We start from the raw sequence: 42,401 nt of genomic DNA on the forward strand, positions 1-42,401 counted from the left end.
TGATCAATGGTGAAACTAGCGGCTTCTTGACGGGGTGGATACTCCTTAAAGGTTTCAAGGAACTGACCCACATACCCTTGAGCCGGTAGTAACAAATAAGCGTGATCGAGATACCAGTCCCAATAGGTATTGGAGGTAAGCGTCGCTTTTTCGTAAGGGTCAGTGCGTAGGTTATATAACCAAGGAATACGAGTGGCCACAAACGGTTCACCCCAAAGGGCTAATGTTCCTTCTTTGCGTTGTTGAGCAAAGTGTACTTTCCAGTTATCGTAACGCAGGGCTAATAAGTCGCCATCGTCGGAAAAGTAAAAATACTCGTCTCTTGGGCTTTCTTCTGTTTCCCCCGTTAAATAGGGTAAGAAGTTGTAACCGTCGAGATGGACTTTATAATTTTTTCCGTCCGACTCGATAGCCTTTCAATAGTTTGTCTTTAACCTCAGTGTCACCGGCTGCAGCCAGTAATGTCGGCATCCAGTCTAGGTGAGAGACAATATCATTGGAAACCGTTCCCGGCTCAATATGTCCCGGCCAACGTATCATGAAGGGAACACGAAACGCTCCTTCCCAACCGGTATCTTTTTCTCCTCGGAAGGGGGTCATCGCAGCATCGGGCCAGGTATTCATGTGGGGGCCGTTATCGGTGCTATAAATAACGATAGTATTGTCTGTGAGTCCCGCTTCGTCTAATGCGTCTAAGATTTGACCAACATTTTTGTCGTGATCGATCATGGTGTCATGATAGGGAGACTGCCATCGTCCTGCTTGTCCTAAACTTTCGGGTTTGGTATGAGTGCGAAAGTGCATATGGGTGAAGTTTGTCCACATGAAAAAGGGTTCAGCAGCGTTGGCGTGTTTTTTGATGTATTCGACGGAACGGTTAGCGATGTCGTCATCAATGGTTTCCATACGCTTTTTGGTCAACGGGCCAGTGTCTTCGATGCGTCCATCGGCAAAACTATGAATGACACCGCGAGGACCATATTTTTTGCGAAACTCTGGAAAATCTTCGGGTGTGGGATAATCAGGGAGTTCGGGTTCTTCTTCTGCGTTTAAATGGTATAAGTTGCCGTAAAATTCATCAAACCCATGATTAGTGGGTAAAAATTTGTCTTTATCCCCTAAATGGTTTTTACCAAACTGAGCGGTATCATAACCTAAAGGCTTGAGCATTTCGGCAATGGTGGGATCTTCTTCCTGTAAACCAATATCGGCCCCAGGCATTCCCACTTTACTTAAACCGGTGCGAAAGACGCTTTGTCCGGTAATAAAGGCAGAACGGCCGGCGGTACAGCTTTGTTCGCCATAATAGTCGGTGAATAACATCCCTTCTTCGGCAACTCGGTCAATATTGGGGGTTTTAAAGCCCATGAGACCCCTAGTATAAATGCTAAGGTCACTCTGACCGATATCATCCCCCCAGATAACGACAATATTCGGTTTTCCTGTGGTCATGCTTTCAACTAATGCGGGTGCCGGTTCATAAACTTGTGCTACAGCAATATGACTGAAACATAAGCTATCAACTAACAAAAAAGTGAGACTTAAGGCGATCGCACATAAACTTTTTATTATTGGTTTAAGCGATCGCTTGACCTCTATAGATTTTCTAGTTTTCATCATAAAAAAGATTAAAAAGTGAATGCTTGCCCCTCAAAATAGCACACCTCAATCAATCTTCAAACTATTTTTTATAAAAGTATAATAACTAAGCAATTTTATTAACCTAAAATTAACTAAAAATGAAAACTTCCTGATAAAAAGGGATCATTCAGATTTTCTTCAAAACTTGAGGCAGATGACTTAAAAGATTGATCGGTTTCAGGTTCAAGGGCGTTAACTGAGATAGTTGATAATAAAACCAGACAAGAACTAATTAAAAAACTCTTAGAGATAAACTTATTGTAAATCATTTATTTTGATTAGTAAATTATTTTAAATTTAATGTAAATATAGCAATCAGGAATGATATATGAGAAGCAATTAAGACATAATAATATTATGTCTCTACAAGAGGAATTGGTAGGGGGTTAACAGTGTTAACCCCTTTCTCACAACTGAAATCTGATTGCTATATCATAGCTCATTATTTAATAAATGGACTAATAAGAATTCCCAAAAAAGCAATCATTCCTAAAAAAGCAAGAACATAAGCGACAATAAGAGTTGGTGATTTTCTAGACTGATAAAGTAAATCATTTTGTTGAATTCTCTTAAGTTGATGCCGATAATCAAAGGCAGCAGCTAATAAAGAAAAGGTTCCCAACGCAATAAAAGAAATACCTAAAATTCTCGATAATCGAATAGGGTTAGGAATTCCCCCTAAGTTTTGATTAAGAATAGAGACAATTCTTTCAATACCAAAACCAAAACTAATTAAAGTTAAAGAAGTACGAATCCAGGCCATTAAAGTCCTTTCTTGGGCTGCTCGATTCCGTTCTTTTGCTAGTTCTGTACCAGGATTAGGATTTTTCATTTTAATTAATAGTTAATCGTTTAACCAATACCCAAAAAAATGATTAATAAAGACATTAAACCAAAAATAATGATCGCTGAAACAACAATTATATTGAGATAGTGACTCGGATAAAAGAAATAATCATCTCGTTTAATTGATTGTACCTCAAAGTAATGTTGGATCATAGCAATGATTAACAAAACGATACCCATAGCAATTAAAACTAAACTAATATAATGGGCTGATTGTATGGTGATTAATGGACTTTTATCGGGAAATTTTTGTTGTAAAGCTTGGAAAATTTGGTCAATAGCAAATCCAAAGCCAATTAAAGTTAAACAGTTTTGTATCCAAGCTGTCATGGTTCTTTCTGCGGCTGCGCGATTCCGTTCTTTTGCTAATTCATTCGTTGGACCAATCATTTTATTTTGTGTCATAATTGTTCATGATTTTAATTAACAATAGCTTGTCTCCAAATTGTTAAAAAGATACTAATAGAAAGTATCACCAATATTCCAGACACGATTATACCTAAAGAGTATCGAGGGGTATAATAATAGTCAGGTTGTTGCAGACGCTTTATTTCATTTTGATAGTCAAAGGATGCCATAAATATGGTAAAAGTTCCTGTTCCTATAATCAATAAACTAAATAGTTTAACGAGAAAGATAGAGTCATTTGAATCAGTTTCTACTCCTACATAAAGTTGATTAACGGTTTGTTCTAATCCAAAACCAATCCCAATTAAAGCTACACTGGTGCGAATCCAAGCTAACAGAGTGCGATCGGCTGCAATACGGTTACGTTGTTTCGCTAATTCTGTTTGAAAATTAGGAGAATTATCACTCATTTTTGATTAGTTATTATTGATTAATTATTAATTTTATTTTTAATCCAAATGTTATAAGGTAAAGCAAAAATAGCCCCTAAAACTGCATAAGCAGCAATGCCAGGAATAGCATTGGTTGCCCCATTAATAATAGCAATATACAAGGCTAAACCCACATTACGAGCAATAGTAGCAGTAGCTAGGGTAGAACGACTTTCTACCTTATCATCCACTCCCCCTAATAAGTGACCAATTATTAACCCTAACATCACGATTAAAGCAATATCAACAATCGTTTTCCAACCGACTGAAGGAACAAGATTCAGACTAATTCCAAGGGAAAAAATAAGAACAAATAAGAACAAGGTATTAGCGACATTGAGTAATAAATCCCCAATTTCTTCACCCAACTCCGCCGATAGTTTCCGAATTAATAACCCCAGACTTAACGGTAATAATTGAACCGTTGCCACTTGTTTAGCCACTAAAAGAGAATCTATGGTTTCATTATTAGTAGAGAAAATCAATGAAAATAGAGACAAGATCAACGGGGTCACTATCACCGCTAATAATGATAAAATGACCTGTAAACTAGCAGCAAATCTAACATTTCCCCCTGACATAATAGTTCTTTTGGTTAATAGAGGGGGTGCCGGAGAAGCGGCTAAAAGGATTAAAGCGATCGCCGTATTTTTTCCTGGATTTAAAACTGATAAAATAACAGAAACCATCAAAGGAAAAATAACTAAAACCGATAACAAAGATTTCCCTAAAAATTGGGGATGGTTTTTCAGGGAAACCAAATCAGCTAAAGGGATTTTAACCCCCATCGTTAACATAATCAGAAATATATTTAAAGCAATTAAATTTTGAATAACTTGACTATCTAGGGTGAAAATTTCTGCTAAGTTAAAATCAACCGTTAATAAAGGAATAAAAGCGGCTAGGGCAATAAATAATAGAAGAATTCCCACCGTAAACCCTTGGGACCATCGGGGAACATATCGGTATTCTTCGGCTTCAATATTCTTAAGCGTCCGCCAATGAGTCACTAAAGAAGCAGCTAAGGCAAAGATTCCTAAACTCATCAGACTTAACCCTAACACCCGTTCTTCTGTTAAAGTATTAATGCCAGTTTTGGAGCCAGTTTTATTCAAATAGCTGAAAAAACGATCAATTCCAAAACCAAAGCTAATCATAGATAAGGAAGTGCGTATCCAGGCCATTAACGTCCTTTCTTGGGCAGCGCGGGTTCGTTCCCTAGCTAAATCAGTGCGAGTTTGGGCTAAAACGTTTCTTTGTACTGCTAAATCCGTTCGAGTGTGCGCCAAATCAGTGCGCTGCAGGGCAAGCTCATTATTATTGGGGATGTTATTTTCTAGTTCAGACATGGATTTGATGGGGTGATTTTCATCAATACTATAGTGCTACGCACGCTTGGAATGGGCAAGGATTCTCCCCCTATCAAAAGGGGGAGTTAGAGGGGGTGGCAAGGATTCTCCCCCTATCAAAAGGGGGAGTTAGAGGGGGTGCAATACTGCGTAGGTTTTGGATTTTGACTTTTCTTTAAAGTAAGCAGAGGAGCAGGGAGTAAGGAGCTTCGGAGATGGATTTTCGGTTTTCTCCCCCGCAAGAAAGCTCCCTTCTCCTCGCGCGTTCACGCTTGTCGGGGAACCCGACCGGGGTCGCTCGTCTCCCTTGCAGTTTCAACCAGGGTTTTGAGCTTAACCTGCGTAGTATTGAGAGGGGGTGGCAAGGGTAAGCTGTAAAAAGGTTTCAGGATTAGGAAATGTCCTAAACTGAATACGTAGGGCTATAAAAAAAATGAGTAGAATATCTTAGTAATAAACATATCCTACTCACTAACTTAATATTAAATAAAGAAAGATTAATTAACGTCCAATTCCCACATAATGGAAACCAGCCATTTCTAACTTCGAGCGATCTAAGAAATTACGACCATCAATAATCACAGGGTTAGCCATGACTTGAGCCATTTTTCCGTAATTAAGGCTTAAAAATTCCTTCCAATCGGTGACTAAAACCAACGCATCACAGCTATCGGCTAACATTTCTGCGTCTGTTTCAATGAGGACATTAGATAAACCGTGACTTAACCCAGATTGAGACACAATCGGGTCATACGCCTTAATTTTTGCACCGAGACGGTTTAACTGTTCGATGATGATTAAAGCCGGTGCATCGCGCATATCATCGGTATCAGGTTTAAAGGTTAATCCTAATAAACCGATGGTTTTTCCTTTGAGGATTTTTAATTCTTGTTGTAGTTTTTCAACGGCAATTAATCGCTGACGCTTGTTAACACTAACCGCAGCATTGAGTAATTCTGTCTCGTAATTGTAATCGTTAGCCGTATGAATTAAAGCGAGAACATCTTTCGGGAAACAAGATCCACCCCAACCGATACCGGCTTGTAAGAACTTGTTACCGATACGAGAATCTAAACCGATACCAGCGGCCACTTGAGTCACATCGGCCCCAACGCGATCGCAGATATTGGCCACTTCGTTGATAAAACTAATTTTAGTAGCTAAGAACGCATTGGCCGCATATTTGATCATTTCTGCCGAGTTTAAGTCCGTTACCACCACAGGAACGGGCGGTAAGCTTTGATCATCAGCAAACTTCCGGTCTACCAAAGGTTGATAAAGTTCTTGCATCATGGCGATCGCCTTATCATTGTTGCTACCGAGAACTATGCGATCGGGGTTAAAGGTATCATAAACGGCTGAACCTTCCCGTAAAAATTCCGGGTTACTAACCACATCAAACTCCACATGAGTCGGAGAGTCTTCCCGTTTAGCCAACCCATCCATAACAATCATTCTTACCCAGTCCCCGGAACCGATAGGAACGGTAGACTTATTAACAATGACCTTGTAACCACCGTTTAGATTTTCTCCGATACCTCGCGCCACTGCTTCAACGTAACGGGTATCGCTTTCACCGGTGGGTAAGGCAGGGGTTCCCACCGCAATAAAGAGGATTTCTCCGTGTTCAACACCGGCTGCTAAATCCGAGGTAAATTCTAAACGGCCTGATTCCATACAACTGTGCATTAATTCAGATAGGCCCGGTTCATAAATCGGAGACTGGCCCGACTTCATTAGTTTGACCTTTTCCTCATTATTATCGATACAAATAACATGATGGCCGATATGAGACAGACACACCCCAGTCACTAAGCCAACATAACCAGTTCCAATGACACAAACGCGCATAAACTTTATCCTCTAAATTTATATTGTTTAAAGCCAGACTTTCTAGGGATGATACAACAACATCATTTTATGAGTTAGAAGTCTTTTAAACTAAGCTATCAAAAGACAGTTTAACTATTTTTTGACACCCGTTCTGCAAAATCCTTAATAGCCAATTCTAAACCGTCTTTTAAAGCAATTGTCGGTTCCCAACCCAGATAAGTTTTTGCTTTTGTAATATCGGGTTGTCTTTGTTTAGGATCATCTTGGGGTAGAGGTTTATAAACTAACTCAGCGTCAGGATTAATCCTTCCTTGAATCATTTGAGCCAGTTCTAAAATCGTGTATTCCCCAGGGTTTCCTAAATTAACAGGTCCAATATAATCCCCATTCATCAGACGTATTAACCCTTCAACCAAATCAGAAACATAGCAAAAACTGCGGGTTTGAGAGCCATCCCCATAGATCGTTAAGGGTGTTCCTTTCAGGGCTTGTACGATAAAATTACTCACAACCCGACCATCATTTTCTAACATTCTCGGCCCGTAGGTATTAAAAATACGAGCGACTCGAATGTCGGTTTTATGTTCTCGATGATATTCAAACGCGAGGGTTTCAGCCACCCGTTTTCCTTCATCGTAACAAGCCCGTAACCCCGTACAACTAACGTTACCGCGATATTCTTCTGGTTGGGGATGAACATCGGGATCACCGTAGACTTCTGAGGTAGAAGCTAAGAGGATACGTGCATTCACTCGTTTAGCTAACCCCAACATATACAAGGTCCCTAACACATTAACTTTAATGGTTTTGACGGGATTATATTGATAATGAATCGGAGAAGCCGGACAAGCTAAATGATAAATTTGATCCACTTCTAAACGGATGGGTTCCGTAATATCGTGTCGGATCAATTCAAAATAAGGATTACCGAACCACTTAAGAATGTTCCGTTTGTGGCCGGTATAAAAGTTATCTAAACAGAGGACTTCGTGTCCCTGTGCCATCAAGCGATCAATGAGATGGGACCCAATGAAACCAGCACCACCCGTGACTAAGATTCTCATGCAGTCTACAAGTTCAAAGTTGAAATTAATATTAACTTACCCTTGGTTTGAGTTTTGGCCAACCCCTTGAGTTATTTATTTTGCTAGAGGATTCTAGTTTTTGAGGGTCGAGATTCCAATGATCCCTAAAAAAATAGCAAATTTTCTAACTCAAAGTAACCATTCATGAGATCCTAAGTAAAGACCCTATTTTGATAAATGTTCGTTATAGATATTGAATCAGAGGCTAAGATAGTCTCTTTTTGGTGACTTCTGACTTCTTGTATATTGATCGTTTCTCTCCTAAATTTAACTCCCTATGTCCTTTTCTTCTATGGCTCGCCGAACCAAAATCGTAGCAACTATCGGCCCTGCTACTCAAAATAAAGAAATTTTACGTCAATTAATTTTAGCCGGGGCGACAACCCTACGACTCAATTTTTCTCATGGTGATCATGACTATCATCAACATAGTATTCGCCTCATTCGTCAAACGGCTTTTGAGTTGAATCAACCGGTTGCCATTTTACAAGACTTACAAGGTCCCAAAATTCGTTTGGGTAAGTTTGTCAATGGACCGATTACTCTTAAACCGGGAGACCCTTTTATCTTGACCAGTCGTCAAGTTGAATGTAATCAAACCATTAGTTCTATCACCTACGAATACCTATCCGAAGAAGTGCCTGAACAAGCCAGAATTTTAATGGACGATGGCAAAGTCGAAATGAAGGTTGAACGAGTGGATAAAGAGCATAAAGACCTTCATTGTCGGGTTGTGGTTGGGGGTGTCCTATCCGATAGTAAAGGGGTCAACTTTCCAGGGGTTTATTTATCCGTTAAAGCCTTAACTGATAAAGATAAACAAGATTTGATGTTTGGTTTAGATCAAGGGGTGGACTGGATTGCTTTGAGTTTTGTGAGAAATCCTCAAGATATTCTTGAAATTAAAGAAATTATTGCTAATGCAGGAAAAAATGTGCCTGTCATCGCCAAAATAGAAAAACATGAGGCGATCGAAGATATGGAAGAAATTCTGGCTTTGTGTAACGGCGTTATGGTAGCCAGAGGAGACTTAGGGGTAGAATTACCTCCCGAAGATGTTCCTATTCTGCAAAAACGGTTAATTGCTACGGCCAATAAGTTGGGCATTCCTGTCATTACCGCCACGCAAATGTTGGACAGTATGGCCAGTAACCCTCGTCCTACCCGTGCTGAAGTGTCTGATGTGGCTAATGCTATCCTAGACGGCACTGATGCGGTCATGTTATCCAATGAAACCGCCGTCGGTAAATATCCCGTCGAAGCAGTGGCTACGATGGCCACCATTGCTGAACGCATTGAAAAGGAACCCACAACCACTAAAATGATATCCGAGGAAAAACAGTCGATTACCAATGCCATTTCTTCGGCGGTTAGTCATATTGCTCAAGAACTCAATGCAGCGGCCATCATGTCCTTGACAAAAACCGGTTCAACGGCGCGTAATGTCTCTAAATTCCGACCTCAAATCCCTATTTTAGCGGTGACTCCCCATGTGGATGTGGCGCGACAATTACAGTTAGTTTGGGGGGTTAAACCTTTATTGGTTCTGGATTTAGCCTCAGCGACTCAAACCTTCCAATCGGCCATTAATGTGGCTCAAGAAAATCATTTACTCAAAGATGGAGATTTAGTGGTAATGACCGCTGGAACCCTCCAAGGGGTGGCAGGGTCAACGGATTTGATTAAAGTCGAAATGGTCAAGGCTATCCTGGGAAAGGGGGTGGGCGTTGGCCAGGCTTCGGCGAGTGGACGAGCTAGAATCGGCCATCATGCCAGAGAATTAGGTAATTTTGAACCTGGGGATATTTTAGTGGTTCCTGGAACCAACGCCGAGTTTGTGGATATGATGCGTAAAGCGTCTGGGATTATTACCGAGGAATCCAGTTTAACCAGTCATGCTGCTGTGATTGGTTTACGGTTGGGGGTTCCTGTGATTGTGGGATTCAAAGAGGCAACCCAAACCATCCGACAAGGAGCAATTATTACGGTCGATGCTGAAAAAGGTTTTGTTTATTCAGGTATTGTTACCAGTAACAGTCATTATGGAGCAGTTTAATTTATCAATGAAGAATTAATAATTATTCGGTAAATCTACATCAAAAAATGTTATGAACGAATTAGCACAAACCATTAAAAAACTTGATGATCAACTCTCCAAACGTCCTATTGCTCTTGATCCAGGAGGATATTTTATTATTTATATCGACCGAGAAAATGAGCTTATTTGTGCTAAACATTTTACCAATATTATTAATGAAAAAGGACTAGCTGTTGACCCAGAAACCGGAGAAGTGATCGCAGCTAGGGGTAAAAGTAATCGCACTGCCCAAACCCTTTTTACTGGACGCAGTGCGAAAGAATTATGTATTAAAGTCATCGAAGAAAATCAACAGTGTCCCATCACAATGTTCGATCATGCTGCTTATTTAGGCCGAGAATTTATGAAGGCAGAAATGGCATTAATTCAGGGAACCGAATATATACAAGATTAACAATCAGTTATCAGTTATTCAGTGATCAGTGATAAATCAATTTAACTGATCACTGTTAACTGGTCACTGTCAACGTCTAGCAGCACAGTTATTTAAAGCTTGTAACACTTTATCGGGATGTTTTTCCATTAAAAAGGCCTCCCCTTCATAGGGTAAATCTTGGGGGTCATACAAATTTAACGTTTCCCAATCTGCTGACCCTAAACTGGCTAAAATAGAGCGAAAGGTAGAGGAATCAGCATTCATAATCGGCACAACGACTCCATTATCTAACCCGGCAGCACAATCTTGTACAACGTGCCAACTTTCATGGGCTAACGTTTCAATATAAAGGTTAAAATCCTGTCGATTATTTTGACACATGGTCATTCGATTATAATCAGGCTGATAATATCCTAATAAACCGGCTTCACAAGTTTCGTAACTAATAGAAATTCCTACATTTTTTAAAGCGGTGAAAAACTTCTGCTCATAAAAATTATAACGGTTGGAATCATCCCCAGATAAATCAACACAACCACCATTAGTAGTGATCATATAATTACCATAATCACAATTATTAAAATTACGGGAACTACTACGGGAATAATCTTGAGCAGTCGCTGAACCTGCCATAATTACACTAGCAGAAACAAAAGTGGTCAACAGGGTAAGAGTGATTTTCATTGGTTGATAAGGTCTAAAATAAAATTTATTATCAAGTATTCCCAAATCGCTGTTAAAAATTCTCCTTAAAAGCATGATTTTGATCACTGGTTAAATGTGATACTTATCACAGTCAAGCAATCATTATAAGATAACGTATTGTGTAAATTATCATTATGGTTTTGGGCATATTAAACCATAAACCCCTCTAGCAGTTATTGATTATTATGGCTATTAAACAAATTCTGAGTACCAGTATTGTCGTCACAGGGATGGTATTTGCTTCCTCTTTTGTGCCAACTCAAGCACAACAATCTTGTTTTTTGCAAGGGGCTAATGGGCAAAATATTGATCTCGGTCATCTTTGTGGGGGTGGCGGTTCTTCTAAACCTTCTGTATCCCCTCAAACTGGCGTATTTACGGTTCCTATCAAACGCAGACATTCTGGTATTCCTGTAGTAGATGTCACGTTTAATGGGCAACATACCTTTGAAATGTTGTTTGATACTGGGGCTAGTGGCATTACTATTAGCACGGATATGGCTGACGCGATGGGTTTAAAACCTCAAGCCGGCGCGTTTTCCCAAACCGCAGGGGGTGTGGTTCCTATTGGTTTAAGTACAGTATCTTCAGTTAAAGCAGGGGAACTCAGTTCGTCTAATCTACAGGTAGCTATTAACCCATCGTTACCCATTGGACTCTTGGGACAAAACTTTTATGGTCATTACGACGTAGTTATTAAAGAAACGACTATCGAACTACGCACCCGATAAGGCAACCGTAAAATGACCCCTACAGCCCTAAAAACCTATCTAGAAAGCCTTGTTACCCATAATCTTTACATTAGTACCATGATTTGGGGTGCGCCGGGTATTGGCAAGTCTAGCATTGTCTCTCAAGTTGCCCAGAATAATCAACTAGAGTTTATTGACCTACGCTTAAGTCAACTGGCCCCCACAGACTTAAGGGGTTTACCAGTTGCTATTGCCGAAACCAATAACTCCCCTCAAGGGTTATCAACTTGGTATCCCCCGGAGTTTCTCCCCAGAGAAGGGAAAGGTATTCTTTTCTTAGATGAACTTAATATGGCTCCTCCAGCTATGCAAGGGGTAGCGCAACAATTAATCTTAGATAGACAAGTGGGGGCGTATCAAGTGCCGGAGGGTTGGTTTATTTGGGCTGCAGGGAACCGTAAAGAGGACCGGGCTTCTGTGTTTGCCATGCCGTCTCCGTTAGCAAATCGTTTTTTGCATCTCAATGTAGCGGTCGATTTTGAGAGTTTTAAAGCCTATGCCTTATTAAATGACTTTCATGAACAAATTATTGCCTTTTTGTCCTATCGAACCCCTTTATTACACCATCTTGACCCTCAAAACGCTGCTTGGCCGTCTCCTCGTTCTTGGGAAATGGCCAGTTCTCTCCATCAGGTTAACTTAGATATTGCGCCGGCGGTAGGAGAAGCAGCAACAGCAGAGTTTAATGCGTTTGTTAGTTTATACAAAAATTTACCAGATCTTAGTGAAATTTTAGCCGGAAATGGTCAACATATTGCTTTTTCTTCTGAACCTTCGGTGCGTTATGCCACGACTATTGGGTTAACGGTGAGAGCAAAAGATGTTAATGAAGCTTACAATGGGTTTCGCTGGTTAACCGATAAAGCCACTGCTGAATGGGTACAACTCTATGCAACTGATTTATTTCGGCAACTACGGGTAAAAGGACAGTTAGGAAAATTAGCCCAACTGGTGCAAAAAGATAGTAAATTAAAGCAATTTTTCAAAGATTATCAAGAGTTAATGGGACTATTATAATTCTCCAATTTGTAGGGGCTTAATAATATTAAGCCCTTGAATTAATCATTATCAAGATTGATTTAATTATGAATGAAAATTTTTCTGTTTTAAAACAAGAAGCAATTAATGAAAACACTTCGCCGAAAAGATTAGCAGAATTAGCAAATATTCCAGAATTAGCTCATTTAGTTGCTCAAAATATTAATACTTCCCCAGAAACTTTAAATAAATTAGCAGAACATAATAATGAGAATATTCTCAAGGCTGTTGTTAGCAATCCAAATACACCAACAGAAATTTTAATAGAATTGGGTAGTAAATTTCCTCAAGAACTAGCCAATAATCCTATTATTGATTTTTGGTTATTAGAAGATAATAATCCTTTATTTGATCACAACAACTTCACAGTATTATTAGCTGAAAATCCCAATACTCCTATTAAACTATTAACAATATTAGCTGAAGCTTCAGATTATTGGATTCGTTCAGCAGTAGCTCTTAATTCTAATACACCTGTTAATGTATTAGAAAAACTAACTAATAGTCCTCGTAAAAATGTCTGCCATGCTGTAGCTTCTAATAAAAATACACCTATTAATTTATTAGAAAAACTAGCTAATAGTCCCGATGAAAATGTCCGTCGTCCTGTAGCTTCTCATGAAAATACACCTGCTAATCTATTAGAAAAACTAGCTACTGATCCCGATAAGAATGTTCGTCATGCTGTAGCTTCTAATAAAAATACACCTGCTAATCTATTAGAAAAACTAGCTACTGATCCCTACAGCTATGTTAATTGTGGTGTAGCTTCTAATAAGAATATACCTGCTAATCTATTAGAAAAACTAGCTACTGATCCCGATGAGAATGTTCGTCATGCTGTAGGTACTAATGAAAATACACCTGTTAGTTTATTAGAAAAACTAGCTGATAGTCTCGATGAGTATGTTTGTCATGCTGTAGCTACTAATAAAAATACACCTGCTAGTGTATTAGAAAAACTAGCTAATAATCCCGATAATAATGTTCGTCATGCTGTAGCTGCTAATAAAAATACACCTGCTAGTGTATTAGAAAAACTAGCTACTGATCCTGATAAGTATGTTCGTAATTATGTTGCGACTCACGAAAATACACCTCTTAAAGTCTTAGAAAAATTAGCCTTTGATCCTTATAAGTATATTCGTTACGATATAGCTTGTCTTGAAAAGACACCTGTTAAAATTCTAGAAAAATTAGCTAATGATCAAGATAATAGTATTCGTCAAAGGATCGCTGATCACCAAAATACGCCTATTAGTATTTTAGAAAAATTAGCAACTGATTCCGATAAGAATGTTCGCTATTCAGTTGCTTATAACAAGAATACACCCGTTAAAATTTTAGAAAAATTAGTTAACGATCTTGACGAATCAGTATCTATAACTGCTCAAAAAAATCTAGAATCTTATAGAGATAAGATTACATAAAAAAGTCTAAAAATATATAAAAGTGTATCATAAAATACTAACACCAGTTCTCAGAAATAACTAGAAAGATTGCTTCGGGGTATTTTTAGTAAAAGTCAAAGCTTACTGTTTATCTTACCCCTCGCAATGACGACTTAAGTTCCTAATAAGTTTTGAGAATTGATATAATTGTGTAATCTGTAAGTAAATCTTAACCTAAAAATTAATAATAAATTGCTTATTTAAACTTTACTAAAATGACTGAAAACTTTGAAAAAATCATTAGTGCATCTCGTCTTAGAGTTCGCATGAAATCACCTTTCTTTGCTACTTTGTCACTCTTTGCTAATTATAGACCTTCTTATTGTATTGCTACTGCTGCAACCGATGGCAAAGATATCTATTTTAACCCTGATTTTCTATTATCTTTACCCAAAGCACAACAAGACGGATTACTATTACACGAATTACTTCATGCTGCTTTACTACATAATATGAGAAAAGGACATAGAGAAGCTAATCTATGGAATATTGCTGCTGATATTGTTGTTAATGAGTTGATTGTTGAACAAGGGTTATTTGAATTACCAGAAGAAAGCATTCGTAAACCTGAATGGGAAAAAATGAGCGTTGAAGAAATCTATGATTTATTACTTAAAAATTCTTATGATTGCAAATTACCTAACCCTGATTTATTATCCCAACCTCCTGAAGACTGTCAAGGTGATGGTTCAAGTCATTCTAAAGATTCTGGACAAGAAAATAATAATACAAAAAGTAATCAATTGGATAGTTTAAATCAAGCACAAAAAGAACAATTAAAGTCACACTGGAATAATGCTATGCAACAAGCAACTTTAATTCAAAGAACAAAAAATCAAGGAATATTACCAGCAGGAATTGAAAGACAATTACAAGAAATCTCTCAATCGCAAATTGATTGGCGTAGTTATTTATGGAGATATTTAGTACAAACTCCTACTGATTTTCAAGGTTACGATCGCCGTTTTATTAGTCGAGGTTTATATTTAGATACGGTAGCAGGGGAATCGGTTCAAGTCTTTGTTTGTGTTGATACCAGTGGTTCTATTGGTGATCAAGAATTACACTTATTTTTAAGTGAAGTTGTAGGAATTTTAGGGTCATATCCTCATGTTAAATGTGAATTATATTATGCTGATGCAGATGTTTATGGACCTTTTTCTCTTACTTTAAATCAAACCATTCCTAAACCTCAAGGGGGTGGAGGAACCTCTTTTATTCCCTTCTTTGAAAAAGTAGAAAAAGATCGCGATCCTAACCTAGAAGGTGTTTGTGTTTATTTAACCGATGGTTATGGAACATTTCCTAATAGTAAACCTGAGTTACCGACGCTTTGGGTAATTACTCCAGGAGGACTAAACTTAAATGAAATTCCTTTTGGTGAAGCAGTTAAACTCTATGTTAATTAACTATAAAATCTATTCGTTTTTTCTAGTTAAGGAGAGTCAAAACAATCTTAACCCTTTTTAATAGGGGAAAAATTTTATCAATAAGCAAGGACTAAAGAACTTTCTGACATATAGCGACGCTTTTATGTGTATGTAATTAACAATAAGAAACTTAAATTATGATAATTATCCCATTTACATTAATATGATCGCTAAACTATAGAATAATTCGACTCACACTTATATTACCTGCTTATGAGATGGTCTATTTTTAATCAAATTTGGCAATCTATTTTTAAATCTCGCTTTTTACAATTATTTTTAGCTACTTTTTTCAGTGTTCTATTACTCAGTCATCCTTTATTTGCTTTTTCTCCTCCTAAAACAGAAATTCGAGGCGTTTGGTTAACCACCAACGACACCGAGACGTTACTGGACCAACCCAAACTAGAAGAAGCGATTGCTCAATTATCCCGTCTTAATTTTAATACAGTGTATCCGGTGGTCTGGAATTCCGGTTATACTCTATATCCTAGTGCGATCGCAGAAAGAGAGGGAATACAACCTTTTGTTCATAAGGGTTTTCAAGGACAAGATCCCTTGACAGATTTAATCGCCAAAGCACACGCTAAAGACTTATTAGTGTTACCCTGGTTTGAATTTGGGTTTATGGCCCCACCCAGTTCAGAATTAGCCAAAAAACACCCTCAATGGTTGACTCAGAAACGAGACGGTACTCAAACCACCATCAGCGCAGCTGGCGAGGTAGTATGGTTGAACCCCTTTCGTCCCGATGTGCAGAAATTTATTACTTCTTTAGTGATGGAAGTGATGGACTTATATGATGTGGATGGGATTCAATTTGATGATCATTTAAGCTTACCTAGTGAATTAGGTTACGATCAATTTACAGTTAATTTATATAAAAAAGAAACAGAAAAAGATCCCCCTGCTAACCACGAAGATCCGGCTTGGTTAAAATGGCGCGCTGATAAATTAACAGCCTATGTTTCTCAATTGAATCAAGCGATAAAAGCCAAGAAAAGTAATGCTATTTTTTCCGTTTCTCCTAACCCTTATGATACCGCTTATCAAGGTGCTTTACAAGATTGGTTTACTTGGGTAAAACAGGATCTTGTAGATGAAATCGTTGTCCAAGTTTATCGGCCAGATTTAGAGAGTTTTGTTAGACAAATAGAAAAACCAGAAATTAAAGAAACAAGGCAAAAAATACCCACAGGTATTGGTATTTTAACAGGGTTAAGAAATCGACAAATTGATATGGACTTTATACAACAAAAAGTTTTAGCAGCGAAACAAAATGGGTTAGGGGTTTCTTTCTTTTTTTATGATAGTTTATGGAATTATGCACCAGAATCTAAAGTAGAAAGACAAGAGAAATTTTTAGCCTTATTTCCCTATCCTGCTGAGAGAAAATTAGAAACCCTTCCCCCTTCACCTCCACCCCTACCCTTACCGACTCTAGAAACACCTGGAATTCCAGAAAATACCACTAGAGTTGATGAATTTCAACCTTATCAAATCCCCAGAAATGAAAACTTTGATCCTTATAACCAAGTTCCGGGGGGAAGTCAAAATAATCCGTCTAACCCACCTCAAGAAATTATTGTTCCTGTGGAAAATAATATACCTAATCAACCAGAAAATAATACTATTCCAGTTGAAACAAATGTTCCCAACCAACCCCAAGAAAATAACACACCAGCAGAAACAAATAGTCCTAATTTACCTCCACCAATTATTATTCCAGTTGAAACAGCTACCCCTAATGAAGCAGTAGAAACTGTACCAGAATTTGAAGATAATCCTCCTTATCAACCATCAGAAGAAATTCCTTTTGATGAAGATTTTACCCCTTATCAACCCCCAGAAAATATGCCTATAGTTGATGAGATGAAACCCTATGAACCTTAATCTTTTATGGACATAATAATATCAGCTAAAGCTTGATTGAGATCAGCTTCATTTAGGGTTTGACATTGCCCATCAATAATAACCCATTTTCCAGCTACCATAACGGATTTTACTTGTTGTTTAGAAAGCCAACGTAAAAGCTTAGAATTATGACAAAATCCTCTTTGTCTTAAGGGTATTTGCTGATAATCAATAAGAACTAAATCAGCTAAATTACCTTTCTTTAGTTGTCCTATATTAACATTGTTTCCTAATGTTATTTCTACGCCTTTCTGAGTTGCCATTGCCCAAATTTCTTCAGGTTTAATGGTAGTAGAGTTCATTCCTGGTTGATTAATTAATGTCCAAGCTAAACGCATTTCTCTTAAAAAATCTTGGTCATCATCTAACCCTAAACCATCTAATCCAATGCCAACAGAAATATTATTTGTTAACATTTTAGCAATAGGCGCAATACCACTTCTTAGACGAAGATTACTGCTAGGATTATGAACTATTTTAACATTTTTATTGGCTAAAATAGACAAATCTGATTCATCAATCCACACCATATGAGCGCAGGTTAACCAATGTCCTAAAACCCCTAATTTTTCTAGATGTTTAACAAAACTTTTACCCCAACATTCATAAGCATATTGACGTTGATATTGAGTTTCTAACAGGTGCATTTGCACTTTAGTATTGTGTTTTTTTGCCCATTCAACTGCTTCAATCATTAACTGATCACTACACCATTGTCCACCAGCCGGACTTACTTGAATTTTAACTTGATGATTGATAGTGTCATGATAATTATTAAATAATTGACTACAAATATCAAAATAATCTTGATTAGAAATTGGGGGAGTGTTTTGATATTTTTCAAAGTGTTGTAATAAAGAGGGAGATAAACAACTTAACACCTGATCTTTGTTAGTATAATCTAATAAATTTTGATCAACAATAGGAGGATGAAAAGCGACACGAATACCAGCATTTTGATAACCTTTAATGGTGTCTGAAGCTTCTTGATACAGGTTATCCCAATTTCTAGGATTATGACTGTGGGAAACAGTTGTTACTCCTGATTTTAATAATGTAATTCCTTCAATACTGGCAGCTAAATAAGGATCAATATTAGGCAATTTTTCTAACTGTAATAACCATAATTCTAACCAACTATCATCAATATTAAATCCCACGGGACTAATAACACGGCCATGATCATGGCTATTAACTAAACCAGGAATTAATAATAAGTTTTCTCCTCCAATAATATCAGTGTCAGGATATCGTTTTTTTAAGTTTTCAAACCTATCGACATCAATAATAACTTGTCCTTCAATATAAACCCCCCAATGGGTTAAAAACTGATCATTAATGAGAGTAATTCCTCCCCAGATAATTTGTTTCATTATTAACTTTATATTTCTATTAATACTCTAGCTTATCTATAATTTTTCTATAAAAAATATTAATTTTCCATGAGATAGTGAATAGGGTAAGCTATTATTTAATGATAACATTTAGTTGATTGATTTTTTAGTTTCTGTTTTCATGATTAAACCCATTAACTTATTTGAATATGAATCCTTAGCCAAACAACAGCTTTCCTCAATGACATGGGGTTATTATAGTAGTGGTGCATTAGACGAAATTACTTTAAAAAATAATAGAAAATCCTTCAATAACTATCAACTTTATCCTAAAGTATTAGTCGATGTTAGTGAGATTAATTTATCTACAAAACTATTAGGTCAAACCTTATCAATGCCTATTGGAGTTGCACCAATGGCCTTTCAATGTTTAGCCCATGCTCAAGGAGAAAAAGCTACTGCTAAAGTATTATCTGACTTAAAAACTTTGCTCATTTTGAGTACATTATCAACTACCAGTTTAGAAGAAGTAGCCGCGTGTCAAGAGCATAATTTAAGATGGTTTCAATTATATATTCATAAAGATAAAGGATTAACCAAAACATTAGTTGAGAGAGCAGAAAAGGCAGGTTACACAGCTATTTGTGTAACAGTAGATGCCCCGATGCTAGGAAAAAGAGAAATCGATATTCGGAATCAGTTTACTTTACCTGCACCGTTAAAATTAGCGAATTTAGTAACTTTAAAAGATTTAGATATTCCTAATAGTAGTAATCAGTCAGGATTATTTGCTTATTTTCAACAACAAATCGATCCGAGTCTTACCTGGAAAGATTTAGAGTGGTTACAATCTATTACTAAGCTTCCTATTGTTTTAAAAGGCATTTTAAGGGCAGATGATGCCCGTTTAGCCGTAGAAAACGGGGCAAAAGGTATCATCGTATCTAATCATGGAGGAAGACAGTTAGACGGCGCAATAACTACTTTAGAAGCGTTACCTAAAATTGTTGAAACAGTAAGAAATGAAGTCGATATAATAATGGATGGAGGTATTAGAAGAGGGACAGATGTATTTAAAGCCTTAGCATTAGGGGCAAAAGCGGTATTAATTGGTCGACCGATTTTATGGGGTTTAACGGTTAATGGAGAAGCGGGTGTTAATCATGTTTTAGAGTTATTAAAAGATGAATTATTGTTGGTCATGACTTTAAGTGGTTGTCCTAGTATTGCTGACATTAATGATAGTTTTTTGCTTAAAAAATAGTTTTGATTACTCTATCTTAGATTTGATTACTCTATTTTGGAATAAATATCATCCATAATTTCATCAAGAGGATTTTGTTGACGATTTTTGTCTTTTACTTTACTCTTTTTTAGAAAATAAACTAAATGAAATTTTGTAGTAAATAATGAAGATATTATGTCTTGAAGTTTTAGGGGATACTTAATCATTTTTTGAGAAAATCGGTGATATTTTTTCTTATTTAGTATAGGAACTTTAGTGGCAAAGAAATCAAAACAAGCATAATAATCTGTCCATTCATATTTTTCGATTACTTGTTTAACTATCTTATTAACAAAATTATAATAAATAATTCCTTGTGTTCCTATAGTATTTCCCAAGGAATAATATTTGATTTTTTTAGAAGATTCAATATGAGCGAGTAAATCTGTTGCTAAGAAACTACCAAAACTGTGACTTATAATTATGATATCTTGATAATTATTTGAATTTAAGAAGATAGAATCTATTTGTCTCAGAAGATTTAGTCTTATTTTTACTCTTAATAGTTCTTTTCTACAATAATTATTGACAAATAGATAAAATTCTAATACCTTATTAATTTCTTTTGATTTTGCTACTCCAACAATCCACAAAAATATAAATATAATGAGTAAACTATTTTTTATATTATCAGAAGACATTGAAGGTATTGAACAGATTATTGGTTGAGTTGCTGAACATATTTGTAGCTTAACTGATTCTGGTAGTAAATGTCCATAAAAATCAGGAAAAATAAAATTCAATAAATTTAATAAAATATTTAAAAACTTGATAAGTAATTCATTGAAAATCAATTTCAATAAATCAGTTACTTTAAAATAATCAGCTAGTAATACACAAAAATTATAAAAATAGTTAACAAATTCAAAAAATAATTTTAAACAATAAAATATGATTTCTTTTATGTTTGAATCATTGGAAAGTGGAATAACAGGAATAGTTATTTTTTCAAAAAACTCATAAAGAATAGAAAAAATAACAAACAAATTAATCGTCAATATATATAAAGAAAAGATGGGAAGAAAAATAAAATAAATAAGAGAAGAAGGAGTGGTAAAAGCAGAACATATATACACTCGATAATCTAACTGTATTTGAACTTTATCAAAGCTATCACTAAAAGACGAAAAGAAGTTACAAAAATAGTTAAAAATTAATTTAAGAAAGTTCAAAATTGAATTAAATATATTACATAACAAATTCCATAAAAGAGTAAAAGTCAAATAGGCTTGATAAAATGGATTAATAGATGTCTGACTATGACCAATATAGGATGACCAATCTATTTCATAAATATGAATAGATTTATTTTCTTGACAAGAATGAGCAGTAATTGAGTTATGCTCGCATATCTCATTCTTTTGTTTTCTTTGTTGCCAAAGTTCAAGTTGATTCCAAATACCACAACTTAAAGATGATGTGCGAAAACCAGGAAATAACATCAAACCAGGAACTAAAACAATAGCTATTTTCTTCTTATTAGCTGACATTATTTTTACTCAATAAATGCCTAATTAATAACTTAATTATAATTTGTGCTTTTTAAAGCTAGAGTAAAAATTTGTTAAGATAGAAAGCCATTCATTACAATGAGGCTGGAAAGTAAAAATAGATGAAAGGCCGATCGCTTTCTCAAAAATTAATCTATCCGATGCTAGGATTATTAATCACCCTCAGTAACAGTATTTTCCCTCTATCCTCCATAAAAACAGCCACAGCAAGCAATTATTGTCAACTTTCACCCCAAGCGATCGCTCAAAAAGAAAACCTCTTAAAAAACGCTTTAAAAGGCGATCGCCAGGCACAACAAACCTATCAAACTTTAATCCAAAAACACGCCTTAGAATTACGCCGTTGTCGTCAACAAACTTGGCCCCAAGAACAAGCTATTTGGTTACGATTATACCCCTGTGACGTGCGTCCGGGTTCCATTGATGCCGTGTTAGATCGTATCGTTAGTAAAGGGTATAATACCGTTTATATCGAAACCTTTGCCAATAGTCAGGTACTCCTACCCCCCGCAGATAACCCCACCCCTTGGGATACCGTTATTAGGACACCAGGGGCCGAAAATGTGGATTTATTAGCCCAAACCATCAAAAAAGGACGAGAACGGGGCTTAAAAATGTATGCGTGGCTATTTACCCTCAATTTTGGTTACGCCTACGCCCAAAGAAGCGATCGCCAACAGGTTTTAGCTAGAAATGGCAAAGGACAAGATAGTACCAGTTATGTTCACGATGGGGCCCAGGCGTTTGTCGACCCTATAACCGTCAGGCCCAAACGGACTATTATCGCTTATTAGAAGCAGTCCTTAAACGGCGACCAGATGGCGTATTATTCGACTATGTACGCTATCCTAGAGGAACCGGAACCCACTCCGTAGCAGGAAAGGTCAAAGATTTATGGATCTATAGTTCGGCATCTCTGCAAGCATTATATAATCGCGCCATGAATAATAAAGGTCGGGATCTCATTCATCGCTACGTTACCAAAGGTTATCTAACCGTTAACGATATCAAAGAAGTGGATCAATTGTATCCTAACGAAACCGTTCCCCTCTGGCAAGGTCGCACCACATCAGAGACAGCCTTCAATCAACCCCTAAACGTCCGATATCAACGCATAAAAGACGAAATCTGGTATTTAGTGGTTGCCCATGCAGCCCAAGGTGTCATTAACTTTGTTTCCTTTGCAGAATCAATCGTTAAACGCTATGGTATTCAGGCCGGGGCTGTGTTCTTTCCTGATGGTAATCGATTAGTGGGAGAAAAGGGGTTTGACTCCCGTTTGCAAGCATGGGATCAGTTTTCTGCTTCTCTAGAGTTTCATCCGATGGCCTATGGTTTATGCAAAGATGCTAATTGTATTGTAGAACAGGTAAAACGAGTGTTTCAGATGGCTTCACCGCAAACAAAAATTACACCTGCGATCGCCGGATCTTGGGGAAAAGCTGAAGCTAACCGGCCAGCATTAGAAACCCAAATGAAGGCTATTCGTACAGCATTTCCGCAACTAAAATCGATTAGTCATTTTGCATTTTCTTGGCAAGAACCAGAAATTACTCAAACTAGAAGATCATGTCAAATTTAGAATTTAGAATTTAGAATTTAGAAATAGAAAATTATGCCAAAAATCAAGAAAAGAAAAACCAATCAACATCCTATGCAAAGGCTTTTTGAATATGCAAAAGCCTATCGTCCTCTTATTTGGAAAGCTGTCGCTTGTTCTGTTATTAATAAAATCTTTGATTTAGCCCCCCCTGTAATTATTGGTGCTGCGGTTGATGTCGTCGTTAAACAACAAGATTCTTTAATCGCACAGTTAGGGTTTAAAGATGTTTTTGTACAATTATTAATTTTAACTTTTCTATCTATTATTGTCTGGGGATTAGAATCTTTATTCCAATATATGTATGAGCGATTATGGCGTAATTTAGCTCAAAATATTCAACATGATTTAAGACTTCATGCTTATGGTCATTTACAAGAATTAGAACTTGCCTATTTTGAAGAAAGAAATACAGGACTACTTTTATCAATTTTAAACGATGATATTAATCAATTAGAGCGTTTTTTAGATAACGGTGCCAATGAAATATTACAAGTCATTACCACCGTTATTATTATCGGTGCAGCTTTTTTTATTGTCACCCCAGGAACTGCATGGATGGCCATGTTACCCATTCCTTTTATTTTATGGGGTTCGATTCGGTTTCAAAAATTGTTAGCCCCTCGTTATGCTGATGTTAGGGAAAAAGTAAGTTTGTTAAATAGTCGTTTATCTAACAATATTAGTGGAATTACAACCATTAAAAGTTTTACCACAGAAGCCTATGAATTAGACAGATTACGGCAAGATAGTCAAGCTTATCGAAAGAGTAATCAACAAGCGATCGCCTTTAGTGCAGCTTTTGTTCCTTTAATACGAATTGTTATATTAGCTGGATTTACTGCTATTTTATTATATGGCGGGATGGAAGCCGTTGATGGTAAATTAGCGGTAGGAACTTATAGTGTTTTAGTGTTTATGACCCAACGATTACTATGGCCATTAACAAGATTAGGTCAAACCTTAGACCTTTATCAACGGTCAATGGCTTCGACAAATCGGGTAATGAACTTATTAGATACCCCCTTAAGGATTCATACGGGAACCATTGCGTTACCCACAGAAACCGTACAAGGGAAAGTGAAACTTGAAAACGTTACCTTTGCTTATCAAGAAGGTCATCCGATTCTTAAAAACTTATCCTTAGAAATACCAGCCGGTCATCGGATTGGTGTGGTGGGTTCCACGGGTTCAGGAAAAAGCACTTTAGTGAAATTATTACTCAGATTATACGAAATTGATCACGGGAAAATAACCATAGATGATATCAATATTCAAGATATCTTTTTAGGAGATTTACGTAAAGCCATCGGCTTAGTCAGTCAGGATGTCTTTCTTTTTCATGGAACCGTCAAAGAGAATATTGCCTATGGAAATCCTAATGCTACAGATGCCGAAATAATGCAAGCAGCTAAACTAGCAGAAGCCCATGAATTCATAGAGAACTTGTATCAAGGTTATGATACTATTGTGGGAGAAAGGGGTCAGAAATTATCGGGAGGACAACGCCAAAGAATTGCCATTGCTAGAGCAATTTTAAAAGATCCACCGATTTTGATTTTAGATGAAGCAACCTCAGCCGTAGACAACGAAACCGAAGCCGCGATCGCTCGTTCCTTAGAAAAAATTACCACCCAAAGAACGACTATTGCGATCGCCCATCGCTTGTCCACCATTCGTCATTCAGATTGTATTTATGTGATGGAATTTGGAAAAATTGTCGAACAAGGAACCCACGAACAACTATTAGAAAAACAAGGTATTTATGCAGGGTTGTGGCAAGTACAAACTGGGGTGAGTCGTGAACATTGAACAAGAGGAATAGAGGCTTAAACTTTGTTAATAAACTTCATCATGGGAACCGATCGCTAAGAGAACAATTTCTTCAGTTTTTAGCTCAGAATTGTCCATAAACTGAAAAACAATCCGATTACTGTAGTCAATTGAACATGACCATTTATTGACAAGTTTTCCCTTAAGTTTATGGGTTTTCAAGCTAGGATCAAACGGATCATTGATTAATCGTTCTAATGTTTGTTCAACCGTCTGTTTAATTGATGGGTTTTGACGCACTAAACGTTTAAGTTGACGGATAAAGTTAGGACTCCAAACTAATTCTCGCATTCTTCTAAAGCTTTCATTAAATCACTGACTGATCCTCGCTTAACGTTTCCTTGGGCATAATCTTGTTCTGATTGTTCAATATTCTTTAGTAATTCTTGTCTTTTGTGTTCTCGTAGGCGATTTTGAATAATTGTCAGTAACATTTCTTGTTCTTCAGGAGACAAGGCTTCAACGGTTTCAATGGCTTGCTGGAAGGTTGAGGTTTTGATCATTTTCCTAATAGTGAATCTAACTCATCATTATAAAATAGTCCCCCTTTTACAGGGGACTTTAAGAGAGTCTAGATTAAGATGGGTGGCTGAATCTACCGCACCTTATCTCTTTCATTTCTTTTGTCTACAATCACTACGTCTGCCTCAGAGTCAATGTCTGTGTGCTTGGTTTCCGTAGGGGCTACTTCGCGATCGGTCTCCACCGCATCAACTCGCTCTGTTTTCCGCGCCCCTGTGGTTTCATCAAGATCCCGAGCAGCATAGATGTCAAACTCTTCGACAGGGTGATTGTGCATGATTGACGTAACTTGCTCAAGCTGTTCGTCTGTACCACTAACCATCAGTAGGTGTTCCCCAGCCTTAATGCGGTTTTCATAAACTTTGGCTTTCTCTTCAGGAATACCTAAACCAACCAAAGCACCGATAATTCCGCCTGTGGCAGCACCAATTCCTGCACCGGCAGCCGTAGAAGCGATCGCAGGAATTTCAACCCCCGCAGCCAAAATCGGACCAATACCAGGAATGCTTAACACACCAACCCCGACTAAAAAGCCACCCACAGCACCGAGGACTGTTCCAGAGGTGGCACCGGCGGCCGCTCCTTCTTTTGCTTCATTTCCATGTTCTTCAGTAACTTCTCTTGCCCCTTCGATATCATCAATATGACGGGTAATCAAAGAAACGCGATTCATATCATAGCCAGAATCTTTGATGGCTTTAAGCACTGCTTCGATATCTTCTCGATTTTTATAAACACCGACAGCCCGTTTGTAACGAGTATGGGTTTGATTGACCACGTTGGTATGTTCTTCACGAGTAACTTTCTTTTGCTGTATCATATTTTCTCCTTATTTTTGTGTTGACAACTGATTAAAAGTGACTTTAAATCAAAGTGTTTTTCTCATTGTGTTTAGCCTAAACAACAGTTCATTAATCTTCTACTGCCGAAGGAAAGACTTCTTCTGCGACAATAACAGGTCTATCGGTATAGCTTGCTTCAAACTCTGCTGCTTCTTCTTGATCTAAACCCAAATTATATTCCTGTTCTAAAACAGCCAGATCAAAATCCATTAATCGACCAGTGACTGTCACCGTTTCTCCTTCTTGTAGCGCAGTATTGTTTGACTTTAAGGCTCGGTCAACCCCGATAACCAGTAGTCCCTTATCATCAATCCAACCTTCTTCATATAATGCGAAGGTATTGGAAGAGAGAATATGACCCACATCTCCTTCGACGGCAATCACTTGATCATAGAAGGGTTGAGGATCTCCTTCAGCTAACTGTTCAGGAGTCGGTGCAAGGGCAACGGATTGAGCGATAATGGCTGGCTCAGTTTCGTAGTCTCCAAATAGCTCATTATCGAGATCCAAACCATAATCAGCTTCCACATCAGCAATGACAAATTCGACCACTTCTCCTGTCACCTGAATAGGAGTATCATCGGCCGGAAGGGTAACCGGTGTTCCAGGGGAGTTGATCACAAGGACATTCGTGCCATCTTCCCCTTGTACCGCAAAGGCTTGGTCGCTGATTTCTTCTTGAACCCGAGCGCGAATGGTCACTTCTTGTCCCACAACGATTTCCTCGCCCCCTGCCCCAGTCGCTCCTTCTAAATCATCGGTAGCGAGGTCTTCGGTGGTGACATTGGTTCTTCCTTCTTGAATGTCGTTGGGCGTGTTGCAACCAGGAAGAAGTAGTGTAGTTACACCCAGTGCAATTCCACCCAGATAGAGTCCTGCTTTTTTAGGTAAGTAAAAGCTATACTTATTTAAGTTTGACATCACTAATAAATACTTATTCTCGACAAAAAACTAAATTTAAATGTGTTTGATAAAGTACTTCAAAAAACCCATATTTCTTTCTTCAATACTACTTTAGATTTGTAGTGCATACACTCTACCTCAAGAAATATTTTTTCAATCAATCAGCTATTTTCTTCACAAAGCGTTATTCTCATATCTGATCCCTTCGATAATCCCCCAATCCCCCACACCCCCCCTGCCCCCCTTTCAAAGGGGGGTGTGGAACTACGGAACAGAATTCATTTTGATGGTAACGGCTTAAGAAAGGGTCATTGTAATAATCCTAAGTCCGGCAAAATGGTAATATTCATAGATGGTGGGCGTGTAACGCATCCCGTCCCTTCATTGACAAGAGTAGACTATGACATCTATCCGAGAACTCCATCAACAATTAGTTAACAAACAACGATCGGCTGTTGAAATTACCACAGAAGCGTTAGAAAGAATCAACGCAGTCGACTCCAAAGTCAAAAGTTTCTTAGAAGTTACTGCTGATCACGCCCTGGAAACCGCTAAAAAAGTCGATGAAAAAATCGCCAATAACGAAGAAATTGGCCTGTTAGCTGGTATCCCCATCGGTATTAAAGATAATCTCTGTACCACCGGCATTAAAACCACCTGTGGATCAAAAATTTTAGCCAATTTTGTCCCTCCCTATGAATCGACCGTCACCCAAAAATTAAAAGAGGCAGGGGCGGTTATGGTTGGTAAAACTAACCTTGATGAGTTTGCCATGGGGAGTTCTACGGAAAACTCTGGTTATCACGTCACTGCTAACCCTTGGGACCTTTCCAGGGTTCCGGGGGGATCATCTGGGGGCTCAGCGGCCGCTGTAGCTGCCTCAGAATGCGTGGTTGCCCTCGGTTCTGATACAGGGGGGTCGATCCGTCAACCGGCTTCTTTATGTGGCGTGGTGGGGCTAAAACCCACCTATGGGCTAGTGTCTCGCTTTGGGTTGGTGGCCTATGCCTCTTCTTTAGATCAAATTGGTCCTTTTGCCCGTAACGTCGAAGATGCAGCCATCTTATTAGGGGCGATCGCCGGTTACGATCCCAAAGATTCCACTAGCATCAACACCCCCATCCCCGACTATACCCAATTCCTCAAACCCTCCTTAGAGGGGCTAACCATTGGTGTGATCGAAGAAACCCTAGGGGAAGGGATCGATCCGGTGGTGGGCAAAACTGTTAGAGATGCCATCGATCATCTCAAAACCCTAGGGGCAAAAGTGGTCAATGTTTCGTGTCCCCGTTTTCGGTACGGTTTGCCAGCTTATTATATTATTGCCCCCTCAGAGGCTTCCTCTAATTTAGCCCGTTACGACGCGGTAAAATACGGCATCCGCGAAGAATCAGACACCCTCATCGATATGTACACCAAAACTCGCGCTGTCGGCTTTGGGAATGAGGTTAAACGACGGATTATGATCGGAACCTATGCGTTATCGGCCGGTTATTATGACGCTTATTATCTCAAAGCGCAAAAAGTTCGCACCTTAATTAAACAAGATTTTGACGCAGGGTTTGAAAAGGTCGATGTGTTAGTGTGTCCCACTTCCCCCACCACTGCCTTTAAAGCAGGGGAAAAAACATCTGATCCCTTAAGTATGTATCTGTCTGATTTAACCACGATTCCCGTTAATTTAGCCGGTTTACCCGGTATGAGTATTCCTTGTGGGTTCGATGACAACAACTTGCCCATTGGTCTACAATTGATCGGCAATGTCCTCGAAGAAGGGAAACTGTTTCAGGTCGCTTATGCTTATGAACAGTCCACGGATTGGCATAATCAATTACCTCCGTTACAGTAAGGAGAATAATAATAGTAATAATTGTTAGATGCTTATCTAAATGCTTATCATGGTTTGAAAATAGCATCATTAACAATTTTATTGTTACATTAAGACGCACAACTTGAGGATGATTCCTGAATGATGATTAATCTTCTATTGAAAGGATTACTAAATAGTGTCGGTGTCGGAGTGATAGCCTATCTGATTGTTTGTTCGGCCTTGATTATGGGTCAAAATCGGCTCATTTTTAAGCCTACCTTGACTCTGGACAGGACTCCTGACGATTTGGGAATGTCTTATGAAGATGTCTGGTTATCAGTGATGACTCCTCAAGGGAAAATAGAAAAAATACATGGTTGGTGGATTAACCCTAATGCTTACCCCGAAAAAGTCTTATTATATTTACACGGGATTGGGGGTAATATTAGTCATAATTTAGGCACGATTCAAACGTTTTATAATCAAGGTTTTTCGGTTTTTATTATTGATTATCGGGGTTATGGTAGCAGTAAAGGTAAGTTTCCTACAGAAGCAGAAATCTACCGCGATTCTCAAGTTGCTTGGGATTATTTAACCCAAGAACGTCGCATTAAACCGAAAAATATCTTTATTTACGGTCATTCTTTAGGGGGGGCCGTGGCCATTGATTTAGGGGTTCGTAAACCCCATGCAGCCGGCGTTATTGTGGAAAATACCTTTACTTCCATGATGGATATGGTTGACCATTCAGGGTTCATTTACAGACTATTTCCCACTAAATTATTTCTGCATCAACGCTTCGATTCTTTGGCCAAATTATCCTTATTAAAACTGCCTTTGTTGTTGATTCATGGAACCAGCGATCGCAAAGTTCCTTACCCCATGAGTCAAACCCTATTTGAAGCGGCTAGAGTCCCCAAAAAAATTCTTTTAGTCCCTGATGCTGGCCATCTTAATGTTAGTGCGATCGCCCCTGAAAAATATGTTCACACTATACAAGAATTTGAACAATTAGTGAGTCACAATCAAAGACAATTAGCTTTAGAATTTTAAAGGGGTCATTTCATCCTGATTTCATATTTATCTGTCATGGTAGATCAATGAAATTATGGTCTTTTCCCTTGACTCATGAGTGATACCCCTCAACCTACGGGTCAACTGTCCCATTCGACAGAACCCATATCTTTACTCTTAGAAGAAGCATCGTTTAACCCTTTATCTTCTTCTGGAATGCTAACCATCGGAACCCTGGTTGTTATAGGGGTTGTTCTCATTCGGAGTACCCCTTTAAAGGGTTTATTTCCTGGAAAGGTGTTAGGTAGTCTCATCAGTAAGAAAACCGTGGGATTAGGGGTTTTTATGGCGTTGACAGGGGGTATTCTTCTGGTTACCAATCAATTAAAACCAGCATCGTCTACGATGGATCACAGTGGTCATGGTGAAATGTCCCATGATGAAATGATGGCCGTGGATGGTTCCTTTAACCCCACTCCCGTCACCGTAGAAGTGGTTAAACCTCAATTATTAGAAGCTAAAGTACAATATACGGGAACCATTGAACCCTATCAGGTGGTCACCGTTTATCCGAGGGTTGCTGGACAATTAACCAATTATTCCGTTTATCCCGGCGATCGCATTACGTCGGGCCAAACTTTAGCTCAAATTAGTGCAAGCGAACTGTTTACCCAAGTGGCCGAAGCTCAAGCAGAAACCGATACCATGCGAACGGCCTTAGAAGTGAGTAAAATTGAGATATTAGAACAAAAAAATAGTATTAAACAAATAGAAGCAGATTTAGGTTATTTAAACAAAAAATTAGAACGTTTTGCCATGTTGGTGTCTGAAGGGGCGATTGCACAAGATGATTATGACGTAGTAGAAAGTGAAGTGCAAGCTAAACAGGCCATATTATCGGAAGCTAAGGTTAAATTAGCCCGTTTAGAGGCAAAAGTAATCAATGATCAAGCTAAAGTGCAACAAGCTAAGACAAAGGTTGCTACAGCTTCCGTTATGTCCAGTTACACTCAAATAGAAGCCCCAGTTACCGGTATTGTTCAAGAAAGAATGGTCGATCCGGGTATGGTAGTCCAACCAGGGATGGGAATCTTGAAAATAGGAGATTATAGTCGCATTCGCTTGCAAGCGAATGTCGCGCAACATGATGCCACCAATATTCGTATAGGAACCCCCATTATTGCCAAAATTCCTGGCACAACTGTTACGATTAATGGCCAAGTTACCAGTATTTTTCCCCAAAGCAACAGTCAAACCCGTACCGTTACCGTCGAAGCAGTGGTTAACAACCCTGGGGGGGAGTTGCGATCGGGCCAGTTTGTGGAGATGGAGTTGATCACCCAACGTCAACCCAATGCGTTAATGGTTCCCTCTTCTGCTGTGGTGACGTTTGAGGATAACCCGGCGGTGTGGGTGGTGAATGGGGAGACAGCCACTCGCAAATTAGTTACATTAGGGATGATAAGTGGTAATAATATTCAGATTTTGCGAGGACTACGACCAGGAGATGCTGTTATTACCACAAGCCATCATAAGTTAATAGAAAATGCTACAGTAACAGTCATTAATCAAGGGAATAAGCCTTTAATTTCAAATAATACTAGAATAAGTCAGCATAATGTTAGTATTAATTTAGTTAGTTCTCCAGCAGTTAAGATCGGAGATGCTCAATTTATCTTTGAAGTTATTGATAGTAAAACCAAAAAAAATTTACAGGTTAAACAGTTAGATATTAAAGCGACAATGCCCATGAAAAATATGGCTCCCATGACGGCAAAAGTTGAAGTTAACCCTGAGTCACAAACAGGGAAATTTAAAGCAGAAACCTTTTTAGGAATGAAAGGAGAATGGACAATTTCTGTTGATATTAAAGATGATAATTATCAAGGCAAAAAAGACTTTAATATTGTAGTTGAATAGGTTTATTGTTACTTATTGACAATGGGCAATCGTTAAGAAAAAATTAAGCTATTGAATTATTATTTTATTTATGCTAAAAATATGGACGACATAAATTAATTGTCTCTTCTATAGAATAAAAGGAAAAAACATGAAGAAAATCATTACTTTAATTTTACCGATTAGCATATTAATGGTTGCTTGTGGTTCTCCTTCTACTGATAGTCAAACCCAGTTAGAAACTGCCCCTGAAACGGAAACAACTGCAACAGAAGAAAACGTAGAAACTACCCCTGAAACTGACATAACTGCAACAGAAGAAAATACCGTCATGGTTGCTTTAGCCAGTCCAGAAGAAGAGATTTCGATGGGAGATGCAGAACTAATTTTAGAAGTTAAAGATAACACTTCTGGGGAAACTGTACCCGTTGAAAACATCGAAGTGAGTTCAACAATGCCCATGGAAGGAGAAGAACCCATGATTTCCAAAGTAGAGATTGAACCCACAGAAACCCCTGGACAATTTAAAGTTAAAACCAATTTTGGTATGGCTGGAACTTGGAATTTGGCAGCCAAGGTTAAAGACGCAAACTATCAAGGGGAAAATGAGATTGTTGTAGAAGTTAAATAACCGTAGGGTGGGCAAAGCCAGAATTGAGGTAAACTAATCTAGAATATAGATATCTTGCCCACCTAATAATAATCATGATAAGGGTGGGTAATAATCATGAGTTAACATTAAATCAAATTAATTATTCCCTTTGCCCACCCTACTATTTAATCTTATTCTGGTGGGCAATGATGGTAAGTTAATATTAAATCAAATAAGTTTCCCCATTTGCCCACCCTACTCGCCGACTTGGTTGATAATATTAGAAAAATCTGGTGTTTTGGTCGACTTACCGTGACAACAACAACCCCATTCTAAAGAATAAAAACCTCTTTTTAGCCATTGATGAAAGCTGGAATATTCCCAATGATGGGGACAAGAAACTAATCCATGTTTAACAGGATTATAATGAATGTAATCTAAATGAGTTTTTAAATCTTTTTCATTTCTAATTGTATGTTCCCAAAAACGTCTTTGCCATACATTACTTTCTCTGTGTTTGCGTCGTGACTCAGAAATGTTATTTACTGATCTTAACTGTCTGCCAATAGAACGAGTCAATAAAACTTTCATCCGTGAAATCCGTTGAGAATAGTTACTATCATGTTTAGGTAATGACCAGATAAAATGTAAATGATTAGGTAGAATCACCGCCCCAATGATATCAAAAGGCTTTTCTTTTTTAACTTGAGAAACAGCAAGACGTAATTTAGCAACGTAATCAGGATCTTTAAATAAAGGAATACGTTGATAAGTTACAATCGTTAAAAATACTGTACTACCTTTAAGATATAAACGACGGTAATTTGACATCTGAAATCTATTGAATTGAAGTGAAAATGATTTTAGAGTAACTAAACTTTTCCAGTCAAGGTCATTTATAAAACTATCGTATCCGTAGGGTGGGCAAAGCCAGAATTTAGATGAATTCATCTAGAATATAGATATATTGCCCACCTAACACCTAGTAATCAGGGTGGGCAATGATTGTCAGTTAATATTCAATCCAATAATTTACCCCATTTGCCCACCCTACCATGAGTATTTGTAAAATTATCTTATTCGTAGGATGGGCAAAGCTAACTTAGAAATTAGTCAATTAAAATATAAATATCATTGCCTACCCTCCTATTTCATCCCTATTTCATAATTATCTGTCACCTTATTAATAATGGTTTATTGGTGGGCAATTATCTTCACTTACTCATTAATATGAACAGTTACAGTGTTTGCCCACCCTACGTTTTGTAATCTAGATGAAAACCTTTCTCACTCGGTGGTCTATTCGTAACCCTGTTATTACCCTTGCGCTATATATTGGGGTGATCATTTTATCTATTCTTACCCTTATTATTATCCCTGTGCGGATGATGCCTTATGTTGAGAGTCCCCTGGTAGCTGTGATCACCATGGCCGCGGGACAAACCCCCACAGAAATAGAAACCTACATCAGTAAACCCATTGAACAACGTCTGACGGTATTGGATGGGGTGAGGTTTATCAGATCCAGTTCTCAACAAGATATGTCTTTAGTGACTATTCAGTTTGCTTGGGGGGGAGATATTGATAGGGCAGTGCAAGAAGTCCAAAGTGTGATGAAGGCAGCCGAAGGTGATTTACCTCTAGATGGCATAAATACCCGTTCTCACTGGGTTTTGCCTATAGATCCCCTAAATCGCCCTGTTTTGACTTTAGCTTTGAAAGGGGAAGGGTGGGACTCGGTACAGTTACGGGAGTTTGCCGATAATACTTTAGTCGATCGCCTGACACAAGTAATGGATGTGCAAGCAGTGTCTATTTTTGGGGGATATCGCCGACAGTTACAGGTGATCGTTGATCGCCAAAAGTTAGCAGCTTATGGGTTATCTATCCTCGATGTTCGGGATGCCATCGATAAAAACAACGTTAGCGAGGGTGCAGGGGTCTTAACGAGGGGGGATACGGAAATCTTAGTTAGGGCGGATGATAGAGCCTTAAATGCCCAAATGGTGCGAGATTATCCCCTGTATGAGATGGGAGGTAGAATAGTCTATCTTCGGGATGTGGCAGAGGTCAAAGATACTTATGAAGAGAAACGCAGTGGTTATCGTTACAATGGTCAGTCAGCGTTAGCCGTAAATATCATTCAAAAACCTGATTCTAGTTCCCCGAAGGTGATAGAAAGGGTACGGAAAGAATTAGCAAAAATTGAAGCGCAGTATCCAGGAATTGAATTTCAAGAGGCTTATGATAATTCTTTTTTAGTGGGGTTAATAAAAGATAGTACCACGGGAGAATTATTAATTAGTGTTTTGTTGGCAGGGATTGTTATTTTAGTTTTTTTAGAAGATTTTCGGGCAACAGCTATTGTCATGATTTCTATCCCGATGTCTTTAGCGTTATCCATGCTGCCTTTTATTCCTATTTCTATGTCCTTAAATTCCTCAACTTTGGTGGGAATGATGATGGCGATCGGAAAATTAGTGGATGATTCTATTATTGTGATTGACTCCATTGATCGTCATTTAAAGTTAGGAAAAAGCCCCAGAAAAGCAGCCATTGAAGGGACGGGCGAGGTTTTTTTAGCTAGTGCAGCAGCCAGTTGTACCATGATTGTCGCTTTATTACCGACGGTTTTAGCCGGTGGTTTGACGGGGTTAATGTTTGTGGGGTTAGTGTATCCTATGGTGTTTGCTTTTATTTCATCGTTGTTAGTTTCTATCACATTAATTCCCCTCTTAGCTGTCTTTTTTCTAAAACCTCTAGGTAAAACTAAAAATAAAAAAAAAACCTGGTTACAATGGTTACTTAGTCCTTTCAGTTATGGGTTTATTGCTCTAGAAAAAGGTTACGGCTGGTTATTAAATCTTAGTTTGAAAAATCGAGAAATCACCTTAGCTATAGCAGGAGCATTTATTGTTTTAGCCTTTGCTTTATATCCATTTATTCCACAAGAAATGATGCCATTAGGGGACTCAGGACAGTTTATAGCAACCCTAGAACTAGAACCAGGGGTATCTTTTCAAAAAACCAATGAAACAGCCAAACAATTTGAAAATATTATCTTAGAACAGCCAGAAATTGATAAAGTTTCCTCAGAAATAGGCTTTGAATTTACCCGCAATAGTACCTATTTTAGTGCTTATAGTATGGGTGGGGTCAACTCTGCATCAATGATAGTTACTCTCAAACCCGTGGGGGAACGACAACGGGATATTTGGCAAGTCATGGATGCAATAGAAACCCAAGCTAACGCAACCATACCAGGAATACGACGCATTGCCATGAAAGAGATGGGGGTAGATGTCATGGCCACTTCGGCTGGCCCTATACAAATTGCTGTTTATGGCGAAGATTTGAGCATTTTACACGATTTAGCCCAACAAGTTTTAACTATTGCCGAAAATAATCCCGATATCGTCATGACGCACACCAGTTCTAGTTTAAACCAACCGGAATATCAACTAAAAATTGATCGTCGTCGGGCCCAAGAGTTGGGGTTAAGTTTAGCAATGGTCACAGAACAAGCAAAATACGCTTTAAATGGGGGATATACCCGTAGTTTTTATAATCGTCCTAATTTACGGCAAAATACCATCTTAGTGCGCTACAATCAGCAAAATAGGGGCAATTTTCAAGATTTAGCTTCCACTTACATCACCACACCCAATGGGGAACAAATACCCTTATCAATGGTAGCAAGGTTAGAACCTTCTCAGGGACCCACGTTAGTGGAGAGGGTTAATGGCCGTCGGGTTGTCTACGTTAATGGCTTCTATCGTAAGCGTAATCCTGCCTCAATGAACTTGTCAATGGCAGTAGCGATGCAAGCAGCAGAAGAGATTACTTTTCCCCCTGGTTATGGGTTAGACTCCATGGGGGATATGACAGATATGATGATTGAATTTGATCGTCTATTAAAAGGTTTAGTGGTTTCTTTAGTGTTAATTTACCTTATTTTAGTGATTCAATTTGGTTCATTTATTCAACCTTTGGTGATGATGTTATCTATTCCTTTCGAAAATTCTGAAAGTTGGTTTTATCCTTTTCAGCGTATCGAACGCGCTCTTTACATCGCTGCACGTTTAGGAAAAAATAAAGAATTTTTTAGTAATGTGATCAATTATATTGAGCATCTTTTAGATAAATACCAAGGAGAAGATCCACTCTTTTTCTCTGCTAAACTTATGAAACTTTTACAACAACAACGTTTAGGTGATTTTAAAAAATACGCTCAAATGTCAGAAAAAGCTGCTCAACAATCAACACAATGGGATAGAGCAAGAGAATACTGGGAAGTAACGAGTCGATGGTATGCACTAAATAAAGATCAAGAAAATCAAAAGCGTATTCAAATAAACATAGCAGAAACCTATGTAGAAGAAGCTAAAATCGCAGTGTCAAATTCAACACCAAACTATATGAGGGCAACTTTATGTCTTCAAAAAGCAATAGAAGCATATAGAAAAATCGGAGGAACAGGAGAAAGACGAGAAGAATTACATAAGTTACTTCTTGAATATCAACCTCAGTCAATGTCTGAGATGGGGAAATTTTCTCAAAAAATTGATACCCGTCACATCGCTGAAAATGTGATAAAACAGGTATCAGGCAAAAGCTTCCAAGAATCAATCATACAGTTAGCTTTAATGGGTTGTTCTCCTTCTGTAAAAGATTTACGATTACGAATTCAGGAGGATATTCGGGATCATCCTTTCATATATACCATTGACGGAACTCTTCTGAATAGCGAAAGTGGAAAAAATGTAGCGAAAATTCCTTCTATTATTTCAGATGACTCTGAAACGTCAGAAAAAGCACTCGTCCTGAATTAATAGAAATATTTGGGGAAGATATTGTTTTTGACTTGAAAGGATTATTAGTTGATCGATGTGGTAATAATCTCCGCAATCAAATGGCACATGGATTACTTGGATATGAGGATTTTTTCTCGGCTATGAATTGTTATTTATGGTGGTTAACATTACGCTTGTGTTGTCTCCCCATTATAAAATTATAAATATTAATTTTCTTGGAAACTGTGTATATTTTATAGTCAACATTATGTTATGAATTAAACTATTCAAAGCATGAAAAATTCTAACTTGATCATTAGATTGCATTTTCTGTAAATAACGTTCTGCTTGTCTTAAAAGAATATAATCACGCAAAATCTTCTCCTAATAATTGACGCTTTAATTCTTGAGAATTAATACCCTTATCTTTTCCTGAAATATAATCTTTCCAAGCAGATTCACTTTGCTGAAGTTCTTCACTAGAGATGTATTCATCATCATCTACTTCTTCTTTTAAATCATTTTCAAAGCCAACAATATTTAATAATTTTTTAGTCGCTTCATTATCTTCTTTTTCTACTAAATAAGCCAAAAAATCAGCAACAACTATAAGCTTTTCTTCTGATAGTTGCTCAATATAGGACTGAATTTGCTGGCGAACTTTTAGATTACTCATAAATAAGTTATTCTATATCTTAATAATATAATATCACACATTTAGGTTATTGATCCTTAATTTCATAGGTTTGAGAAAAAAGCTAACATAACAGTGCGATCGCTTGCTTAAGAAGACTAATTAACCGAGAAATTTTAAGAATTGTAGGGTGTATTAGCGTAGCGTAATACACCAAAAAACTCGATTCCGATGCGTTACGGCATAAAAAAGTAGAGGAATTAACCCACAAATTATAGTTTACCTAACACACCCTACTTTAATAAAAGATCAATGAAGAAAATAGTAACAAAAAAGTTTGCTATAATAGTTGATAATATTTATCCATTTTATAACTAAAGTTTATTTACTTAACTTTAAACAAATATATGCGTATTTTATTAGTTGAAGACGAACCAGACTTAGGCAGTGCCATTAAACGGGCTTTAATTCAACATAACTATATCGTAGATTGGGCGCAGGATGGAGAAGAAGCAAATGATTTGATAGAAATCGGATTAAACCTTTATACTATCGGTATTTTTGATTGGTTATTACCGAAAATATCAGGCATTGATTTAGTCAAAAAAATTAGACAGCAAAACAGTTCTTTACCGATTCTAATCTTAACAGCAAAAGACAGAGAAGAAGATAAAGTAATTGGTTTAGATGCCGGTGCCGATGATTATTTAGTAAAACCCTTTGGAATGGCGGAATTATTAGCAAGATTACGAGCATTACAACGTCGTTTCCCCACCATTAACCCTCAAAAGTTAACCGTAGGAAATATAACTTTAGACTACAGTAATTATACAATTTTCTATAAAGATAAAATAGGAAATAATCAACCGATTCTTTTAACTAATAAAGAATTTCAACTATTAGAATATTTCATGAAACATCCTAATCAAATTGTTACCCGTGATCAGCTTCTTTCCCAACTCTGGGAATGGGGAAATGAACCGATGAGTAATGTAGTTGCCGCCCAAATCCGCTTGTTAAGACGTAAATTAGAACCATGGGGTATGGAAAATTGTATTGAAACTGTTTATGGATTAGGTTATCGTTTTTTAGTTAATAATTAATTGTTGATTTATGTTGTTTAAAACTGACGATTCAAAATTATTTCAACAAACAAAATTACGTTTAGCCAGTTGGTATATTGGTGGGATTAGTCTGATTTTAGCCATTATTGGTTTTGGGGTATATGAAGCCATTATTCATGCTCATCGTATCACCGTAGAAAAAGAATTAAAGACCGTTGCCGGAACCCTTCATGATAATTTTGAGATTATTCTTGATACTCCAGGAAAATTAAGTGACGACGTTGAACAGTTTTTTCCTAATTTATGTCTTGTTAATGCGTCTTGTCCTTCTTTAGATAATATTTCTAATTATCGTATTGGAACCATTGACAATGGACAATATTACTTACAAATTTTTGATCTTTCTCATTATTTAATTGCCTATAGTCGAAACTATCCCGAAGGATTATCCTTAAAAGACCAGCCAGATAAACAGATAATTATTAAAGATGATCAAGGAATACGCTATTTACAAAAATCTCATTTATTACACACCAATACAGGAGAAAACTGGGGCTATCTACAAGTTTCTAGAAGTCTTGAAGATTTTGATAATTACTTGAAAATGGTAGCCTTAATTTTATTATTAGGATTTCCTTTGGCTATTATTTTAATTGGAATTTCTGCCTGGATTTTAACAGGAATGGCTATGAAACCCATTGCTAAATCTTATCAGCAGATTCAACAATTTACAGCCGATGCAGCCCATGAATTAAGAACTCCTTTAGCTGCTATTTTAGCCACCATCGAATCAACTTTGATGATGTCTCATTTACCCAAACAAGAATCTATCGATACGTTAGAAACAGTTTCAAGACAAACTAAAAGATTATCTAGTTTAGTATCAGATTTATTAATGTTATCTCGTTTAGATTGGCAGTTAAATCTTACGACTAATCATTCCTTAAAACAAGAAACAATTTGTCTAAATGATTTAATTGAGGATTTGTTAGAAGAGATCGCTTATTTAGCGGTTGCATCAAAAATAACGGTAACGTCACAAATTAACGTTAAATCTTCCTTAAAAATCAAAGGAAATACTGAACAAATTTATCGTTTATTATTTAATTTAGTCATTAATGCTATTCAATATACTCCGATAGGGGGTCAAGTTAAAATTATTTTAGAACAACATAATAAATGTGCAGTAATTCAAGTTCAAGACACAGGAATAGGCATTGATAATAAGGAATTACCTCATATTTTTGAACGATTTTATCGCATTGATAAAGCTCGTTCTAGAGAAAAAGGGGGTTCAGGGTTAGGGTTATCTATCGCTAAAGCCATTGTTACTGCCCATCACGGAACCATTCAAGTCAAAAGTACCGTGAACAGAGGAAGTCTTTTTACGATTCAGTTACCACTGTTAGGTCAATTTTAATGTGAGTTTATCCCGAACTCCAGTTAGTTATTATTTTTCGTTTTGTGAAGAAGAATTATTTTGAGCCTGATTAAAGGCTTGGCGATCGGGAAACAAAGTACATAATAATTGATTAATATAAACTTGACCCACCACAGGGGCAGTATTATTGTTCTTATCAGCAGGGATATTCGGTTTTGTGGGAATTTCAGGAATTTCCGGAACGTCTGTTACTTCTTCTATTTCGGGTTGGGAGTCTGCCCATAAGTCTTCCATTTCTTGGGCAAATTCAGGCTTATTGGAGCTAGTTTTCTGCGTTTGGGACTCTTCCTTTTGATGATTGGCAGTTAAATGACCATTGTCTGTCAAACCATTACCATTATTCTCTGCTTTGATTGCTGGTGAGGACTGACTTTCTTTTTCGGGAAACTGACGAGAAGTATCACCGATTAATGATCCGGCTTCGATGGTGGTTCCTGACTCAAGAGAAGTATTAATCACCGTTGTACAAGAACCAAGACAGACATTTTGACCAATGTTACCTTGACCAACAATGAGAACTCCCGCCCCTAACATCGCACCGGATTCTATTTCAATGTCTCCTTTATAGGCATTAATTAGGGTTCCCATACCGATACAGGCCCCTGGGTGGATGACGATACGACAATTAGGCGCAGCTTGTAAAATGGTTCCAGGTGCGACAACAGCACCCTCATGAATAATAACCTCACCCATAATCGAAACTTCTGAGCGACTGGGTGGCTGAATAAGGGGTAAAGGCATCAGATTATATTAAATAGCTTATGACATGGGAAGAAAGGTTGAGATGAGGGGATGATGCAATACTGCTTGGATAAGAATCAATGGTTTTCTTCTGAGAAAGCAGGGGAGTAGGGAGTAGGGAGTAGGGAGTAGGGTTTTCAGTTTTCTCCCCCGCCCCCTGCTCCGGTGCTCCCTTGCAGCATTAACCAACAACTTTCTGTTAACCGAGCAGTATTGGAGGATGATGAGACTTGCAAGGAAATCTCTCCACCACCCGATCACCTCATAACCTCACCACCTCGTCACTAAGGACGTTGAATAATGGTTTCTAAGACACGCCGTTTGGCTTGAGGATCAATCCCAATCAAACGAACATATTCCCCTTGATGGTCTGCTAAACATCCCTCTAACGCTGCAATGACTTCGCTTTCACGGGTACTATCGATAGGGGAGCAACTTTGCCAAGATTTGGTACGGAAACGACGCTTATCCGCGTGTTCTGTGCCGATTTTATAACCTTGGGAGAGTAAGGAACGCACTTGGGTAACAGCTTCGCTGGTTAAATTACTGGTGGCTACCCGACCATTGCCATTGCTACTGGCTGAATAACTACGAGTTGTAGACGGTGCGGAGGCTGTGGCCGTAGCAGTGGCTGTTCTGTTACTACTGCGACTGATAGCATCTTCAGGCCGTTGAATAATGGTTTCAGCCACCCGTCTTCTGGCTTTGCTATCAATACCAATCAAGCGAACATATTCCCCTTGATGCTCGGCTAAACAGTTTTCTAGGCCGGCAATGACTTCGCTTTCATGGGTGCTATTGATAGGGGAGCAACTTTGCCAAGATTTGGTTTTAAAACGACGCTTGTTAGCGTGTTCTGTGCCGATTTTGTAGCCTTGGGACAGTAAGCCACGAACTTGGGCGATCGCCTCAGCACTTAAGCCACCACTGGCTGTTGCTGCGCTGCGTTTCCCTGCGCGAGGGGAGGCAACCCGACTATTGCTTTGAATGGTACCGGGTTCCCCTGGCCGTTGAATAATGGTTTGAGAAATTCTCCGCTTGGCGTTAGGGTCAACTCCAATTAAGCGAACATATTCCCCTTGATGTTCCGCTAAGAGTCCGTTTAATTGGTTGATCACCTCAGATTCTCGCTTACTGTCAAAAGAGGGTCCAGTTAACCAGGATTTTGTTTTAAAGCGACGGGAACTAGCATATTCTGTGCTAATTGTCAAGCCCTGATGTAGTAA

General features: G+C 37.9%; 35 protein-coding genes and 2 pseudogenes. 18 read left to right on the forward strand and 19 right to left on the reverse strand.

The genetic code is table 11. From position 1 onward, the window contains the following. The 8 genes and pseudogenes from C4E06_RS19345 to C4E06_RS19375 all read right to left on the reverse strand — a co-directional run. Window positions 1–1,452 (reverse strand): annotated as a pseudogene (locus C4E06_RS19345) (arylsulfatase); the annotation flags it as partial. Window positions 1,453–1,733: 281 nt separating this feature from the next. Beyond that, window positions 1,734–1,910: a hypothetical protein gene (locus tag C4E06_RS28195; RefSeq protein ID WP_198648834.1), complete on the reverse strand. Its 177-nt coding sequence runs from the start codon at window positions 1,908–1,910 to the stop codon at window positions 1,734–1,736. A gap of 173 nt (window positions 1,911–2,083) precedes the next feature. Further along, window positions 2,084–2,473 carry a YidH family protein gene (locus C4E06_RS19350; RefSeq protein WP_107669857.1) on the reverse strand — a complete coding sequence of 130 codons (390 nt, stop codon included), beginning with the start codon at window positions 2,471–2,473 and terminating at the stop codon, window positions 2,084–2,086. Between the two features lie 20 nt (window positions 2,474–2,493). After that, the gene (locus C4E06_RS19355) at window positions 2,494–2,892 is read right to left on the reverse strand and encodes a YidH family protein (RefSeq protein ID WP_107669859.1); all 399 of its coding nucleotides are present in this window, start codon (window positions 2,890–2,892) and stop codon (window positions 2,494–2,496) included. 14 nt (window positions 2,893–2,906) lie between these two features. Then, on the reverse strand, window positions 2,907–3,305 hold the full coding sequence (locus tag C4E06_RS19360; protein WP_107669861.1) for a YidH family protein: 399 nt from the start codon (window positions 3,303–3,305) through the stop codon (window positions 2,907–2,909). A 20-nt stretch (window positions 3,306–3,325) separates the two neighbouring features. Next, window positions 3,326–4,675: a DUF202 domain-containing protein gene (locus C4E06_RS19365; RefSeq protein ID WP_107669863.1), complete on the reverse strand. Its 1,350-nt coding sequence runs from the start codon at window positions 4,673–4,675 to the stop codon at window positions 3,326–3,328. Window positions 4,676–5,176: 501 nt separating this feature from the next. Then, window positions 5,177–6,526: a UDP-glucose/GDP-mannose dehydrogenase family protein gene (locus C4E06_RS19370; RefSeq protein ID WP_107669865.1), complete on the reverse strand. Its 1,350-nt coding sequence runs from the start codon at window positions 6,524–6,526 to the stop codon at window positions 5,177–5,179. 110 nt (window positions 6,527–6,636) lie between these two features. Then, the gene (locus tag C4E06_RS19375) at window positions 6,637–7,572 is read right to left on the reverse strand and encodes a UDP-glucuronic acid decarboxylase family protein (protein ID WP_107669867.1); all 936 of its coding nucleotides are present in this window, start codon (window positions 7,570–7,572) and stop codon (window positions 6,637–6,639) included. A gap of 298 nt (window positions 7,573–7,870) precedes the next feature. Here C4E06_RS19375 and pyk point away from each other — a divergent pair, with 298 nt between their 5' ends. Beyond that, window positions 7,871–9,649 (forward strand): pyruvate kinase, encoded by a 1,779-nt coding sequence (gene pyk, locus C4E06_RS19380; RefSeq protein ID WP_107669869.1) that lies wholly within the window; start codon window positions 7,871–7,873, stop codon window positions 9,647–9,649. A gap of 52 nt (window positions 9,650–9,701) precedes the next feature. Continuing rightward, complete coding sequence (locus C4E06_RS19385; protein ID WP_107669871.1) at window positions 9,702–10,085, forward strand: DUF4346 domain-containing protein; 384 nt, start codon at window positions 9,702–9,704, stop codon at window positions 10,083–10,085. Between the two features lie 69 nt (window positions 10,086–10,154). Here the strand turns inward: C4E06_RS19385 and C4E06_RS19390 are convergent, their stop codons facing one another. Further along, window positions 10,155–10,751: a hypothetical protein gene (locus tag C4E06_RS19390; protein WP_107669916.1), complete on the reverse strand. Its 597-nt coding sequence runs from the start codon at window positions 10,749–10,751 to the stop codon at window positions 10,155–10,157. 206 nt (window positions 10,752–10,957) lie between these two features. On the opposite strand from C4E06_RS19390, the gene C4E06_RS19395 reads away from it, so the two are divergent. The 5 genes from C4E06_RS19395 (at window position 10,958) to C4E06_RS19415 (ending at window position 17,336) form a co-directional block, all read left to right on the forward strand. After that, window positions 10,958–11,503, forward strand: coding sequence for a TIGR02281 family clan AA aspartic protease (locus C4E06_RS19395; RefSeq protein ID WP_107669873.1), 546 nt, complete (start codon window positions 10,958–10,960; stop codon window positions 11,501–11,503). Between the two features lie 12 nt (window positions 11,504–11,515). Continuing rightward, a complete protein-coding gene (locus C4E06_RS19400; RefSeq protein ID WP_107669875.1) occupies window positions 11,516–12,541 on the forward strand; it encodes an ATP-binding protein in 1,026 nt (341 codons plus the stop codon). A gap of 68 nt (window positions 12,542–12,609) precedes the next feature. Next, complete coding sequence (locus C4E06_RS19405) at window positions 12,610–13,992, forward strand: HEAT repeat domain-containing protein (RefSeq protein WP_107669877.1); 1,383 nt, start codon at window positions 12,610–12,612, stop codon at window positions 13,990–13,992. Window positions 13,993–14,228: 236 nt separating this feature from the next. Further along, on the forward strand, window positions 14,229–15,422 hold the full coding sequence (locus C4E06_RS19410; protein ID WP_107669879.1) for a VWA-like domain-containing protein: 1,194 nt from the start codon (window positions 14,229–14,231) through the stop codon (window positions 15,420–15,422). 234 nt (window positions 15,423–15,656) lie between these two features. After that, window positions 15,657–17,336 carry a glycoside hydrolase family 10 protein gene (locus C4E06_RS19415; protein ID WP_107669881.1) on the forward strand — a complete coding sequence of 560 codons (1,680 nt, stop codon included), beginning with the start codon at window positions 15,657–15,659 and terminating at the stop codon, window positions 17,334–17,336. Here C4E06_RS19415 and C4E06_RS28200 read toward each other — a convergent pair. After that, a complete protein-coding gene (locus tag C4E06_RS28200) occupies window positions 17,333–18,730 on the reverse strand; it encodes an amidohydrolase family protein (RefSeq protein ID WP_198648835.1) in 1,398 nt (465 codons plus the stop codon). The genes C4E06_RS19415 and C4E06_RS28200 overlap by 4 nt on opposite strands. A 142-nt stretch (window positions 18,731–18,872) precedes the next feature. Here C4E06_RS28200 and C4E06_RS19425 point away from each other — a divergent pair, with 142 nt between their 5' ends. After that, window positions 18,873–19,955, forward strand: coding sequence for an alpha-hydroxy acid oxidase (locus tag C4E06_RS19425; RefSeq protein ID WP_107669883.1), 1,083 nt, complete (start codon window positions 18,873–18,875; stop codon window positions 19,953–19,955). A gap of 26 nt (window positions 19,956–19,981) precedes the next feature. Here the strand turns inward: C4E06_RS19425 and C4E06_RS19430 are convergent, their stop codons facing one another. Then, window positions 19,982–21,466, reverse strand: a complete 1,485-nt coding sequence (locus tag C4E06_RS19430) for a hypothetical protein (RefSeq protein ID WP_198648836.1) — start codon at window positions 21,464–21,466, stop codon at window positions 19,982–19,984. A gap of 122 nt (window positions 21,467–21,588) precedes the next feature. Between C4E06_RS19430 and C4E06_RS29640 the strand changes: the two are divergent. Further along, window positions 21,589–23,069: pseudogene (locus C4E06_RS29640) on the forward strand (family 10 glycosylhydrolase). A 33-nt stretch (window positions 23,070–23,102) separates the two neighbouring features. After that, complete coding sequence (locus tag C4E06_RS19440) at window positions 23,103–24,899, forward strand: ABC transporter ATP-binding protein (RefSeq protein WP_107669887.1); 1,797 nt, start codon at window positions 23,103–23,105, stop codon at window positions 24,897–24,899. Window positions 24,900–24,926: 27 nt separating this feature from the next. On the opposite strand, the gene C4E06_RS19445 is transcribed toward C4E06_RS19440, so the two are convergent. From C4E06_RS19445 to C4E06_RS19460, 4 genes are all read right to left on the reverse strand, one after another. Continuing rightward, a complete protein-coding gene (locus tag C4E06_RS19445; protein ID WP_107669889.1) occupies window positions 24,927–25,211 on the reverse strand; it encodes a type II toxin-antitoxin system mRNA interferase toxin, RelE/StbE family in 285 nt (94 codons plus the stop codon). Then, on the reverse strand, window positions 25,199–25,423 hold the full coding sequence (locus C4E06_RS19450; protein ID WP_107669891.1) for a hypothetical protein: 225 nt from the start codon (window positions 25,421–25,423) through the stop codon (window positions 25,199–25,201). Before C4E06_RS19450 ends, C4E06_RS19445 begins: the two co-directional genes overlap by 13 nt. A 92-nt stretch (window positions 25,424–25,515) precedes the next feature. Then, window positions 25,516–26,262, reverse strand: coding sequence for a histidine kinase (locus C4E06_RS19455; protein ID WP_107669893.1), 747 nt, complete (start codon window positions 26,260–26,262; stop codon window positions 25,516–25,518). A gap of 91 nt (window positions 26,263–26,353) precedes the next feature. Then, window positions 26,354–27,205: a hypothetical protein gene (locus tag C4E06_RS19460; RefSeq protein WP_107669895.1), complete on the reverse strand. Its 852-nt coding sequence runs from the start codon at window positions 27,203–27,205 to the stop codon at window positions 26,354–26,356. A gap of 382 nt (window positions 27,206–27,587) precedes the next feature. On the opposite strand from C4E06_RS19460, the gene gatA reads away from it, so the two are divergent. From gatA to C4E06_RS19480, 4 genes are all read left to right on the forward strand, one after another. Then, a complete protein-coding gene (gatA, locus tag C4E06_RS19465; RefSeq protein ID WP_107669897.1) occupies window positions 27,588–29,036 on the forward strand; it encodes an Asp-tRNA(Asn)/Glu-tRNA(Gln) amidotransferase subunit GatA in 1,449 nt (482 codons plus the stop codon). A 120-nt stretch (window positions 29,037–29,156) separates the two neighbouring features. Then, window positions 29,157–30,050, forward strand: coding sequence for an alpha/beta hydrolase (locus C4E06_RS19470; protein ID WP_107669899.1), 894 nt, complete (start codon window positions 29,157–29,159; stop codon window positions 30,048–30,050). Window positions 30,051–30,125: 75 nt separating this feature from the next. Continuing rightward, window positions 30,126–31,931 (forward strand): efflux RND transporter periplasmic adaptor subunit, encoded by a 1,806-nt coding sequence (locus tag C4E06_RS19475; RefSeq protein ID WP_107669901.1) that lies wholly within the window; start codon window positions 30,126–30,128, stop codon window positions 31,929–31,931. A gap of 130 nt (window positions 31,932–32,061) precedes the next feature. Continuing rightward, the gene (locus C4E06_RS19480) at window positions 32,062–32,541 is read left to right on the forward strand and encodes a FixH family protein (RefSeq protein WP_107669903.1); all 480 of its coding nucleotides are present in this window, start codon (window positions 32,062–32,064) and stop codon (window positions 32,539–32,541) included. A 216-nt stretch (window positions 32,542–32,757) separates the two neighbouring features. Here C4E06_RS19480 and C4E06_RS19485 read toward each other — a convergent pair whose 3' ends face one another. Beyond that, window positions 32,758–33,333 (reverse strand): transposase, encoded by a 576-nt coding sequence (locus C4E06_RS19485; RefSeq protein WP_107669905.1) that lies wholly within the window; start codon window positions 33,331–33,333, stop codon window positions 32,758–32,760. A 443-nt stretch (window positions 33,334–33,776) separates the two neighbouring features. Here C4E06_RS19485 and C4E06_RS19490 point away from each other — a divergent pair, with 443 nt between their 5' ends. After that, window positions 33,777–37,334, forward strand: coding sequence for an efflux RND transporter permease subunit (locus C4E06_RS19490; RefSeq protein WP_198648837.1), 3,558 nt, complete (start codon window positions 33,777–33,779; stop codon window positions 37,332–37,334). A gap of 32 nt (window positions 37,335–37,366) precedes the next feature. Next, complete coding sequence (locus tag C4E06_RS29645) at window positions 37,367–37,519, forward strand: DUF4209 domain-containing protein (RefSeq protein WP_370051350.1); 153 nt, start codon at window positions 37,367–37,369, stop codon at window positions 37,517–37,519. 143 nt (window positions 37,520–37,662) lie between these two features. Here the strand turns inward: C4E06_RS29645 and C4E06_RS19505 are convergent, their stop codons facing one another. Continuing rightward, the gene (locus C4E06_RS19505; protein ID WP_107669909.1) at window positions 37,663–37,971 is read right to left on the reverse strand and encodes a hypothetical protein; all 309 of its coding nucleotides are present in this window, start codon (window positions 37,969–37,971) and stop codon (window positions 37,663–37,665) included. Between the two features lie 365 nt (window positions 37,972–38,336). Between C4E06_RS19505 and rppA the strand changes: the two genes are divergently transcribed. Then, a complete protein-coding gene (gene rppA, locus C4E06_RS19510; RefSeq protein WP_107669911.1) occupies window positions 38,337–39,032 on the forward strand; it encodes a two-component system response regulator RppA in 696 nt (231 codons plus the stop codon). A 10-nt stretch (window positions 39,033–39,042) separates the two neighbouring features. Continuing rightward, on the forward strand, window positions 39,043–40,413 hold the full coding sequence (gene rppB / locus C4E06_RS19515; RefSeq protein WP_107669913.1) for a two-component system sensor histidine kinase RppB: 1,371 nt from the start codon (window positions 39,043–39,045) through the stop codon (window positions 40,411–40,413). Window positions 40,414–40,443: 30 nt separating this feature from the next. Here rppB and C4E06_RS19520 read toward each other — a convergent pair whose 3' ends face one another. Next, complete coding sequence (locus tag C4E06_RS19520) at window positions 40,444–41,175, reverse strand: transferase (protein ID WP_107669914.1); 732 nt, start codon at window positions 41,173–41,175, stop codon at window positions 40,444–40,446. A 284-nt stretch (window positions 41,176–41,459) separates the two neighbouring features. Further along, window positions 41,460–42,401: ribulose bisphosphate carboxylase small subunit (locus C4E06_RS19525; RefSeq protein WP_198648838.1), on the reverse strand; the 942-nt coding region annotated here is incomplete at its 5' end.

The organism is Cyanothece sp. BG0011 (assembly GCF_003013815.1).
GTDB lineage: Bacteria > Cyanobacteriota > Cyanobacteriia > Cyanobacteriales > Microcystaceae > Crocosphaera.

Bases quoted from the DNA above. Each gene is read 5' to 3' on its own strand.
- C4E06_RS19370 (WP_107669865.1), bottom strand. From the start codon at position 6,526: ATGCGCGTTTGTGTCATTGGAACTGGTTATGTTGGCTTAGTGACTGGG.
- C4E06_RS19410 (WP_107669879.1), top strand. From the start codon at position 14,229: ATGACTGAAAACTTTGAAAAAATCATTAGTGCATCTCGTCTTAGAGTT.
- C4E06_RS19430 (WP_198648836.1), bottom strand. From the start codon at position 21,466: ATGTCAGCTAATAAGAAGAAAATAGCTATTGTTTTAGTTCCTGGTTTG.
- C4E06_RS19395 (WP_107669873.1), top strand. From the start codon at position 10,958: ATGGCTATTAAACAAATTCTGAGTACCAGTATTGTCGTCACAGGGATG.
- rppA (WP_107669911.1), top strand. From the start codon at position 38,337: ATGCGTATTTTATTAGTTGAAGACGAACCAGACTTAGGCAGTGCCATT.
- C4E06_RS19440 (WP_107669887.1), top strand. From the start codon at position 23,103: ATGCCAAAAATCAAGAAAAGAAAAACCAATCAACATCCTATGCAAAGG.
- C4E06_RS19520 (WP_107669914.1), bottom strand. From the start codon at position 41,175: ATGCCTTTACCCCTTATTCAGCCACCCAGTCGCTCAGAAGTTTCGATT.
- C4E06_RS19425 (WP_107669883.1), top strand. From the start codon at position 18,873: ATGATTAAACCCATTAACTTATTTGAATATGAATCCTTAGCCAAACAA.
- C4E06_RS19360 (WP_107669861.1), bottom strand. From the start codon at position 3,305: ATGAGTGATAATTCTCCTAATTTTCAAACAGAATTAGCGAAACAACGT.
- rppB (WP_107669913.1), top strand. From the start codon at position 39,043: ATGTTGTTTAAAACTGACGATTCAAAATTATTTCAACAAACAAAATTA.
- C4E06_RS19480 (WP_107669903.1), top strand. From the start codon at position 32,062: ATGAAGAAAATCATTACTTTAATTTTACCGATTAGCATATTAATGGTT.
- C4E06_RS19490 (WP_198648837.1), top strand. From the start codon at position 33,777: ATGAAAACCTTTCTCACTCGGTGGTCTATTCGTAACCCTGTTATTACC.
- gatA (WP_107669897.1), top strand. From the start codon at position 27,588: ATGACATCTATCCGAGAACTCCATCAACAATTAGTTAACAAACAACGA.
- C4E06_RS19355 (WP_107669859.1), bottom strand. From the start codon at position 2,892: ATGACACAAAATAAAATGATTGGTCCAACGAATGAATTAGCAAAAGAA.
- C4E06_RS19415 (WP_107669881.1), top strand. From the start codon at position 15,657: ATGAGATGGTCTATTTTTAATCAAATTTGGCAATCTATTTTTAAATCT.
- C4E06_RS19455 (WP_107669893.1), bottom strand. From the start codon at position 26,262: ATGATACAGCAAAAGAAAGTTACTCGTGAAGAACATACCAACGTGGTC.
- C4E06_RS19390 (WP_107669916.1), bottom strand. From the start codon at position 10,751: ATGAAAATCACTCTTACCCTGTTGACCACTTTTGTTTCTGCTAGTGTA.
- C4E06_RS19450 (WP_107669891.1), bottom strand. From the start codon at position 25,423: ATGATCAAAACCTCAACCTTCCAGCAAGCCATTGAAACCGTTGAAGCC.
- C4E06_RS19400 (WP_107669875.1), top strand. From the start codon at position 11,516: ATGACCCCTACAGCCCTAAAAACCTATCTAGAAAGCCTTGTTACCCAT.
- C4E06_RS19505 (WP_107669909.1), bottom strand. From the start codon at position 37,971: ATGAGTAATCTAAAAGTTCGCCAGCAAATTCAGTCCTATATTGAGCAA.
- C4E06_RS19385 (WP_107669871.1), top strand. From the start codon at position 9,702: ATGAACGAATTAGCACAAACCATTAAAAAACTTGATGATCAACTCTCC.
- C4E06_RS19445 (WP_107669889.1), bottom strand. From the start codon at position 25,211: ATGCGAGAATTAGTTTGGAGTCCTAACTTTATCCGTCAACTTAAACGT.
- C4E06_RS19350 (WP_107669857.1), bottom strand. From the start codon at position 2,473: ATGAAAAATCCTAATCCTGGTACAGAACTAGCAAAAGAACGGAATCGA.
- C4E06_RS28200 (WP_198648835.1), bottom strand. From the start codon at position 18,730: ATGAAACAAATTATCTGGGGAGGAATTACTCTCATTAATGATCAGTTT.
- C4E06_RS19405 (WP_107669877.1), top strand. From the start codon at position 12,610: ATGAATGAAAATTTTTCTGTTTTAAAACAAGAAGCAATTAATGAAAAC.
- C4E06_RS19485 (WP_107669905.1), bottom strand. From the start codon at position 33,333: ATGTCAAATTACCGTCGTTTATATCTTAAAGGTAGTACAGTATTTTTA.
- C4E06_RS19365 (WP_107669863.1), bottom strand. From the start codon at position 4,675: ATGTCTGAACTAGAAAATAACATCCCCAATAATAATGAGCTTGCCCTG.
- C4E06_RS19475 (WP_107669901.1), top strand. From the start codon at position 30,126: ATGAGTGATACCCCTCAACCTACGGGTCAACTGTCCCATTCGACAGAA.
- C4E06_RS19470 (WP_107669899.1), top strand. From the start codon at position 29,157: ATGATGATTAATCTTCTATTGAAAGGATTACTAAATAGTGTCGGTGTC.
- C4E06_RS19375 (WP_107669867.1), bottom strand. From the start codon at position 7,572: ATGAGAATCTTAGTCACGGGTGGTGCTGGTTTCATTGGGTCCCATCTC.
- C4E06_RS28195 (WP_198648834.1), bottom strand. From the start codon at position 1,910: ATGATTTACAATAAGTTTATCTCTAAGAGTTTTTTAATTAGTTCTTGT.
- C4E06_RS19460 (WP_107669895.1), bottom strand. From the start codon at position 27,205: ATGTCAAACTTAAATAAGTATAGCTTTTACTTACCTAAAAAAGCAGGA.
- pyk (WP_107669869.1), top strand. From the start codon at position 7,871: ATGTCCTTTTCTTCTATGGCTCGCCGAACCAAAATCGTAGCAACTATC.